Source organism: Streptomyces sp. NPDC047079 (assembly GCF_040643755.1).
Lineage (GTDB): Bacteria > Actinomycetota > Actinomycetes > Streptomycetales > Streptomycetaceae > Streptomyces.
In genome coordinates this window covers 115,344-173,014 of record NZ_JBEYUZ010000010.1, presented here as the reverse complement: position 1 = coordinate 173,014, position 57,671 = coordinate 115,344, and the positions used below count along the sequence as shown (strand labels likewise).

Below are 57,671 nucleotides of genomic sequence, written 5' to 3'. Positions count from 1 at the left end.
CTGGATTGGTGGCGGGAGTGGCGCAGGCAAGTCGACCATCGCCCGCCGACTCGCCGATCGCCACGGTTGGCGTCTCTACGCGACCGACGACGTGATGCACGATCATGCCGGGCGGACCACCCCTGAAGGGGCCCCTTACCTGCACAAGTTCATCGCCATGGACATGGACGAGCGATGGGTGAGCCGGACTCCGGAGGTCATGCTTGAGACGTTCCACTGGTTTCAAGGCGAGGGCTTCGGCCTGATCGTTGAAGATCTCCTTCGCCTGCCGCAGGAGCCATGCGTCATCGTCGAGGGATTTCGGCTGCTGCCGCACCTCGTGAAACCTCTACTTGCCGTTCCTGAACGCGCCGTCTGGCTTCTCCCCACGCCTGATTTCCGCCAGGCCGCCATCCAGAGCCGGTCTGCACCAGGGGAAGGGTTCGTATGGAAGACCAGCGATCCCGCGAAGGCCGGCCGCAACATCGCCGAACGTGACTGCATGTTCACAAGACGCCTCGGGGAGGAGACCGAGCGTCTCCGACTGCACACCATCCACGTCGATACCACGATGACGGAAGACGATCTCGTTGAGCAGGTGACCACCGCGTTCGGACTCTGACGTCGGCTGGCAAGGCTCGAATAGGCGGTGGGTGCCCAATGTTCCCGGAGCGCCAGAGTGGCCGCGGGCGCTGGCCGCGCTCAGTCACACCCGAAGAAAAAACCGCAGGTCAGAGCGGCGCACCAGAAAATCGAACCCTTAATCGAATCTGCCTCGCGATCATGGGAACGTGTGTTCTATTCTGTGCCCAGTGCTACCGAGGAGGTGCCCATGCGCTGGGACCATCTGGCCGAGAACCCCGCCACCGCCCGTGCCGCCGCGCTGTTCGACGCGGACGCGGTGACCACCCGCACCTTCGACACCCCAGAATTCCGCGGCATCACCTTCCACGAGGTCCGGGCCCGCTCCATCGTGAACCGGGTGCCGGGCGCCTCCCGGATGCCGTTCGAGTGGACCGTCAACCCCTACCGGGGCTGCACGCACGCGTGCGTCTACTGCTTCGCCCGCAAGACGCACAGCTACCTGGACCTGGACACGGGCCTCGGCTTCGACACCCAGATCGTGGTGAAGGTCAACGCCCCTGAGCTGCTGCGCGCACACCTCGGCTCGCGCCGCTGGCACGGCGAGCACATCGCGATGGGCACCAACGTCGACTGCTACCAGCGGGCCGAGGGCCGCTACCGGCTGATGCCGGGCATCATCACGGCCCTGCGCGACCACGCCAACCCGTTCTCCATCCTCACCAAGGGCACGCTGATCCTGCGCGATCTCGAGCTGCTCAAACAGGCGTCGGAGGTCACCGACGTCGGCATCTCCGTCTCCGTCGGCTTCGTCGACCAGGAGCTGTGGCACACCGTCGAACCGGGCACCCCGGCCCCGGAGCGCCGTCTGGACGTCGTACGCACCCTGAGCGAGCACGGTATCGGCTGCGGTGTCCTGATGGCCCCGGTGATCCCGTTCCTCGGCGACCACCCGGCCCAACTGCGCGCCACCGTGCGGGCGATCGCCGCCGCCGGGGCCACCTCGGTGACGCCGCTGGTGCTGCATCTGCGCCCGGGGGCCCGCGAGTGGTTCATGGCCTGGCTGGAGCGCCGGCACCCCTATCTCGTACGCCGCTACGAGCGGTTGTACGCCGAGGGGGCGTACGCCCCGAAGTGGTACCAGCGCCGGATCACCCGTCAGGTGCACGATCTGGCACGTGAGTACGGCATCGGGCCCACACACGCGGGGACGCGGCGCCGGATCCGGCCGTCCGAGCCACTGACGTCCGCCCCCACGGTGCCCGACGCCGGGGTGACCGGGCCGACCCAGCTCTCTCTGCTCTGAACGGCGTCCGCAGGGCATCCGAGCGCTTCCGGCTACCCAATCGGGTCAAGTGCCGCCAGAACACGCCCTTCCGGGCGGCCCTTTCCGGGACGATGCGGCGAGGACCTGACAGCCGTGGTCCGCCCCCTCCGTCCTGGGAGGACTGACATGAGAAAAGGCGCAGCCGCTCTGTGCGGTGCCGCCGTCATGGTGGCCGGATTGCTCACCGCAGTGCCGGCCGACGCGAGCGCCCCACACGGCGCGGACACCGCGCAAGCGGCCGGACTCACCTGGCAGAAGTGCGCCACCACCGCCTACCCGACGCTCCAGTGCACATCCGTGAGCGTGCCGCTCAACTACGCCAACCCGCGCGGACGGCAGATCACGGTGGCGCTGTCGCGCGTCCCGCACACCGCGAAGACCTCTCAGGGGCCGCTGCTGGTCAACCCGGGTGGACCCGGCGGCAGCGGGCTGAAGCTCGCCGGATTCGTCGCGTCCGCGCTGCCCAAGGCGGTGGCGGCGCAGTACGACGTCATCGGCTTCGACCCACGGGGCGTGGGCAAGAGCGAGCCCGCCCTGGACTGCCGTCCCGGCCACTTCGACCCGGTGCGCCCGGACTCGGTGCCCAGCACATTCGCGCTGGAGCAGGCCAACCTCGAACGCGCCAGGTCCTTCGCCGTGGCCTGCGCCACCAAGTACGCGAGCGTGCTGCCGTACATCAACACGGTCAACGCCGCGCGGGACCTGGACGCCGTCCGGGAGGCGCTCGGCGCGGAGAAGGTGAGCTACTTCGGCTACTCCTACGGCACCTACCTGGGCGCCGTGTACGCGAAGCTCTTCCCGCAGCGGGTCCACCGTCTGGTGCTCGACTCCATCGTGGACCCCACCGGCGTCTGGTACGACGACAACATCCAGCAGGACTACGCGTTCAACGACCGCCATCTGGCGTTCCTGGCGTGGGTCGCCCGGCACGACAGGACGTACCGGCTCGGCAGCGACCCGGCCGGGGTCGGGGCCAAGTGGTACGCGATGCGGGCGGCCCTGGCCAAGAACCCCGCCCAGAAGAAGGTGGGTGCCTCCGAACTGGAGGACACCTTCATGCCGGGCGGCTACTACAACGGCTACTGGCCGCGCCTGGCCGCCGCGTTCGCGGCCTACGTCAACGACGGGAACTCGGGCCCGCTGGTCCAGGCGTACCGGTCCCTGGGAGCGGTCGCCTCGCCGGGCGACAACGGCTACAGCATCTACGCCGCGGTGCAGTGCCGTGACGTCTCCTGGCCGCGCGGCTGGGCGCAGTGGCGCAAGGACACCTGGGCCGTGTACGACAAGGCGCCGTTCATGGCCTGGAACAACACCTGGTACAACGCACCGTGCGCCTTCTGGCCGACGACCGGGCTACGGCCGGTGAACGTGGCCAACGACGCGCTGCCGCCGGCGCTGCTGTTCCAGGCGACCGACGACGCCGCCACGCCGTACCAGGGCGGGGTGACGGTCCATCATTTGTTGCGCGGATCCCGCCTGGTGGTGGAGCAGGGCGGCGGCAACCACGGCATCGCGCTGAGCGGGAACCCCTGCCTCGACAAGCACCTCGGGGCGTATCTCACCGACGGCACGGTGCCGCACGGCACCAACGGGATCGACGCGGTGTGCGCCAAGCTGCCCGATCCGGAGCCGAAGAGCGCCAAGGCGGCCTCCACGGCCGAACGCGGTTCGACGCTGCACGGGCTGCTCGGCTTCCACGGCTGAGCGGCCCGCCCGGCCCGTCGGGGGCGCTCAGGGACAACGCCCACGCGCGTCGCTTCTACGAGCGGGCAGGGTTCCACGCCGACGGGACCGAGGAGGCGTTCGAGGCGCACGGTGTGGCCGTGCCCGAAGTGCGGTACGCGGCCGCGCTGCCGCTCCCCGGCCGGCGCTGACGCTCAGCGCCGCGGGGAGATGCGCGCGAGCGCGTGCACCGCGGCCTGGGCGAGCGCCGGATGGGCGAGCGCCTCGTTCAGCACGGATCCGGCCCGGGCGTCGCCCAACTCGCCGAGCCCCTGCACACATGCGAGCGCCACCTTCCGATACGGATCGTGCGGCCGCAGTCTGCGCCGCAGCGTGGTGATCAGCGCGGGCACGGACTCGGGGGCGCGCAGTTCGACGAGCAGGCGTACGGGGTGGAGGGCGTAGGCGACGCGGAGTTCGTTGGTGGCGAGAGCGGCCGCGGCGCGAGCGGTGCGGGGATCGCCGAGCCGGGCCAGTGCGTGGGCGGCCGACGCACACCGCTGGGGATCACGGTGATTGAGCAGCAGGACGAGCGTTTCGAACGCCCTCCGGTCCCCCGCCACACCCAGCCGGAAGGCGGCCAGCTCCCGGGCCCACAGCGGCCGGCCGGGCTCGGTCAGCGCGGCTGCCAGCTCGTCGAGGCCGTCCGTGGCGACGAGCCGGCCGTATTCGGGCGAGGGCCCGGCCTCGCCCCGTAAACGCTCCGTGAGCGATCGCAACGCTTCGTCCATGGTGCCGAGACTAGGGGCGTCGACGGGGCCTGGGGACGTACATCACAAACTCGAGGGGTGGCGCGCTCGTTACCCACCGGTTAAGCTCATTCGAGCGAGTCACCCACTCGCGGCTTGTGGTGGTTTGGTGACGCAGCCACCGCAAGGGGCACTCCCCCGCCGTCAGGTCTGGGGAGGCGCCTGTCGGTTCGGTACATCGCGTACCTCAGTACGACCCGGCTCCGGGACAGGGCCGGTCGGATCACCGCTCCCGGACGTGTGCACGTCCGTGGACGCACCGGGCGTGTGCGCTCGTCAGCCCGGCCAACACCCGCGTTCTTCGCACTGTGTGCGCCCCTCGGCGTATCCAGGCCTGCCCCTCTCAGTCGTCACCCTCATTCCTGGAGTCCCGCGATGGCCACTCCCCTGTCCGACACCCCTCTGTCCCCGCTCAAGACCATTGCCGTGATCGGCCTCGGCACCATGGGCACCGGCATCGCCGAGGTGCTGACCCGGGCCGGCCGCGAGGTCGTCGGCATCGACATCAGCGAGGCCGCGGCCACGAAGGCCGTCTCCGCCCTGGACGCCGCCACCGCCCGCGCCGTGAGCCGCGGCCGCCTGAGCGAGCAGGAGCGCGAGGACGCCCTGGCCCGCTTCCGCACCTTCACCGACCTGCGCGCGGCGGCCGACGCCGACCTGGTCATCGAGGTGGTCCCGGAGTCGTACGAGATCAAGCAGCAGGTCTTCCGCGCCCTCGACGAGATCGTGCGCCCGGACACCATCGTCGCCACCGGCACCAACGCCCTCTCCGTCACCCGGCTCGCCGCCGACTCGGCCCACCCGGAGCGGGTCCTCGGACTGCACTTCTTCAATCCGGCGCCGGCCATGAAGCTGGTGGAGGTCGTCTCCTCCGTGCTGACCGCGCCCGCCGCCGTCACCGCCGTCACCAACCTCGCCCTCGACCTGGGCAAGGAACCCGTCGCGGTCGGCGACCGGCCCGGATTCGTCGCCGACGGACTGCTGTTCGGCTACCTCAACCAGGCCGCCGCGATGTACGAGGCCAGGTACGCCTCCCGCGAGGACATCGACGCCGCGATGCGGCTCGGCTGCGGCCTGCCCATGGGCCCGCTCGCCCTGCTGGACCTGATCGGCGTCGACACCGCACGCACCGTGCTGGAGGCCATGTACGCGGCCTCCCACGACCGGCTGCACGCACCCGCGCCGATCCTGAAGCAGCTCAGCGAGGCGGGCCTGACCGGCCGCAAGTCGGGGCGGGGCTTCTACACCTACGAGGCCCCCGGCAGCCCGACCGTCGTGCGGGACGCGCTGACGCCCCTGGAGGACGCCGCCCCGGCCCCGGGCCGTAGCGTCCGCTCGGTCGGTGTCGCCGGCTCCGGCACCATGGCGTCCGGCATCGCCGAGGTCTTCGCCAAGGCCGGGTACGAGGTGGTCCTCGCGGCCCGCACCGAGGAGAAGGCGCAGTCCGCGAAGGCCCGGATCGGCAAGTCGCTGGCACGCTCGGTCGACAAGGGCCGGATGACGGCCGAGGCGGCCGCGCAGACGCTCGACCGGATCCGGCCGACGGGCTCCTACGACGACTTCGCCGACGTCGACCTGGCGCTGGAGGCGGTCGCCGAGGACCTGGAGGTCAAGCAGCAGCTGTTCGCCACGTTCGACAAGGTCTGCAAGCCCGGGGCGATCCTCGCGACCACCACATCCTCGCTGCCCGTGGTCGCCTGCGCCCGCGCCACCTCGCGCCCGCAGGACGTGATCGGCATGCACTTCTTCAACCCGGCGCCGGCCATGAAGCTGGTCGAGGTGGTCCGCACCGTGCTGACCGCGGACGAGGTGCACGCGACGGTCCGCGAGCTGTGCGCGGCGATCAGGAAGCACCCGGTGGACTGCGGTGACCGCGCCGGATTCATCGTGAACGCGCTGCTGTTCCCGTACCTCAACAACGCGGTCAAGATGGTGCAGGAGCACTATGCGTCCCTCGACGACATCGACGCCGCGATGAGACTGGGCGGCGGCTACCCGATGGGCCCGTTCGAGCTGCTCGACGTGGTCGGCCTGGATGTCTCGCTCGCCATCGAGAAGGTCCTGCACCGCGAGTTCCGTGACCCGGGCCTCGCGCCCGCGCCGCTCCTGGAGCACCTGGTGGCCGCGGGCTGCCTCGGCCGCAAGACCGGCCGCGGCTTCCGCGAATATGCCAAGCGCTGACCGTCCCGGCGACTGGTTCGAAGGCGGCGCCGACTGGGGCGGACTGCTCGATCCCCAGGGTGACCCCCCGCCCGCGCGGGGCGGGGGGGACCGGGGACATGCGCGCCACCCTGCGCACATGCAGTACGTTCGGGTCATGTCCCAGCCCGCCAAGTCCTCACGTACACCAGCTACGGCCGACGCGCCGGAGAGTGCCGCAGGCAGCCGCGCCGCCGCCCAGCGGCTCAAGATGCGCCGAGAACTGGCGGCCGCGGCGATGGAGCTGTTCGCCACCAAAGGGTACGAAGCGACCACCGTCGACGAGATCGCGGCGGCCGCCGGGGTCGCCCGGCGCACCTTCTTCCGCCACTTCCGCTCCAAGGAAGAGGCGATCTTCCCCGACCACGACGACACTCTGGTCCGGGCCGAGGCGGTGCTCAACGCCGCGCCCGCGCACGAGCATCCGCTGGACACCGTGTGCCGGGGAATCAAGGAAGTCATGAAGATGTACGCGGCCCGGCCGGAGATCTCCGTGCAGCGCTACAAGCTGACGCGTGAGGTACCGACGCTGCGGGAGGCGGAGATCGCCTCGGTGGCCCGCTACGAGCGGCTGTTCACCCGCTATCTGCTGGGCCACTTCGACGAGCACGCGCACGACGACGACGCGAACGACGATCCGCTGCTCGCGGAGGTCGCCGCGTCGGCGGTCGTCACCGCGCACAACCACGTCCTGCGGCGCTGGCTGCGGGCCGGCGGTCAGGGTGATGTCGAGGCCCAGCTGGACCACGCCTTCGCGATCGTGCGCAGGACGTTCGGAACGGGCATCGGCGCCGGGCGTGGCGCCGCGCCCCGCACGGCTCCGGCCTCCCTGACCTCCCAGGGCGAGGTCCTGGTGACCGTAGCCAGGACCGACGCACCCCTCGACGAGGTCATGCGCACCATCGAGCAGGCGCTCAAGGAGCGTTCCTAGCCACACCGCGGTCGGGAAGGGGCGGGCGGCGGCACTGAGTGCCCTGCCCGCCCCTTCCCGTTGTGCCGCCGTTCGACTTCCGGGCCGCTACTCGACAGTAGCTCTGATCGATCATCGCTCATTTGTTACGTAAAGATTTCATCTGAGAGGACTTTCTGGCACCCAGTGCCTTGCGGGGTGACACGCCGTGCCATACGTTGGTGTTGTCCGGGCGGCCGGCGTGCAGAGACCCTTCGTACGCCGGCTGTCCCCGCAAGCCCTTCGGCGAGCGCGCCCGGACGCCTGCGTCACAGGCAACCTCCCGCGCCACAAAGCGCTGCCACAGCACCACCGAGCCGAACCGACGGCACACCCCTAACACCAGCAGCACACCGACGTAACCCTCAGCGTCTCCCCTCAAGACGCCATTCGCCGGAGGCAATACTGTGAAGGACATCCTGGACGCGATTCAGTCGGGGACCGCCACGTCCGCCGATTTCGCCGCTATGCCGCTCCCCGAGTCGTACCGCGCGGTCACCGTGCACAAGGACGAGACGGAGATGTTCGCCGGGCTCACCACCCGCGACAAGGACCCCCGCAAGTCCATACACGTCGACGACGTCCCGCTGCCCGAGCTCGGCCCGGGCGAGGCCCTGGTGGCCGTCATGGCCTCCTCGGTCAACTACAACTCGGTGTGGACCTCGATCTTCGAGCCGCTGTCGACCTTCGGCTTCCTGGAGCGCTACGGCAGGCTCTCCGAGCTCACCAAGCGCCACGACCTGCCCTACCACATCATCGGCTCCGACCTCGCCGGCGTGGTCCTGCGCACCGGCCCCGGCGTCAACGCCTGGAAGCCGGGCGACGAGGTCGTCGCACACTGCCTCTCGGTCGAACTGGAGTCCTCCGACGGGCACAACGACACGATGCTCGACCCCGAGCAGCGGATCTGGGGCTTCGAGACCAACTTCGGCGGCCTCGCGGAGATCGCGCTGGTGAAGTCGAACCAGCTCATGCCCAAGCCCGGCCACCTCAGCTGGGAGGAGGCCGCCGCACCGGGCCTGGTCAACTCCACCGCCTACCGGCAGTTGGTCTCCCGCAACGGCGCCCAGATGAAGCAGGGCGACAACGTGCTGATCTGGGGCGCGAGCGGCGGCCTCGGCTCGTACGCGACGCAGTTCGCGCTCGCGGGCGGCGCCAACCCCATCTGTGTCGTCTCCTCGCCGGCCAAGGCGGAGATCTGCCGCTCGATGGGCGCCGAGGCGATCATCGACCGCACCGCCGAGGACTACAAGTTCTGGAAGGACGAGCACACCCAGGACCCGAAGGAGTGGAAGCGCTTCGGCAAGCGCATCCGTGAACTGACCGGGGGCGAGGACGTCGACATCGTCTTCGAGCACCCGGGCCGCGAGACCTTCGGCGCCTCCGTGTATGTCACCCGCAAGGGCGGCACGATCGTCACCTGCGCCTCCACCTCGGGCTACCAGCACGAGTACGACAACCGCTACCTGTGGATGTCGCTGAAGCGGATCATCGGCTCGCACTTCGCCAACTACCGCGAGGCCTGGGAGGCCAACCGGCTCATCGCGAAGGGCAAGATCCACCCGACGCTGTCGAAGGTGTACTCGCTGGACGACACCGGCCAGGCCGCGTACGACGTGCACCGCAACCTCCACCAGGGCAAGGTCGGGGTGCTGTGCCTGGCCCCCGAGGAGGGCCTGGGCGTGCGCGACGAGGAGATGCGCGCCAAGCACATCGACGCCATCAACCGCTTCCGGAACATCTGAGAGGCGTACATGAGTGAGCGTCAGCGAAAAGAAAGGGACCGGCCGTGGCTCATGCGCACATATGCCGGTCACTCCACGGCCGAGGCGTCCAACGAGCTGTACCGGCGCAACCTTGCCAAGGGTCAGACCGGCCTCTCGGTCGCGTTCGACCTGCCGACGCAGACCGGCTACGACTCCGACCACATCCTCGCCCGCGGCGAGGTCGGCCGGGTCGGCGTGCCGATCGCGCACCTCGGTGACATGCGCCGGCTGTTCCAGGACATACCCCTGGAGCAGATGAACACCTCGATGACCATCAACGCCACGGCCATGTGGCTGCTGGCGCTCTATCAGGTCGTCGCGGAGGAGCAGGGTGCGGACATCACCAAGCTCCAGGGCACGACCCAGAACGACATCGTCAAGGAGTACCTGTCGCGGGGCACCCATGTCTTCCCGCCGGTGCCCTCGCTCCGGCTGACGACGGACATGATCGCGTACACGGTCTCCCACATCCCGAAGTGGAACCCCATCAACATCTGCAGCTACCACCTGCAGGAGGCGGGCGCCACGCCGGTGCAGGAGATCGCGTACGCGATGTCCACCGCGATCGCCGTCCTCGACGCCGTACGCGACAGCGGCCAGGTGCCGCAGGAGCGCATGGGCGATGTCGTCGGCCGGATCTCCTTCTTCGTGAACGCGGGCGTCCGCTTCATCGAGGAGATGTGCAAGATGCGGGCATTCGGTCGCATCTGGGACAAGATCACACGCGAGCGGTACGGCATCCAGGACCCCAAACACCGCCGCTTCCGCTACGGCGTCCAGGTCAACTCCCTGGGTCTGACCGAGGCGCAGCCGGAGAACAACGTCCAGCGCATCGTGCTGGAGATGCTGGCCGTGACGCTCTCCAAGGACGCACGCGCGCGTGCCGTGCAGCTGCCCGCCTGGAACGAGGCGCTGGGCCTGCCCCGGCCCTGGGACCAGCAGTGGTCGCTGCGCATCCAGCAGGTGCTGGCACACGAGAGCGATCTGCTGGAGTACGACGACATCTTCGAGGGTTCGAAGGTGGTCGAGGCCAAGGTGAGCGAGCTGGTCGAGGAGTCGCTCGCGGAGATCGAGCGGATCCAGGAGATGGGCGGCGCGATGGCCGCCGTCGAGTCGGGCTACCTCAAGTCACAGCTCGTGGCCTCGCACGCGGAGCGCCGGGCCCGTATCGAGTCCGGCGAGGAGAAGATCATCGGCGTCAACCTCTTCGAGACGACCGAGCCGAACCCGCTCACGGCCGATCTGGACACCGCGATCCAGACGGTCGACCCGGCGGTCGAGGCCCGTGTCATCGCCTCGCTTCAGCAGTGGCGCGACACCCGCTACCAGCCGCCGTTCAACCACCCGCGCCCCTGCAAGGCGCTGGAGCGGCTGAAGGAGGCGGCCAAGGGCACCGACAACCTCATGGAGGCCACCCTGGAGTGCGCCCGCGCCGGCGTCACGACCGGCGAGTGGGCCGGGGCCCTGCGTGAGGTGTTCGGAGAGTTCCGCGCGCCGACCGGCGTGTCGTCCGCTCCGGTCGCGGTGACCGCCGAGGAGGGCACGGCGCTTGCCCAGGTGCGCCACAAGGTGGACCTGACGGCCCGGGACCTCGGTGTCGGCAAGCTCCGCTTCCTGGTGGGCAAGCCGGGCCTGGACGGGCACTCCAACGGCGCCGAGCAGATCGCCGTGCGGGCCCGCGACGCCGGGTTCGAGGTGGTCTACCAGGGCATCCGGCTGACGCCCGAACAGATCGTGGACGCCGCCCTCGCGGAGGACGTGCACGCGGTCGGCCTGTCCATCCTCTCCGGTTCCCACGCGCAGCTGGTGCCGGACGTGCTGGAGCGGCTTAGGAACGCCGGTGCGGCCGACATCCCGGTGATCGCCGGCGGGATCATCCCGAACGGCGACGCCGAACAGCTCAGGGCCGCCGGAGTGGCCGCGGTCTTCACCCCGAAGGACTTCGACATCACCGGGATCATCGGCCGTATCGTCGACGAGATCCGCAAAGCGAACAAGCTCGACCCCCTGGAGGTCCCCGCATGACCGCCCATCCGCCGTCCGCCGCCACCCTTCCGGCGGGCGGCTCCGCCGCGCAGCGCTTCAACCGTCTCCGTCCGCGGCGTTCCTGCCTCGCCGTGCCCGGGAGCAACCCCCGCTTCCTGGAGAAGGCGCAGGGGCTCCCCGCCGACCAGGTCTTCCTGGACCTGGAGGACGCGTGCGCGCCGCTGGCCAAGCCCGAGGCGCGGCACACCATCGTCAAGTTCCTCAACGAGGGCGACTGGACGGGCAAGACGAGGGTCGTGCGGGTGAACGACTGGACGACCGAGTGGACGTACCGCGACGTCGTGACGGTGGTCGAGGGCGCGGGTCCGAACCTCGACTGCATCATGCTGCCGAAGGTGCAGAACGCCCAGCAGGTCGTCGCGCTCGACCTTCTGCTGACCCAGATCGAGAAGACGATGGGCTTCGAGGTCGGCCGTATCGGCATCGAGGCGCAGATCGAGAACGCGCAGGGCCTCAACAACGTCAACGAGATCGCGCAGGCCTCCCAGCGCATCGAGACGATCATCTTCGGCCCGGCCGACTTCATGGCGTCGATCAACATGAAGTCGCTGGTCGTGGGCGAGCAGCCGCCCGGCTACCCGGCGGACGCCTACCACTACATCCTGATGAAGATCCTGATGGCCGCCCGGGCCAACGACCTTCAGGCGATCGACGGCCCCTACCTGCAGATCCGTAACGTGGACGGCTTCCGCGAGGTCGCCGGCCGCGCCGCGGCCCTCGGCTTCGACGGCAAGTGGGTGCTCCACCCGGGTCAGGTGGACGCCGCCAACGAGGTGTTCTCGCCCTCCCAGGAGGACTACGACCACGCCGAGCTGATCCTGGACGCCTACGAGTACTACACGTCCGAGGCGGGCGGCAAGAAGGGCTCGGCGATGCTGGGCGACGAGATGATCGACGAGGCGAGCCGCAAGATGGCGCTGGTCATCGCGGGCAAGGGCCGCGCCGCCGGCATGCGGCGCACCAGCACGTTCGAGACCCCGGAGGCGTGAGGGCCATGCAGTTCGGACGGACCTACGAGGAGTTCGAGGTCGGGGCGACGTACAAGCACTGGCCGGGAAAGACGGTCACGGAGTACGACGACCACCTGTTCTGTCTCCTGACGATGAACCACCACCCGCTCCACATGGACACGAACTATGCGGAGAAGACGACGGACTTCGGCAAGAACGTCGTCGTCGGGAACTACGTCTACTCGCTGCTGCTCGGCATGTCCGTCCCGGACGTCTCCGGCAAGGCGATCGCCAACCTGGAGATCGAGTCGCTCAAGCACGTGGCGCCGACCTTCCACGGCGACACGATCTACGGCGAGACGACCGTGCTCGACAAGTGGCCGTCGAAGTCGAAGAACGACCGCGGCATCGTCCACGTCGAGACCAAGGGCTACAAGCAGGACGGCACGCTGGTGTGCGTGTTCCGCCGCAAGGTGATGGTCCCCACCGAGACGTACATCAAGGAGCGCGGCGGCGAGCAGCCGGGCCGCCCGGAGCTGAAGGCGCAGGAGAAGTAGAGATGAGCCGTCTCGCCCAGACCCACGGTCTCACGGACATCCAGCAGGAGATCCTCTCCACGGTCCGGGACTTCGTGGACAAGGAGATCATCCCGGTCGCGACCGAGCTGGAGCACCGCGACGAGTACCCGCAGCAGATCGTCGACGGCCTGAAGGAGCTGGGCCTGTTCGGTCTGATGATCCCCGAGGAGTACGGGGGCCTGGGCGAGTCGCTCCTCACCTACGCGCTGTGCGTGGAGGAGATCGCCCGCGGCTGGATGTCGGTCTCCGGCATCATCAACACCCACTTCATCGTGGCGTACATGCTCAAGCAGCACGGCACGCAGGAGCAGAAGGACTACTTCCTGCCGAAGATGGCCCTCGGCGAGATCCGCGGCGCCTTCTCGATGTCCGAGCCCGCGCTCGGCTCGGATGTGTCGGCGATCACGTCCAAGGCGGTCAAGGAGGGCGACGAGTACGTCCTGACCGGCCAGAAGATGTGGCTGACGAACGGCGGCACGTCCTCGCTCGTCGCCGTGCTCGTCCGGAGTGACGAAGGACACCCCGAGGGCACAGCGCCGCACAAGTCGATGACGACGTTCCTGGTCGAGAAGGAGCCCGGCTTCGGCGAGGTCCGCCCGGGCCTGACCATCCCCGGGAAGATCGACAAGATGGGCTACAAGGGTGTCGACACCACCGAGCTCATCATGGACGGGCTGCGCATTCCGGCCCATCAGGTGCTCGGCGGGGTCACAGGCCGAGGGTTTTACCAAATGATGGACGGAGTCGAGGTCGGCCGGGTGAACGTCGCGGCACGTGGCTGCGGAGTCGCGCAGCGCGCCTTCGAGCTGGGCGTCGCGTACGCGCAGCAGCGGCACACCTTCGGCAAGCCGATCGCCCAGCACCAGGCCATCCAGTTCAAGCTGGCGGAGATGGCCACGAAGGTGGAGGCGGCCCATGCGATGATGGTGAACGCCGCCCGCAAAAAGGACTCTGGCCAGCGAAACGACCTCGAGGCGGGCATGGCGAAGTACCTCGCCTCCGAGTACTGCAAGGAGGTCGTGGAGGACGCCTTCCGGATCCACGGCGGCTACGGCTTCTCCAAGGAGTACGAGATCGAGCGCCTTTACCGCGAGGCCCCGATGCTGCTGATCGGTGAGGGTACCGCCGAAATCCAGAAAATGATCATCGGTCGCCGACTGCTCGAAGAGTATCGACTCCAGGGCTAGTTGTCCGTTTTCGGGGTGTTTTCTTCGCGAAGAAGATCACACCCCGTCAACGCTCTTCGGCCGTCGACTCGGCTTCCTGGCTTGCCGAGTTGCGGCCCGCGCCCGGTACGATCGCCGGAAAGCCGCCGTCCCCCGTCGAAGCGCGGCATCACCGCTACGAAGGTCATCCATGCCCCACAGCCAAACCTCTGCACCACGCGACAGCCTTGTCAGCGTACGCCTCGCGCGCGGAGCATCGCCGTGGCTTCTCCCGACCCTTGCCACCGCAGCCCTCAGCCTGGCCCGGGCACGCCGTTCCGGCGCCGCCAAGGCCGTGGCCGTGCCCGCCACCGCACTCGCGGCGGGCATGCTGTGGTTCTTCCGCGACCCCGAGCGTGAGATCGCCCAGGGCCGGGTCATCTCGCCCGCCGACGGTGTGGTGCAGAGCATCATGCCGTGGAAGGACGGCCGCACCCGCGTCGCGATCTTCATGAGCCCGCTGAACGTCCATGTGAACCGCGCGCCGCTGTCGGGCACGGTGACCTCGGTCGAGCACATCCCGGGCGGCTTTGTTCCCGCTTTCAACAAGGAGAGCGAGAACAACGAGAGGGTAGTCTGGCATTTCGACACCGAACTCGGCGACATCGAGATGATCCAGATCGCCGGCGCGGTGGCCCGTCGCATCGTCCCCTACATCCCGCAGGGCACGAAGGTCGAGCAGGGCGACCGCATCGGTCTGATCCGCTTCGGCTCGCGTGTCGACCTCTATCTGCCCAAGGGTGTGGAGGTCGCGGTCGAGGTCGGTCAGAAGACCGTGGCTGGGGTGACTCGCCTTGACCGTGATTGATCCCGATACCAAGGCCGGCTGGGTGCCGGAGGCCGACGAGGTGGACGACGAGGAGGAGATGCCTCTCTCGCTCCGCCTCTCGATAGCGGACACCCTCACCCTCGGCAACGCCACGTGCGGGTTCATGGCGGTGTACTTCACCACCACCGGCATCCTGATCCCGCACCTCACGGGCAACGACGAGTCGACGGGCATGGCCCGGCACAGCGCCGCCACGGCCGTGATCCTCATGCTCTGTGCCGCGGTCTTCGACCTGTTCGACGGCCTGGTAGCCCGTAAGCTCCGCTCCTCGCCCATGGGCGCCGAGCTGGACAACCTCTCGGACCTGATCAGCTTCGGCCTGGCCCCGGCGTACTTCGTCCTGGTCTACGGCATGGTGGCGGACGACGCGCACCAGCGGGTGGCCGCGGTCGGGGCGATCGTGGTGCTGCTCGCGGTGGTGCTCAGGCTCGCGAGATTCTCCTGCGTGACACCGCCGAACGGCATGTTCCAGGGCATGCCCTCGCCGTTCGGCGCGCTGACGGTGGTCTCGATCGTCCTTCTGGAGCTGCCGTTCTTCGCCACCCTGCTGGCGATCCTCGGCACCGCGTGGCTGATGGTGAGCCGGGTGGAGTACCCGAAGCCGCGAGGCCGCCTCGCGGGGGCGATGCTGGCCTGGATCATCCTGTCGATGGGGCTCCTGGCGGCCTGGGCCTTCGACGCGCCCAGCGGTCAGCTGCTCCTCCAGACTGGCTGCGCGCTACAGCTCGTCATGGGCGCGGTGATCCCTCTGTTCGCGACGGCCCGGCGCGTGAACAACTTCCGCGACAACCGCCGCGAGGCGCGCGCCGCGCAGTTGCCGTAGCGGCCCCAGGCAGAGGAAGGGCCCCGAACCGATCGGTTCGGGGCCCTTCGCTTGTGCCGGGGGCTTCGTTTGCGCCGGGGGCTTCGCTTGGGACCCGACGCACAGGCCCCCGCCCCACCGCAGCCGACCGAAACCGGACGCCAGGCCGGGGAAGGCAGGGCTCAGACCAGGTGGTTCCTGGCGATTCGCTCCGCAACCCGCTCCAGGATCGGCCCGGCGTCCGCGATGCAGCGCCCCACGTCCGGCTCCACCTCCGTCAGCGGGTAGGCCCGACCGATGCCGGCCTTCTCCAGGGCCTCCTCGGGCAGGGCCAGCCGGCCGCACACCGCGACCACCTCCCTGCCCGCCGCCCGCGCGGCCGAGGCGACCCCCGCCGGTGCCTTGCCGTGCAGTGTCTGCGCGTCCAGCGACCCCTCCCCCGTGATCACCAAGGAAGCCCGCTCCAGCGCCGGGGCGAAGCCCAGGACGTCCAGCATGACCTCGATGCCGGGCCGGAACCGCGCCCCGAGGATCAGTGCCCCGTACCCGATGCCGCCCGCCGCGCCCGCACCCGCACACGCGGCCAGCTCCGCCGCCCGGGGCCCGATCGCCGCCTCCAGCACCTTGGCGTAGTGCGTGAGCGCCGCGTCCAGCGTCGCCACCTCGTCCGGCGAGGCACCCTTCTGCGGCCCGTACACGGCCGGCGCGCCCGTCCGCCCGGTCAGCGGATTGTCGACGTCACTGGCGAGCACCAGGTCGACCGAGGCCAGCCGGGCGTCCAGGCCCGACAGGTCCGCGCGAGCCAGGCCCGCCAGCCCTCCGCCGCCCGGCGGCACCGGCTCCCCCTCGGCGTCCAGCAACCGCGCCCCGAGCGCGGACAGCATCCCCGCGCCCCCGTCCGTCGTCGCGCTCCCACCAACCCCGAACACGATCGTCCGCGCCCCGGCGTCCAGCGCCGCCCGCAACAGCTCCCCGGAGCCGTACGTGGACGCGGTCAACGGCGCGAACACCCCCGTCGGCAGCCTCTGCAGCCCGCTCGCCTCCGCCATCTCGACGACCGCCGTGTCACCGCGCAGCGCGAACGCCGCGGTCACCTCGTGGCCGAGGGGACCGGCCACCCGTACCTCACGCCGCTCGAACCCGGCCGCGACCGCCGCGTCCACCGTCCCGTCGCCGCCGTCGGCCACGGGCAGCGCCTCGACCCCCAGCCCCGGCACGACGCGGCGCAGCCCCGCCGTCACCCGCTCCGCGACCTGCACGGCCGTCAGCGACCCCTTGAACTTGTCCGCGGCGATGAGCACCCGCCGCGCCGGCCTTACCGACTGGGCCGACCGCGCCTTTCGGGTGTCGTTCACTGCTGCGTCCGCCACCTGCACACCCCTTGCTCTCCGGGCCTTGCGCACGTCAAGGCAGTCGCGCCGCTGCGACCTTAACCGCACCACACCCCGGCCGTCATGCCCCGTCCGACGCCCGAACACCGCGCAGCCCCCGTGGAATCGGGTAGACGTCCCTGCATGACCCCTGTGGGCACCGATCTCCCCGACCGCATCCTCGGCGGCTGGCTGGGCCGGATCGCGGGCAACATGCTCGGCAAGCCGGTCGAGCAGGGCGACGTGTGGACCCGCGACCGTATCGAGCGCTATCTACGGCGGGCCGCGGCCCTGCCGCTCACCGACTACATGCCGGAGCCCGCCACCGAGACCGAGGCCCTCGAGCTGCGCCCCGAGTGGCGCCAGTGCGTACGCGGCCGGATCCACGGCAGCTGCCGCGACGACGACATCGACTACGCGATCCTCGGCCTCCACCTGCTGGAAAGGCACGGCTTCGGCTTCACCACCGAGCAGGTCGGCGACCTGTGGCTGCTGCGGCTGCCCTATCTCCAGACGTTCACGGCCGAGCGGGCCGCCTACCGCAATCTGGCGAACGGCCTCAAGCCCCCGCTGACGGCCACGTACGACAACCCCTACCAGGAGTGGATCGGCGCCCTGATCCGCGCCGACGTCCACGGCTGGACCTGTCCCGGCGACCCGCGCCGCGCCGCCGCGCTGGCCCGCCGGGACGCGGTGCTCTCCCACACGGGCAACGGGGTGTACGGGGCGATGTTCGCGGCCGCGCTGATCTCGGCGGCGTTCACCGCGGCCACCGTCCGGGACGCCCTGGACACGGCGCTGACGGTGATCCCCGGGAGCAGCCGGTTCGCCCGCACCGTACGCCGGGTGATCTCGCTCCACGAGATGCGGCTGACCTGGGAGGAGACCCTGGACACGGCCTTGGGTGAGACGGCCGGGCTCGGTTGGATCCACACGGTCCCGAACGTCGCGGTCCTCACCGCCGGGCTCCTGTACGGCGACGGCGACTTCACCCGGACCATCGCACTGACCGTCCGCGGGGGTCTGGACACCGACTCCAACGGCGCGACCGCGGGCTCGGTCGCGGGCGTCATGACCGGGGCGCAGGCGATCCCCGCGCACTGGACCGCCCCCCTTCAGGACACGGTCCGCAGCGCGGTTTTCGGCTTCGACGGCATCCGCATCACCGAGCTCGCGGAGCGAACGCTGCGGCTCGCAAAGGCCCCCTCGGGGGACACCGAGCGCTGAGCCCCGGTCGCGCCGGGGCGTGGAGGCCGGGCCCGGAGCTGGTTACCCTTCCTGGATGACCACTGAGGACTTCGCCACCTACATCGCGTCCCTGCCTCGCGTCCTGGCTGGTGCGGCAGCGCTCTTCCGGGACGCTGAGGGCCGCGTCCTGCTCGTCGAGCCGAACTACCGCGAGGGCTGGGCGCTGCCCGGCGGCACCGTCGAGTCGGACACCGGGGAGACCCCGCGGCAGGGCGCCCGGCGGGAGACCGCGGAGGAGATCGGGCTCGACGTCGAGCTCGGCCGGCTGCTCGCGGTGGACTGGGTGCACGGGACGGCGCGGCCCCCGCTGGTGGCGTATCTGTACGACGGCGGGGTCCTCGACGAGGAGGACTTCAAGGCGATCCGGTTGCAGGAGGAGGAACTGCTGTCCTGGCGGCTCGTGCCCCGAGAGCAGCTCACCGAGTATCTGCCGGGCGCCCTGGGCCGCCGTGTGCTGGCCGCGCTGGACGTTCTGGCGGCAGGGGCCGGGACGGTGGAGCTGGAGAACGGCCACCGCGTCGGCTGACCGGGCGGTGCCCCCCGCCGGACCGTGTCCCAGGTCGTGGCCGGATCTCTGTTTGAGGAGGCGGCAGGCAGGCACTCGGGGGGCCAGGCGCCCGGCGGACGGTGTTCGCCGGCACCCAGGCGACTTCCAGGACAGGCGAGGCCAGGGCGCACCCCGTACGCGCGGAGGACGACACCGTCCGGCGTGCCGTCGGGGTGGACGGCGACTGCGGCAAACCGTGCCGAGCCCCGCCGAGGGAGCCGGTGACCAACGCCGACCAGAGGACATCCCATGAGCACCCCGCATGAACACACACCGTCTTCCGAGGCTCGTCCCTCGGAGGAAGCCCAGGCCGCGGCGGGCGCGGCGCAGCCCCAGGACACGGCGGCCACCGAGGCGGCCCTGATCGACCTCGCGAGCGGCACCGTCCTGGTGCCGCAGGTACCGCCGGCCGAAGGCGAGACGCGTCCCGAGGGCGCCGTCGCACTGCCGCTGATCGAACAGGACGACAAACGGTTCGTCCCCGTCTTCACGTCCGAGGAGGCACTGGTGGCGGCCGGGGCCGACCCGGGCACGGCGGTCGGCGTCCCGGTCGCGGGGCTGGCCGCGAACTGGCCGCAGGACGACCTGTGGCTGGCGGTCGACCCGTCCACCGACGCGGGCATCGCCCTTCCCCCCGACGTGGTGCGGGCCCTGCCCGCCCTCAGTCAGATCGGCCGGTCAGGAGGAACCGGCGGAGGGGAAGGAGACACCGGCCGGAGCCCGACGGCGTGACCGGCGTCGCGCCCGGCGCGGAGCACGAGGACGGGCCTCGCGCAAATCTGTTCGCCCCGGCCGGACGGGCGCCCTACTCTCGGCGCATGGGCAGGCCTCTCGTAGCGATCCTCAGTGGCGCCGGCATCTCCACCGATTCCGGGATTCCCGACTACCGCGGGCCGGGCGGGCTGTGGCGGCGGGATCCGGAGGCGCAGAAGCTCGTGACGTACGAGTACTACATGGGCGATCCGGAGATCCGGCGGCGGTCCTGGCAGATGCGCCGCAAGAACCGGACCTTGAAGGCAGAGCCGAACGGCGCGCACCAGGCCGTGGCCGAGTTGGAGCGGTCCGGGGTTCCGGTGCGGGTGATCACGCAGAACGTGGACGGGCTGCACCAACTCGCCGGGATGCCCGCCCGCAAGGTACTCGAACTGCACGGCACGGCCCGTAGCGTCGTGTGCACGAGATGTCATGCGCGGGGGCCCATGGAGGACGCGCTCGCCCGCGTCGAGGCGGGCGAGGACGATCCGCCGTGCCTGGAGTGCGGCGGGATCCTCAAGTCGGCGACCGTGATGTTCGGCGAGCGGCTCGATCCCGTGGTGCTGGGCGAGGCGGTCGCCATCACCAAGGCCTCGCAGGTGTTCATCGCCGTCGGCACCAGCCTCCAGGTGCAGCCCGCCGCCGGGCTCGCCGGGCTGGCCGCCGACCACGGGGCCCGGCTGATCATCGTCAATGCCGAGCCGACACCGTACGACGACGTGGCCGACGAGGTCGTACGGGAGCCGATCGGCACCGCGCTGCCGAAGCTGCTTCAGGTGCTGCGGGAGAGTTAGAACAGCGCTGTTCCCCGCTCGAAGTCCAGGAGTCGGCGTTTGCGGTCGAGTCCGCCGCCGTAGCCGGTCAGGCTGCCGCCCGTGCCGATGACACGGTGGCAGGGGACGATGATGCCGATGGGGTTCCTGCCGTTGGCGAGGCCGACCGCGCGGGAGGCGCCCGGGTTGCCGAGGGCGGTGGCCAGTTCGCCGTACGAGCGGGTCTCGCCGTAGGGGATGCGGCGGAGCCGGTCCCACACCCCGCGCTGGAACGGCGTGCCGTGCAGGCGCAGTTCGAGGGTGAACTCCCGCAACTCGCCCTCGAAGTAGGCCTTCAGCTGTTCCATGGCCTCGCCGAAGGGGCTCGCGTCCCGTTCGCCGAAGGTCTCCTCCGGTGGGCGGTGGCGCTGGCCGGCCATGTACAGGCCGCACAGCACCCCGTCGTCGGCGACCAGAGTGAGCGGGCCGTAGGGGCTGTCGATGAGCGTGTGCTGTTTCACTGGGTGTCCTCGACTCGATGTCCTCAGACGGGAAGGAAGTTGATCGGGTGACTGTCCGTCGCCCACAGGTACTGGACCGCGTACGCCCGCCAGGGCCGCCAGGCCGCCGCGCGGGCGGTGAGCGCGGCGGGGCTGGACGGCAGTCCCAGCTCCCGTGCGGCACGGCGGATACCGAGGTCGGTCGGCAGGAACGCGTCGGGGTCGCCGAGGGCGCGCATCGCGATCACGTCCACCGTCCAGGGGCCGAAGCCCGGCAGGGCGAGGAGCCGGGCCCGGCTGTCCTCCCAGTCGCTCTCGGCGCCCAGGTGGAGTGTTCCGTCGGCGAGTTGACGCACCAGGGTGGTGAAGGTCGTCCGGCGGGTGCGCGGCATGGCCAGTGACTCGGGGTCGAGCGTCGCCAGGGCCTCGGGGGCCGGGAAGAGGTGGGTGAGGCCGCCCTCGGGATCCTCGACCGCCTCGCCGTGCGCGGTGACCAGGCGGGCCGCGTGGGTGCGGGCCGCGGCGGTGGAGACCTGCTGGCCCAGGACGGCACGGACGGCGAACTCGGCCTCGTCGACGGTTCGGGGCACCCGGCGGCCCGGCGCCTTGTCGACCAGGGGGGCCAGCACCGGGTCCGTGCGCAGCTGGTCGTCGATCGCGACCGGGTCGGCGTCCAGGTCGAGCATGCGGCGGCAGCGGCTGATGGCGACGGGCAGGTCGCGCAGATCGCTGAGGGTGAGGCGGCACGCGATGTGGTCGGGCCGTGGGGTCAGCGCCACGATGCCCTGGGCGTACGGCAGCCGGAGCGTGCGCCGGTAGGCGCCGTCGCGCCACTCCTCCACGCCCGGGACGGCGGTCGCCGCGAGGTGGCCGAAGAGGTTGTCGGGGTTGAGCGGGGCCCGGAACGGCAGCCTGAGGCTCAGGGCGCCGGGGGCGATCACCGTCTTCTTCGGGCGGCGGCCGCGCAGCTCGCTCGGGGAGAACGCGAAGACCTCGCGCACGGTGTCGTTGAAGGTACGGATGGACGAGAAGCCGGCCGCGAACGCGATGTCGGCCATCGGCAGCGCGGTCGTCTCGATGAGCAGCCGGGCGGTCTGGGCGCGCTGGGCCCGGGCGAGCGCGAGGGGCCCGGCGCCCAGCTCGGCGAGGAGCTGGCGCTCGACCTGGCGGGGGCTGTAGCCGAGGCGGGCGGCGAGGCCGGGGATCCCCTCGCGGTCGACGACACCGTCGGCGATCAGCCGCATGGCGCGGGCGACGAGGTCCGCGCGCTGGTTCCATTCGGGCGAGCCGGGGCTGGTGTCCGGGCGGCACCGCTTGCAGGCGCGGAACCCGGCCTGCTGGCAGGAGGCCGCGCTGGGGTGGAATGTCATGTTCTCCGGCTTCGGCGGTACGGCCGGGCAGCTGGGGCGGCAGTAGATCCCTGTGGTCAGGACCGCCGTGAAGAACCAGCCGTCGAAGCGAGCGTCCTTGGACTGGACCGCGCGTACACAGCGCTCCCTGTCGGTGTGCATTCCGTTCCGCATGACTTCAGCATCGGTCACGGGCGGCGTCCGGGCTGGCGGAAATCCGACATGTACATGGGTTGGCCTGCCGTTACTTGTCTCCCCGACCGCCGGTGTCCGCGCCGTCAGCCGACTGCGGCGGCGAACGCGGCGTAGGCCCCCTCGTCGAAGAGGACGAATCTGATCTCCTCGACCGCCGTGTCCGCCGCCTGGACCGTCGCCACCGCGATGCGGGCGGCGTCCTCCATCGGCCACCGGTAGACGCCGGTGGAGATGGCGGGGAACGCCAGGGTACGGGCGCCGAGTTCGTCGGCGACGCGCAGCGATTCCCGGTAGCAGGAGGCCAGTTGCTCCGAGCGGTCCTGTGTCGCGGAGTACACGGGGCCCACGGTGTGGATCACCCAGCGTGCGTCCAGTGCACCCGCCGTGGTGGCCACCGCCCGGCCCGTGGGCAGACCCTTGGCGTACCGGGAGGCGCGCAGTCCGCGGCACTCCTCGAGGATCGCCGGGCCGCCGCGCCGGTGGATCGCGCCGTCCACCCCTCCCCCGCCCAGCAGTGAGGAGTTGGCCGCGTTGACGATGGCGTCGACGCTCTGCCGGGTGATGTCGCCCTGTACCAGCGTGAGGGTGGTCATGACTGCCTCAGCCTCCGCCAGACGGCCTTCGCCGCGTTGTGGCCGGACATGCCGTGCACGCCGGGGCCCGGCGGGCTGGCCGACGAGCAGATGAACACGGCCGGGTGCGGGGTGCTGTACGGGAACAGGGACGGTCTGGGGCGCAGCAGGAGCTGGAGTCCGGAGGCCGCGCCGGAGGCGATGTCGCCGCCGACATAGTTGGCGTTGCGGGCGGCCAGTTCGGGCGGTCCCGCGGTGGCGCGGGCGAGGACGCGGTCGCGGAAACCCGGGGCGTAGCGCTCCAGTTGGCGTTCGATCGCGTCGGTGAGATCCCCGCGCCAGCCGTTGGGCACATGCCCGTACACCCAGAAGACCTGCTTGCCCGCCGGGGCGCGGCCGGGGTCGGCGATGCTGGGTTGCACGCTGATGAGGAACGGCCGGGCGGGGGCCCGGCCCTCCCGGGACGCGGCGCGCAGGGCCGTACCGATCTCCGCGCTGTCCGCGCCGATCTGCACGGTTCCGGCGACGCGCGCTTCCTCCGCGGTCCACGGGACGGGCCCGTCCAGCGCGTAGTCGATCTTGAATACGCCGGGGCCGTACCGGTACTTGTCGTAGTACCGTCCGAGGCCCGCGATACGGGCCAGGGCGGTGGGCGAGGTGTCGAAGACGTAGGCGCGGGCCGGCGGGAGGTCATCCAGGCGCTTGACCTCGTAGTCGGTGTGGACGGTGCCGCCCAGGTCCTTCAGATACGCGGCGAGCGCATCGGAGACGGACTGGGAACCGCCGCGGGCCACGGGCCAGCCGCGGGCGTGCGCGGCCAGCGCGAAGACCAGGCCGACCCCGCCGGTGGCGAAGCCGTCGAGCGGAGCGATCACATGGGCGACGAGCCCGGCGAACAGGGTCTTGGCCCGCTCGTCGCGGAAGCGGCGCATCAGCCAGGTCGAGGGCGGCAGGCCGACGAGGCCGAAGCGTGCCAGGGTGACCGGGTCGCGCGGGAGGGCGGTGAGCGGCAGGGACATGAAGTCCCGGGCCAGCGTGTCCCAGCGCCTCAGGAAGGGCGTGACCAGCCGGCGGTAGGCCCCTGCGTCACGGGGGCCGAACGAGGCGGCCGTCTCGGCCACGGACCGGGACAGCACCGCGGCCGTGCCGTCGGGAAAGGGGTGCGCCATGGGCAGGTCGGCGTGCAGCCATTCGAGGCCGTACCGCTCCAGGGGCAGCGCTCGGAACGCGGGCGAGTTGATGCCGAGGGGATGCGCGGCGGAGCACGGGTCGTGCCGGAAGCCGGGCAGCGTCAGCTCCTCGGTGCGGGCGCCGCCCCCGATGGTGTCGCGGGCCTCGAAGACGGCGACGGAGAAACCCCGGCGGGCCAGCTCCACGGCAGCCGTGAGTCCGTTGGGCCCCGCCCCCACCACGACCGCATCGAGCATCGACGGCACCTTGGGACTCCTTCGTCAGCCGACGGCCACTGGGCATCAGGATATGCCGGAGGCCCGGCGCGGCTGCGGCGCGGGGAAGATCCTCGAGTGAGGCTGCGGTTCCGTTTCCGGCGGCCGCAGGGCGCTCGTGCCCGTCGGCCGGGCGTCGTCAGGCCCCGCCGGACAGCAGCTCCACCACCCGGCGGGCCGTGGCCTCGTCCCGGGCCGCGGTGAACGGCAGGGTGTTGCCGCCGGTGACGCGGAACGGTTCGCCCGCGACCGTGAGATGGCTGCCGCCTGCCTCCTCGACCAGCAGCAGGCCCGCGGCATGGTCCCAGGCCGCTTCCCAGCAGAAGGCCGTGGCGTCCAGCAGGCCCCGGGCGATCTGCAGGTACTCCAGGCCCGCCGAGCCGCACGAACGCGGGCGGACGCCCTGTGTCTGGAGGCCGAGGAGCGCGCGCTTCTGCTCGTCCGTCGTGTAGAAGGGGTGGGAGGTGGCGACCTCCAGGTCGCGGCCGGGCGCGGGGGAGCCCGAGTGCAGGCGCCTGCCGTCGAGGAACGCGCCCCCGCCCCGTATCGCCGTGGCGAGCCGGTCCTGGGCCGGTGCGAACGTCCACGAGGCGTGCACGACGCCACCCTGGGCGAGCGCGACCAGGGTGCAGAATCCGGGGTCCCCGTGGACGAACTGCCGGGTGCCGTCGACGGGGTCGACGATCCATACGGGCGCCTCGCCGCGGATCGCCTCGTAGGTCGCCGGATTGGCGTGGACGGCCTCCTCGCCCACCACGACCGAGCCCGGCAGCAGCTTGGCGAGCGCCTCCGTCAGATGTGCCTCGGCCTTGCGGTCGGCGTCCGTGACCAGGTCATGGGGGCCGCTCTTCTCGTCGATCTCGTGAGCGGCGAGGCGGCGGAAGCGCGGCATGATCTCGGCGGCGGCCGCCGTGCGGACGGCCTCCTCCACGTCGGACGTGCGGTGGGCGAGAAACTCGTCGATGGTTTCGATGTCTCCGAACATGCCTCCATGAGAGCACGCGGCACTGACAATCCCCACCAGTCCGGTGTATGAGGCATGGAATCGGCATGAACTCGAGGCGCCCGGTCCTGCGGCCGGCGTTCCGTCCCCGCCTGGCGGGGCGTCGCCCGCCGCCCCGGGTCAGCGTCCGACCGCGTACCCCTGCATCCCGCGCGGATTCGCCGCCGCCGACACCACGCCGGTCTCCGGGTCGCGGGCGACCGCGCACAGCCGCCCTTCGGACCATGCCTCGCCGACCGTGACCTCGTGGCCGCGCCGGCGCAGCTCCTCGACGACGGCGGGGTCCATGCGGGACTCGACGGTGACGCTGCCGGGCCGCATGCCGCGCGGGTAGAAGGAGCCGGGGAAGCTGTCGTTGTGCCAGTTGGGGGCGTCGATGGCGCCCTGGAGGTCCAGGCCGCCGCGGACCGGCGGGCGCAGGGCGGCCGCGAGGAAGAAATGCAGCTGCCACTGGTCCTGCTGGTCGCCGCCGGGCGTGCCGAACGCCAGCACGGGCACGCCGCCGCGCAGCGCGATCGAGGGGGTGAGGGTGGTGCGGGGGCGGCACCCGGGCGTCAGGGAGTTGGGCAGGCCCTCGTCCAGCCAGGCCATCTGGAGCCGGGTGCCGAGCGGGAAGCCCAGTTCGGGCACGACCGGGTTCGACTGGAGCCAGCCGCCGCTGGGGGTGGCCGCGACCATGTTGCCCCAGCGGTCGACGACGTCGATGTGGCAGGTGTCGCCCCGGGTCGCCCCGTCGGCGGTGACGTCCGGTTCGCCGGGCACCGGGGACGTCGTACGTTTGGCGACCGTCGGCTCGCCGACCCCCATCGGGGCGACGCCGGGCTCGTCGGCGGCCACCACGCGCGCGTGCCCGCTCAGACGTGGCACCCGGCCCGAGGGGGATCCGGGGCGCAGCTCGTACGACGCCTTGTCGCCGATCAGGGCACGCCGCCGCGCGTTGTAGGCGTCCGAAAGCAGCTCGTCCAGGGGCACCTCGGCGGCGTCGCCGTACCAGGCCTCGCGGTCGGCCATGGCGAGCTTGCAGCCTTCGATCAGCAGATGGACGTAGTCGGCGCTCCCGTACCGGGGCAGCTCGGGCGGGAGCAGGGCGAGCTGCTGGAGGAGGACCGGTCCCTGGCTCCAGGGACCGGCCTTGCACACCGTCCAGCCGTTCCAGTCGTACGTCGCCGGTGCCTCGTAGGTCGCGGACCAGGCGGCGAGGTCGTCGGCCGTGAGGGTGCCGGTGTGACGCTCGCCGGTCACGTCCATGGTGGGCCGCCGCGCCTGCCGCACCAGGGCCTCGGCGATGAATCCGGACCGCCACACCTCACGGGCGGCTTCGATCTGTGCCACCCGGTCCCCGGCACCGGACACCTCGTGGAGCAGCCGCTTCCAGGTGGCGGCCAGCGCGGTGTTGCGCAGCGGCACACCGGGCCTGGGCGCCCGCCCGCCGGGCAGGTAGACCTCGGCCGACGAGGTCCACTCGGTTTCGAACAGCTCTCGCACGCTCTCCACGGTCTCGCCGACGCGCTCCACGGGCGCGTGCCCGTGTTCGGCGTATCCGATGGCGTACTTCAGGACGTCGGCGAGGGACTTGGTGCCGTGGTCGCGCAGCAGCATCATCCAGGCGTCGAACGCACCCGGGACGGCCGCGGCGAGCGGCCCGGTGCCGGGTACGAGCGCGAGGCCCAGAGCCCGGTAGTGGGCGGTCGTGGCTCCGGCGGGTGCCACGCCCTGCCCGCACAGCACCCGCACCTCGCCGCCCGCGGGGGCGAGGAGGATCGGGACCTCTCCGGCCGGCCCGTTCAGGTGCGGCTCCACGACATGCAGGACGAACGCCCCCGCGACGGCCGCGTCGAACGCCGTGCCTCCGTCCTCCAGCACCGCCATCGCCGACTGGGAGGCCAGCCAGTGGGTGGAGGACACCATGCCGAACGATCCTTGAAGCGTGGGTCGAGTGGTGAAGCGCATCTCTCACCTCGGTGTTCGCGCGCGTAGGCCGGTCCGGACAGTCCTCCGGATCCGCTGCGGGGAGAATCTGGGGGTCTCAGCTCGGCTCCGATCGCCCTGATCACCAGGCAGACTACCGATCGAATGCGCTCTCACTCCGGCGTCCGCCGGCCCACGGCAGCACGGCCGGCTGTCGGCCACGTGCCCCGCAGATCGGCGAGAGCCTGTCCCCCCTGACGTGCCCGCCTCACCGTTTCGCTTGCGTGGCGTCCGGATCATGAGCGGAGAAACGAAAGTGCCTTGCGTCCCGAACTCGTCGTCTCGTCCGACGGTCGGGGGGTCATCCGGCCCCCGCGGATGCGTCGGACGTCGGGCTGCCAGTCCCCTGTCGGCTGGGCTGAGGCGAAGGTGAGCTGGTGACGGAGGCCGTTCCCGTGATTCGGATCCGCCGTTGGATTCGGCCTGTGATCAAGGCGGAGAGCGCGAGCGCCGAGGACGCCGAGATGATGCCCCCCAGGACCAAGGTGGAGCGGGCGCCCAGGGAGTCCGACACCAGGCCGACCAGCGGGGCGCCGACGGGGGTGCCGCCGAGGAGGACCAGGAAGTAGACGGACATGACACGGCCCCGCAGCTGTGGGTCGGCGTGGAGCTGGGTCAGTGCGTTGGCGGTGGTGGTCAGGGTCACCGCGGCGAAACCGGTGGGGATCAGCAGAGCCATGAACGAGCCGTAGTCCGGCATCAGGCACTGCGCTGCTTCCAGTGCCCCGAAAACGATCGTGGTGGAGATCAGGCGGCGAACGGTGGGGGGCTTGTTGCAGCTTGCCCCGTAGAAAGCGCCGATGAGGCTGCCCAAGGCATATGCGGCGGAGAGGCAACCGAAGGCGGCGGCGCCCGTGTGGAAGACCGTGACGGCGACGAGCGAGAGGGTGACCTGGAAGTTGAGGCCGAAGGTGCCGACGAAGGCGATGAGACTGGTCGTCAGGAGCAGTTCGGGGGTCGAGATGATGTGGCGGAAAGCGTCGCTCAGTCGGGTACGGCCGGGTGGTCGGGGGCGGCCGGGGCCCGGCGCGTCGTCCGTACGGATGGTGACCAGGCCGTAGAGGACGGCCAGGTACGAGGCCGCGTTCACGAGGAACACCGGGCCCGTGCCGAAGGCGGCGACGGTCAGGCCGGCGAAGGCGGGACCGACGGTGCGGGCCACGTTGAACTGAGCGGAGTTCAGGCTGACCGCGGTGGCCACGCGCTCCCGGTCGACCAGTTCGGAGATGTAGGCGTTGCGGGCGGGACTGTCCACGGCGGTGGCCGTGCCGAGGGCGAAAGCCAGCACGTAGACGGACAGCAGGTTCACCGCGCCGGTGACGGTCAGCAGTCCGAACAGGAGTGACTGCACTCCCATGGCCGTCTGCGTCAGAAGCAGGATCCGTCGCTTGGGGTACCGGTCGGCGAGGATGCCTCCGGTCAGGCCGAACAGGGTCTGCGGCAGAAACTGCAGTGCGGTCACGATGCCGACCGCGCTGCCGCTGTTGCCGGTGATGTGGAGGACGAGCAGGTCCTGGGCGGCGCGCTGCATCCAGGTGCCGATGTTGGAGGTCAGCTGCCCGAGCAGGTAGCGGCGGAAGTTCCGGGCGGCGAGTGTGGCCGTCACCGGCATGCGGGAGCCCGCGCTCATGACATCTGACGGGCGTACGTGCCGGAAGTGACGGACGCCTCGGCATCGTCGAGGTGATGGAAGGTCGGGTGAGGGTGCAAGAGGAACGCGTGGTGCGAGATGTTCCAGGCATAGGCGCCGGCCATGGCGAAGGCGACTCGGTCGCCGACGCGCAGCCGCTCCACCATGACCCGGCGAGCCAGGACGTCCTTCGGCGTGCACAGCTGTCCGACCAGAGTCACCGGCTCGTCACGAGCCTCCGGCCGGTCCCAGGGCCGCGGCCAGACGTCCTCGGGAATCACCTCGAAGGGCTGGTCGTGCTGTTTGGCGGCCGGAGTGCGCAGGTGGTGGGTGCCGCCGCGCAGCACGGCGAACGCCTCCCCGCGGTTGAACTTGATGTCCAGGACCTCGGTGACGTACCAGCCGCAGTATGCGGTGACCGAGCGGCCGGGTTCGATCCGCAGCGTGAGGCGTGGGTGGCGGGTCAGGATCCGGGCCAGTCCCGCACCGAACGCGGACCAGTCGAACACCTTCTGGGGGTGTGTGTAGTCGACGCCCATTCCCCCTCCGACGTTCACCTCGGCCAGGTCGACTCCGCAGTCGTGAGCACAGCCTTCGGCCCAGGTCAGGATCTTGTCGCTCAGGGCCAGTTGGGCCTGGGCCTGGAGTCCGCTGGCCAGGTGAAGGTGCAGTCCGCGCAGACGGATGCGCGGGTCGGAGGCGATCAGCTCCCGGCAGCCGTCCAGTTGCGCGGGATCCATGCCGAAGGGGCTCGGGTGGCCGCCCATGGCGAGGGCGACATGGCCCAAGTCGATGGGCAGGTTGACGCGCAGGAGGACGTCGACGCTCCGGTCGCCCAGCAGGGTGGCGAGGAGACGCAGTTCGTGTTCGCTCTCGATGTGCAGACGCTCCACTCCGGCTTCCAGTGCCTGGCCCAGCTCTGTCTGCGTCTTGCCGGGGCCTCCGAAGGCGAGGGGCGTATCGGGGACGAGCCCGCGGACGTGGCTCAGTTCGCCGCCGGAGGCCACCTCGAATCCGTCGACGTGTGCCGCCAGGGCCCGCAGGATTCGGGGATCGGAGTTGGCCTTGACCGCGTACAGCAGCTCGACGCGTTCCGGCAGTGCGGCCCGGATCGCGTGCACGTGCTCGTGCAGGGCCGGGAGGTCGTAGACGTAAGCGGGCAGGTCGTCGTCGGTCAGTCGGCCGACGTGGTCGAGCAGCACGGGCCTCACTGGATGACCTCCCGGGGAAAGTCCGCGCCGAGCGGGCTGGGCAGGGGGACGTAGGTGGCATGCCGGTCGGCCTGGCGGGCCCAGCGCAGCAGGAGGTTGGCCTTGGCGGGCAGCGGTACGCCGGACAACAGGGCGCGCAGGCGGGGTGGTTCGGCGGCGGTGCGGGCGTAGGCGCCGAGGTGGTCGCGAACCAGGCCCCAGAGGGCGGGTTCCAGCGTCGGGTCGAGGTCGGCCAGGGCGCTGAGGACTTCGGCGGTGTGATTGACCAGGAGGCAGTACGCGACCCGGTTCCAGCCGCTTTCGGGGTCGTAGGTGAGGGGGCCCCGGACGTCCTCCGGCAGATCGGCGAGGGTGTGCCGGTGGGGTTCGGGCAGGAGCTTGGTGCCCTCCAGGTCGCGGAAGAGCATCTGGGCCGGCATGCCGTCGGGATGCACACCGACGACGACGTTCTGCAGGTGCGGTTCCAGGACGACGCCGTGTTCGAAGTAGGCGGCCAGCACCGGTGGCAGCAGCAAGCTCACGTACCTGTCCCACCAGGCCAGGACATCCCCCTCGCCACGGGCGAGCAGATGGGAGACATGGGCTGCACTGGTCGGGTACTCGTCCGCCACCGCGGCGGCGAGCAGGGGTGTCACCCCGGGGCGCAGATGGTGGCGCAGACCGGAGCGGACGATGACGCCGAGGCCCTCCAGCAGGGCGGCGTCGCCATCGGTGTCGAGGGTGCGGTAGCCGGGCTCGGCCAGGAGGGCGCATCCCGGGAAGCGGCCGGCGAGTTCCGCGAAGACGGGCTGGAGCAGATGGTTGAGGGTGACGGCGCCCGTCAGTTCGTGCCTCGCATGCTTACGGACGCAGTTGGTGAGGCGGACGTTCAGGCTGAACTTCAGGAAGGTGTCGGTGTCCGGGTGATACAGCGTGCGCACTGAAGCCGTCGGCACCAGCTCCGGTCCGCTCACCCCCGTGTCGACGACATCGCCGGCGGCCACTGCCTCCCGTAGCCGGTCGTGGTCCTGGAGCAGCCGGTACTGCCAGGGGTGCACCGGCAGTATCGCGAATCCCGGACCGGGCGCCGGGCACAGCGCGTCCATCTCCCCCAACTCGCCCTCCTGCCGCACGAGGTGGCGGCGCACGGCCAGGTGGCGCAGGCGGAAGCGCGCGCCGGCTTCCGGGCCGTACGCCAGCCAGTCCGCCGGGTCGCCGGTGCGGGACTTGGGAGTGGGATGGAAGCGGTGGCCGAACACCAGGGACTGTTCCGAGGTCACGTACGGATCCGGGTGCGGCGTGGCGCCCGCCCGTTCCTCCAGTGCCGTGCGGATCGTTTCACGACTGTCGGCGACCTGGCTCGGGAACTCCTCGTTGGCGACACCCGTGCGCAGTTCCAGTTCGTCCTGGATGTATCCGGCCAGCTCTTTCCAGCCGACCGTCACCCAGGCGTCGTTGTCGAGCCGCTGCACCGGGCCCTGGAAGCGGTGTGCTCCGATCAGCGAGACCCTGCGTAGCGGGGAACGCAGCAGGATGCCGCGGCGGGGCAGGCGTAGCAGGAGGTGGTCGTCGTCGACCGTCACCTGATGTTCGGGGGCTGACACCTCGCGGATCAGGCAGTTGAGCAGCGTGTGAGCGGTGACGGTGTCGGCTGTCGCCGCCGGCGTGCTTGCGCCGATCGTGGTGGAGTAGCTGGCAGTGCCGGTGTTCATACGGTCGCTCCAGGGGGTACGGCGGTCGGTACAGGGCATCAACGCCACGGCGCCAGGGGGTTGGGGACGGGTGTCCACTGCGCCTTGCCCGGATTCGCGGCCAGGCGCATGGCGACGGTCGCCTTCAGCGGCATCGTGTCGCCGAAGAGCGCCGCCGCGTCCTCCCGGTCCGGCAGGCCGGCGTACACCCGCCGGGCTACCTCGGCCACCGCGCCCCACAACGCGCGGGGATCGGCCGCCCGCGTCTGGCTGAGGACGTCGACCAGTTCGCTGAGGACTCCGCTGACGAGGCCGCCGAACAGCTTGGTGTGCAGTGCGCCTGCATCGTCGCCCGCGCGGGTGCCGAGCAGCGGTGGCAGCAGGAATCCGCACCGGGCCAGACGGCTCGGGCTGACCCGCACGCCGTCCAGATCCCGGTACAGCACCCGCACCGGCCGCCCGTCCCGCAGCACGACCAAGGTGTTCTGGCCGTGCGCCTCCAGCGCCACCCCCATGGACAGCAGCGTCAGCGCGGGCGGCAGGACGAGCCCGGCGACGTCCGCCAGCCAGCGCACCGGGTCACCCGACACCACGGCGGCTCCGCTCGCGTGGACGGTGGTGAGCGGAACCGCGATCTCCCCTGCGTCGAGGTAGCACTCGGTCGACTCCCGGATCATCGCGGCCAGGCTCGCGGACGGCCGGCCGTCCAGACACACCGCGCCGCCGCCCAGCTCACGCAGGACGCGCAGACTGCCGCCGTACCCGGCCTTGTCGATAACGGCCGCGACCAGGTCGGACAGCGGGGGCCCGTCGGCGACCTCGGCCGGGGAGATGGTGCGCCGGTAATTGGTGACCTGGACGTCGAGTGCCGTCTTGATGTGACAGCTCGGCAGGACGTCCAGCGGGGCGAGGGTGCGCAGCGACAGGAGCGGCCGCGCCGGGATCACCTCCTCCATGACGGCCAGGTCGGGGTGGCGAGCGAGAATGTGGTTCCGCTGCCAGGGGTGCAGCGGCAGAAGGAACGTGTCGCCGTCACGCAGCCGCCGCGGCCAGTCGCCCGCCCCCTGCCAGCGGTCGGCCGGGACACGAAGCAGCGCCAGCGGGACGACGGGGTGGTGCTCGGGAGCGTAGGCGAGTACGTCGGCGATCGACATGCCGGTACGCGTCCGGCAGCAGGGATGCTGCGGGTGACCGTCGACCACCGCCTGCTCGGCGTCCACCGAGTCCCTCGGCAGGACCTTTGCGCCGCCGTTCGCGGCCCTGGCCAGAGCCAGATTGACCACGCTGTTGTCCAGCTCGGCCGCCAGTCGCTCCGCGGCGGAGGTATTGAGGCCCAGCTGCGCCAGCAGCTCCACCGGCCCGCGGATCGGTCCCTCCGGACCCGATACGGCGAAGTCGTCGGGCACCTTGGCGAACGGCCGCGCACTCGACTCGGCCGCCGAGAGTGAGCCACCCCGCTGCAACCCGACCACCAGGGCGTCGGACTCCCGGCGACGACCGGTCACGCCAGGCAGGGGTTCTCGTGCGAAGGCACCCCACAGCCGGCCCAGCACGGTGGCGCGTGCTCCCGGCAGCGCGGTCGTGAAGGGCTCCACCAGGTCCGGTCGGGTGCGACGCAGTTCATCGATGGGCATACGGTGTCCCAGGTGCTCGCGGTGGGGGATCGTCGGGCGGTGCTCCGGTGGCAGCGGCCGTGCAACCGACGCTACGGGACACCGATCAAGCGGATTGCCAGAGCACGTACAGCGGGAATCCCGGATTCCTCCGATGAGGCGCTCTTCCGCCCCCGCTTTCACCCGATTCCGCCGAGAAGACATTTCTTTTCATGCGCCTGACCACGGATCGGTTCTCTGGCTCCACCTGGGAGGATGAATAGCGGCGTCCGGGGCCTTAACTCTCGGCTTACTCCCCGCTGTCATTGTCCTGGATCTCGTCATCGCGCCGAGCTTCAGCGGCTACGCCGACCGTGGAGAATCACCGGCTCGGGGGAGTTTTCGGCGTTTGCGCCACACCTTCCGTGCGAGGTCTGTGAGCCTTTCGGCATGCGTGTCTTGCTGATCGAGGACGACGACCGGGTGGCCGGACCGTTGATGGAGGGGCTGCGCCGTTTCGGGTTCACCGTGGAACACGCCGGAAACGGGGCCGACGGCCTCGCCGCGCCGGAGGCGGCGATAGTGCTGCTGGACCTGGGACTGCCCGACATGGACGGCATCGACGTATGCCGGGCACTCCGCTCCCGCTCGTCCGTGCCGATCATCATGATCACTGCCAGAGACGACGAGGTGGACCGGGTGCTCGGTCTCGAACTCGGTGCGGACGACTACGTCTCCAAGCCCTTCGGCGTGCGGGAGCTCGTCGCCCGGATCCGTGCCGTCACCCGCCGCGCCCGCCCCGCAGTGCTGGACACCCACCGTTTGGAACCGGCGTCCTCAGAGGACCTGGCACAACAACCCGGACCGTCCCACATCCAGCGGATCGGCCCGCTGACCATCGACGGCCGCACCCGGCAGGTACACCTGCACCAGGCGCCCATCACTCTCGCGCCCAAGGAGTTCGACCTGCTCGTCTGCCTCGCCGAAGACCCCGGGGCCGTGTGCTCCCGCCAGCAGATTCTCGACACAGCCTGGGAACCGAACTTCTTCGGCCCCACCAAGACCCTGGACGTCCACATCGCCGCGCTGCGCCGCAAACTCGGTGACTCCTCCTGGATCGAGAACATCCGGGGAATCGGCTTCCGCCTGGTCCCCCCGGCACCCGTCGACACCACGTCCGCGGCAGACTCGGCGCGCGGCGGAGCACTCCGGTGACGCGTCGCATCCTGCTCAGCCATCTGAGCCTCATACTGTTCGTCCTGCTGGCACTCGAAGTGCCGTTCGGCGTCTTCTACGCCCACAGTGAGCTGTCCCGCTTCTCCCATACGGCGCAGCAGGGGGCGATGACGCTCGCCGAGGTCTGCGAGGACAAGATGGAGCACGGCCTGACCGCCGACCTGCCCGAACTGGCCCGCGGTTACGGGCAGCGCACCGGCAGCGGCGTGCTCGTCGCCGACCGCAAGGGCTCTGTCCTCATCGACACCGTGGCCCGCGACCTGGTCGGCGAGGATCTGTCCGCCGAGCCGGACATCTCCTCCGCACTTCGCGGCCGGCCCGCCGTCAGCACCCGCAGCGACCCGTCCACCACCGGTGAGGTCCTCGTCGTCACCGTGCCCGGTGGCTCCAACACCACCGTCGCCTGTGTGGTGCGAACGGTGTATGCGCTGGATCCGCTCAGGGCAAAGGTCCATACCGCCTGGCTGGTCCTCGCCGCCGTCGGGCTCGGGGTCCTGGCCGCCGTCTCCCTGATCGGCTTCGCGCTCGCCCGCTCGATCACCCGTCCCGTCCAGGCCCTGGAGCGCGCCACGGCACAACTCGCCGCAGGCCGGATCACCGATCCACCGGCCACCGATCGCGGGCCGCCGGAACTACGCCGGCTCACCGCGTCGTTCACGAGAACCGCGACCCGGCTCCAGCATCTGCTCCAGGCTCAGCAGGCGTTCGCCTCCGAGGCGTCCCACCAGCTGAAGACCCCTCTGACCGCACTGCGCCTGCGCTTGGAGAACTTCGAGCCGCACCTGGCTCCCTGCGCCCAGGACAGCCTCGACAAAGCACTCGGGGAGCTGGAGCGGCTCAGCCGCATGGTGCAGGGGTTGCTCGCGCTCGCTCGGCTGGAGAACTCCGCGATCAGGCCGGAGGCAGTCGATCTGGGCGCCGTCGTCGCAGATCGCGCGGCCATCTGGGCGGCCTTCGCCGACGAACAGCACGTCGGCATCGTCATCTCCGGAGCTACAGCCGTCAGGGTGTGGGCGGTGCCGGGCGCGCTGGAGCAGATCATCGACAACCTGCTCTCCAACGCACTGCGCGTGTCTCCGCCGGGAACCGCCATCACCCTGGCAACCGTCACCGCCCCGAGGGAAGGCGGTCGCAACCCGCCCGTGGCCGAGCTGCATGTGATCGACCAAGGACCCGGCATGTCCCAGGCCGAACGGCACAGAGCCTTCGACCGGTTCTGGCGGGCCCTTGATGCTGACCACGACGGTACGGGCCTCGGACTGCCGATGGTCCAGCAACTCACCCGCGCCAGCGGTGGTGAGGTCGCCCTGGAGCCGGCCCCCGGCGGCGGGCTCGACGCCGTCGTCCGACTCCGGTGTGCCGCGAGCCCGGATTCCCAGGCTTCACCGGCTCGGGCCTGGGCCGCGTGCGCTGGGTTGTCGAGTCAGCCATCGTCTGGCTCCACGGTCCCCGCCGCTTACGGACCCGCTGGGGAGCACCCAGCATGCTGAAAAGGCCCCCTCCAGCCGTTCCGTGTGCCGAGTGCGGCTCAGCCTGTTGACTGCCCCGGCGCAGGGGATGCGTCGAGGCAGTCCGTCATCGTGGTTGGTCAGCCAAGTGAGGTGAGGAGGGTGTTGAGTGCCTTGAGCTCGGTGGCCTTGTCAGGGTTCGGGGCGCGTAGTGCCTTCAGGACGTGGTCGATTTCGCCGTCGAGGAAGTTCCAGGACTGCTCGCTCTTGGGCTCAAGGGTGGGCTGGTCGTCGTCCCAAGCGGTCTCGAGGTCGGTCACTCGGGTGGTAGCGGCTTGCTGGTTGCCCGACTTGAGCCTTGCCAGGGTGTCAGCTGTGATCGTGCGGAACTTCGCGATCTCGGCCGGAGGGAACGGTGACGTCGCCTGCTTCGGGGTGAGATGGACGGTCACAGGTGCGGGGGTGTCAGACTCGCTGGCCGCGGCCGCGTGGGGCTGCTGGTGCGCCCAGACGAGAAGCGCCGCGGTTGCGACCGCCACGACGGCGTAGTAACCGAGCATGATCCGCTCACGCGCCGGGTTGAGCGCTCGCCGGGTATCGGTGAGGTCGTTGGTCTCGATGACGTCGCTGCGGCTCAGCGTGAGGTACACGACCGTGGCAAGGATCGCGGCCAGGAAGATCACGCTGGTCACCGCGGTGCCGAGGCCCAGGCCGCCGTCGCCGCTGGGCGAGCCGAGCCAGTCGCCGAGGTTGGCGCCGAGCGGGCGAGTGAGGATGTAGGCCAGCCAGAAGGAGAGCACCGCGTTGGCGCCGAGGCGCCATGCGAGGACGATCGCGACGATCAACCCGAGAGGCAGGAGCACGGAGACGCCCGGGGTCCAGCCGGTCAGGTCCAGGGTCCAGTCGCCGGTCGCGGTGCCGAGGGCGAAAGTGACCAGGACCGCGAGCCAGTAGAAGAGTTCACGGGGACGGGTGATGATGGTGTGGACCGAAAGGGTCCGCTCGCGGGCGTACCAGACCCCGAAGACAACGGCGAGGACGCCGGCGAACACGCTGCTGCTCAGCGCGAGGGGAACGCCTTGGTTGTCGGTGAGGATGTCGGTGTAGAGGGTGCCGGTCACGCTCACCACCACGACGGTGAGCCAGTATACGAACGGGATGTAGCGCTTGCTGCTGAGTTGCCAGCCCAAGACGCCTGCCAGCACGACGGTGAAGATCAATGCGGTGTTGATCAGGCCAACGCCGAGGTTCATGTTGATCCAGTCGGCGAAGCTTTCGCCGACCGTGGTGCACAAGATCTTGATGATCCAAAACCAGATCGTGACCTCGGGGACCTTGTTCAGCATCTGCTTGGCGGGCGTCCGAAGACTCCCGGGCGTCGTCGCGGTTGTCATGTAAACCTCACATAGAACGGGCGGCAGCGCGGAGGGGCGCCCCTCACGTCTGCGGAACGGTAACTGTCTACAAACGAGTAGACAAGCACAGCCTCGGATTCGCAGGGCCGCGGGATGACTTCGATGGCTCGTCAAGCCCGTTCGGGCCGCGCCGCAGGGGCGTTTGCGCGACGCGGTTCACGCTCTCGGAATGGCCTCCGCTTGTTCTTTCCTGGGCCTGCGCGAGGACTTTCTGTATACCTGCTATGCCCCTGGGGAGGCACACCTTGTCGGACGGAATTCGGCTTCTCAGTTCAGACCGCGCTCCTGCGGGCCGACCGGAAAGGCTCCTAATTCCTTGGCCAGCCCAAGGAATTCATGGAGCCAATTCGAGCCCTGCCCGATGGAGTTGGCCGGAATCATGGGAACTTCGTCCCGAAATTCAACCTGCACAGTGCGTGAATTCGCGTCGCCGGATCCCCCGTGCAGCCTCCCCTCCTGGCCACTCAGAGGCTCTCCTGCCACTCCCCCATCCAGTGCCGGAGATGCGGTGTGAGCCCGCCTCGGCCAGTTGTTCGCCGGCTCGCTGCTGGTCTCCTCGCTGGGTGCCCGCCTCTGGAACCACCGGACTCCCACAGGTTTCATGGGTCATACTGCCCGACTGTGCCAGCGGGAACCTGAACACATCCTGACTACCTACCGCGTATCACTCGCTCCACTCGTGCAGCACCGCCCTGCGCGATGAGTCCCCCGCCTCCTACGCCCGTCCCGCCATCATCCGGAACCTGGCCGCACAGCTGCGGGCCAAGCTCGGCACCGCTACCACCGTCACCGACCTCACCCAGACCCGTGGCACCGTCGGTACCAGCCTGACCTCGGTCGACCTGGCCGGCCTCACCCGCGTTGAGCTGGCCTTCGCCGTCCTGCCGGCCGCCGGCGCCGGCGGACTCGTCCTGCGGTTACGCCTGGACACGGGCCACCTCACGCGGGAGTGCTGAGACCGTGCCGCCTGTGGACTGGGCCGGGGCCGCTCCCGGTCGGGTCCGGGGCGTATGCACGACGGCCTGGGATGAGCCGCGTGCGGGCGTACCCCTCAGACAGGGGCCGGCAGGCCGAGGTTCGGTGTGGGCAGGCCGAGGCGGGAGAGCGTCCCGTGCAGCCATGTCGCCGCGACGGCGGCGACGGCGACCGCGGGCGACGGCGGCGCCGGCTCCTGGGGTTCACCGGGCCCCCGCGCCGGGGAGGGCAGCGGGCCCATGCGGGCCATACGGCGGGCGAGGGGCTCCAGCCGTGAGTGGAGGAGCGTGGCCGTGGTGATGGCCGCCAGGGCGATGCCCCAGCCGACGGGCCCCAGCGGGGTCGACCCGAAGAAATGGCTGATGCCCGGCGTCTGGATGATGCCGAGGAGCACCGCGGCAGAGCCGATGGTGGCGGCGAGCACCTGACGGTCCGCACCGCCGCTGGTGAGGGTCTGGGCGAGCTGGGTGCCGACCACCGCGGCCAGCGCCACCGTTCCGGCGCGGCGTTGCGTACCGATGAAGCGGGCCGCCGTCCAGGCAAGGCCCGAACCGAGGGCGGTCGTGAGCCCGCGTTGCAGCATCTCCTGGGTGAGCGCGGTGCCCAGCGACTGGTGGGGGCCTTCCTGAAGCAGTTGCTCCCCGGTGCTCTCGGCCGGGGTGCGAACCGCGATGGCCAGGGCGGGGGCCAGGTCGGTGAGCAGGTTGACCAGCATGATCTGACGGGCGCTCAGCGGCGAGCTGCCGGACAGGGTGGAGGCGAGCACACTGAAGGTGACCTCGCCGAGGTTGCCGCCCATCAGGATGGCCAGCGCGGTCCTGACCGAGGTCCACATCGCCCGGCCCTCGGTCAGGGCGGTGACGATCGTCTCCAGGCGGTCGTCACCGATGACCAGATCGGCGGCGGCCGTGGCCGCGGGGGTGCCCCGCCGCCCCAGCGCGATGCCGACGTCGGCGAGACGGATGGCGGGGGCGTCGTTGGCCCCGTCGCCGGTCATCGCCACGACCCGGCCAAGACGCTGGAACGCCTCGACGATACGGACCTTGTGGCGCGGGGTGCACCGGGCGATCACATCCACCGTCGGCAGCAGCGCGTCGAGCGCGTCGTCGTCCAGTTGGTCCAGCTCCGGTCCCGTGCACACGGTCTGGTTCGGGTCGCCGGTGACGGTGGCGGCGATGGCCTCGGCGGTGGCGGCGTGGTCCCCGGTGAGCAGGACCGTGTGCACCCCGGCCGCCCGCAGCCGGGCGGTGGCCGGGGCCGCCCCGGGACGCACCGGGTCGGCCAGGACGACGAATCCGACGAAGACCAGATCGCATACCGCGTCGTCGGTGAGCTCCTCGGTCGGCCCCATGGTGCGTTCGGCCACGGCGAGGACGCGGCGGCCGGCTCCGGCCAGCTCCTCGGTGGCCTCGGTGAGCGCCTTGCGCCCGGCGTCGTCGAGTGCGGTCTCCACTCCGTTCAGGCGTCTGCGCCGGCAGCGGGACAGCACGACCTCGGGGGCGCCCTTGACGCTGAGCAGGGTGACGTCGGCGGTGCGGCCCGTGCTGGCGTGGTAGGCGCGGGACGGGTCGAAGGGCAGGGTGCCGGTGCGCCGCCAGCGGGGCGCGCCGTCACCGACCGACACCCGGACCCGGCGGGCCCCCGCGTCCACCGCCCGGTCGGTCTGATGGGCCATCGGCTCCGACTGGCGGGCGGCGGGGGTGGCGCGGAGCGCGGCGGCCAGGAGCCTGCGGTGCTGTGGGCCGAGCCGGTCGACGGGGAGCGTGCGTTCGCCGTCGCTGACGGCGGCGAGTTGCAGATTGCCCTCGGTGAGGGTGCCGGTTTTGTCGAAGCACAGCACGTCGGCTCGGCCGAGCGCTTCGATGGTGCGCGGGTTGCGCAGGAGCGCGCCGTGTTCGGCCAGGCGGCGCGCGGAGGCCAGCTGGGCCGCGTTGACGAGGAACGGCAACCCCTCGGGGACCGAGGCGACCGCCAGGTTGACCGCCGAGGCCAGGCTCTCGGCGAACGGGCGCCCGTGCAGCAGACCGGCCCCGACGACCGCCGCCGCGGAGACCGTCGCCAGGGGGAGGCTGGCTTTGGTGAGGGACGACAGCCGAGCCTCGACGCCGGTCACCGGTGCCGCCTCCCGGGCGGTGGCCATGGTGCGCCCGACCTCGGTGGCCGCGCCGGTGGCCACGACCACGGCGACCGCCTCACCGGCGGAGACGGTCGTGCCCTCGTAGAGCATCGAGTGACGCTCGGTGAGGTGTGCGGCGACCACGGGAGCCGGGTCTTTGGCCACGGGCAGGGACTCGCCCGTCAGCGACGACTCGTCGACCTCCAGTCCGTGAGCCTCCAACAGGCGGCAGTCGGCGGGCACCACGTCCTCCGCACGGAGCAGTACGACGTCTCCCGGCACCAGGTCCTCCGCGCTGACCAGCCGTTCGGTGCCCCCGCGCCGCACCCGTGCGCCCACGGCGGAGCGGGCGGTCAGCTCCGCGAGGGCCCGTTCGGTCCGCACCCGCTGAACGCCGCCCACCAGCGCCGACGTTACGGTGATCAAGGCGACGAGCACGGCGTCCGCCCTGGAACCCACGGATGCGGCCAGGGCCGCCCCGCCGGCCAGCACGGGTGTCAGCGGGTTGGCGAGTTCCTCGACGAATGCCGACGGCAAGGTGGTCCCCGGCGTCACGCCCGTGCGAGACGGGCCCTTGGCCCGGGCGTCGGCCTCCTCCGCGGACAGCCCGTCGCCGCTCGTGCGCAGCCGCTCCAGTACCTGAGAGGGCGGCATCAGGTGCCAGGGCACGGTCTCCACGGAGGGGGTGACCGGGCGCGAGCACAGCTGCCGTGCGCGCCAGGCCCCCAGCGCGAAGGCGATGCCCCCGGCCGTGTTGCACGCGGCCTGTCCGCGCGAGCACGCCTGCGGGGCCGGTGCCCGCATGACCGCGACCGCGCCGATGCCGCTGCCGCTCGCGGCCAGCACCGCGCTGTCCCGGTCGACCTGACGGGCCACACCGACTCCGGTGAGGATCAGCGCGACCGAGTCCAGATCGGTGCCGACCAGCAGGTGCGCGCCCCAGGCCGGTGGCTCTCCCTCACGGTGCACTCCGAGGCCGCAGTCGGACGCGCCCAGCGCGCGGCGGTTGCCCGAGACCAGCAGCACCACCGCGCCCTCGGCCTGCAATCCGCGCACGGACGCGACCAGTCGGCTCCCCGTCGGCACCATCGCGTCGACGAATCCGAGCTCCGGGTACGGCTGGTCGCCGGCGAGGACCACGCGGATCCCGGAGCGGCGGGCCGCGGCAGCCAGGGCCTGCGCGCCGGGCAGCGTTTGCGTCACCACTCCCGCCACGGCCACCAGATCGCGCCCGCAGGCCAGGCCCAGCACCTGTTCGCTGCCTCGGCTCCGCAGCCGGTCCGCGACTCGGCGCCCGGCGCGGTCCGTCGGATCCAGGTCCTCCAGGGGACCGAGCGCCCAGCCGTGGTCGTCACGGTGGATCCGCGCGAGTGCGGACGGGTCGAACAGGGCGAACAGCCGCTCGGACACCTGCGTGGGATCGGCGCCGCCGAGCACCTCCATGTCGGTCAGTTCATGGCGGCCGCTGCGCAGCGCGTCCACATCCAGGAGCACGGTGTCCACCTGGCCCAGACGGCGCAGCGCTCCGCGGTCCATGGCCACGACGCCCCGCAGCGCGAGGAACCGGCCCAGACTGGTGGCGAAACCCTCCCGGCCCGCCTCCGGCGCCTTCGGCATACTGGCCAGCGCCACCGCGAGCCCGCGCCTCGGCCCCACGCCGGGCATCGTCAGCGCGCCGACGGCCGCACCCGCCCCCATGGCCCGCGCGGCGTAACGTTCCGTCACATCCTGGTGTTGCTGGGGCCGTTGGGTGAAGGCCGGCTCGGCCCGCGCGTCCTCCGGTCCCCGTACCAACCGCGGTTCGGCCTCCGCCCACGCCTGCTGGGCCGCGTTCGCCTCCCGCCACTGCGCCAGTCGCTGCGCGGCGTCCAGGACGAGCCCGCCGCCGCGGGTGGCCAGGCCCTGGACGATCGCGTTGAGCACCGGAACCGCTGCTTCGGGACTCTCCCGGTGGCCGAGGACCGACGCCACCGCTCGGCGCAGGAGAGGATGGCACTGCACGGCCGTGGCCAGCGCCCCCACTTCGGCGGGCAACGGGGTCCATGGCGACAGGCGGGTGGCCAGCGTGAGCAGCAGCCCCGCGATGTCCGCCGCCAGGACCGGAAGCGTCGGCCGGGCGCGGGGCCCCTCACACGGATGGTGCGGCTCGGGGCACCATCCGTCGGACCCGCCCGCATCCGCGGTGGCGGCTGCGCCGTGGGCCTCCGCGTGGGCGATGATCCGGAGCAGTTCCTGACGGGGTGGCGGCGGCGAGGCCAGCTCCACGACGACCCGCTCCGTGGGGGCGTTGACCCGTGCCCACAGCACGCCCGGATGTTCCTCGAGTGCGAGCTCCACGATCCGGCCCACCCGCATGCCGCCCGGACCTCGCACCCCCCGTACGTCGATGTGACAGCGCCCCGGGCGGGACCACACGTCCCGCTTGCCGGCCCCGAGCAGCAGGGAGGCCCTGTCCACCGCCTCACGCACTCCGGCGGCCAGCCCGCCCGTCAGGCTCTGGAGCAGCGGCGCGGGCAGCGGCAGGGGTACCCCGGACAACAACGACATCCGCGTGCCACCTCCGCACCAGGCCGGTCCCCTCGTATCTCACGATCAGCTTGGACCACCTCGGCCCCCTCCGCCCGGCGTGCTGGTCCGATCGGCTTCCCGGCTCGCAGGCCCCTGTGCCGACAGGTAACTTGTGCCTCGCTGGGGGGCGACGTTCCGGATCCCACGAACGGATGTGAGCCGTGACCACGCCGAGGTTCGCCGAAAAGCGCCCGCACTCAAGCCCGCCCAAGCCGTCTCCCCCCGCCTCACAGGCTCCGAGGACGCCGGACACCAAGGAGTCGTCGGAGGGGAAGAGGCCGCCCGAGAGGAAGGAGTCGTCGGAGGCGAAGAGGCCGCCCGTGACGAAGGAGCCGTCAGGCATGACGAGAACGCCGAAGGCGAAGAAGCCCGCGAAGGTGAAGAAACCCGCGGAGGCGAAGAAGCCGCCGCTGCCCGAGGCCGGACAGGCCGCGAAGTCCTCGAAGCGGAATCCCACCGCCGCGTCCGGCGAGCACACGATCACCCTCACTCTCCCGGGGCTCGGGGAAGCAGCCACCTGGGCGGTCAGCGTCGCCGCGGGTCCCGTTGCCACCGCCCGCCGCGCGCTGACCGCCCGGCACGGCCTGCCCCTGTACGCAGGCCTCGGTGCGCTGGCGGCCGTTGGCGCTCTCGAGTGGCCGTTGGCGGTGGGCGTCGGCATCGGCTATGCCGTGCTGCGGTCCAAAGGCCTGCTGCCCAGGCGGTCGGCAACCTCGAAGTGAGACGGCCGACGCCCCTCGTCGGCCGTCTCGGGCTAACTCTTCGAAGCCGCGTCACCTACCAGCCGACGGCCACCAGCAGCCACTGGGGATCGCCGTGGGAGATGAAGGAGGACTGGCCCGCGACATCGTCGTAGGGGAAGCCGTAGGCAAGGTGGTTGATGGCGTTGTCGTGCCAGAACTTGGCGTAGTAGTTCGCCGGGGCCGCCTTGTAGTACTGGCTCGGGTCGGACTGCTGAGGGGCCGGCAGGGTGGCCACGTGCCGGTTCAGCGCCGCGCACATATCGGGGTTGCCGGCGAGGGAGGACGCGCAGCCGAAGATGTCGGAGGTGGCCGCGTTGACGCCGACCGACTGGGCGTAGGAGGTGAAGTAGTCGGCGTTCGAACCGCCCGCGCGGAAGCTGGGGTCGCTGCCGGGGGCGATGATGCGGTAGGGGGCCTGCGTCTGGGCGAGCACCTTGAACTGGGCCGGCACGGCGTCGGAGAAGCGCTGGAAGGTGGTCGCGCGGTCCTCGGCGAAGGTCTGCCGGTTCTCGCCGACCTCCACGTCGTAGCCGTCCTTGGTGTGCAGCCGCATGGCGAGTTTCAGGCCGAAGGCGTCGACGCGAGTGGTGTTGCCGTTGAAGACGTTGTTGCCGACGGTGAACTCGATGAAGTCGTAGTAGGGGCTGTTGGGCGAGCCGAGATAGAAGTACATGCGGCCCGCGGAGTTCGCCGGCATGTCCAGGTAGGGCTGTTCGGCGATGGAGTGCACCTGGCCGTTGAAGCTCCAGTACACCTGGCTGTCGGGATACTTCCCGTTGGTGCGGTTGAGGATCTTCACCTCGACGGCGTTCCGTGCGGGCGGGATGTCGCTGGTGCTGCCCCAGAAGGCGTCCGGGGGTGGGGTGCCGCCGCCGGGCCCGTAGACCTCGAACTCCCACAGCGAGTAGCCGTAGGGAGTCGCTCTGGCGGTTCCGCTGATCCGCACGTAGCGGCCGCTGCCGGTGACGTTCAGATTCTGGGTGCCCCCGGTGGACGTGGTGGTGGAGTAGATCGTCGTCCAGTTCTGCGCGTTGCCGGATACCTGGATCTGGTAGGCGGTGGCGTAGGCGGCTTCCCAGCGCAGGGTGACGCGGCTGAGCTGCTGGACGGAACCGAGGTCCACCTGGAGCCATTGGGGATCGGCGAAGGCCGAGGACCAGCGGGTGCCGGGGTCGCCGTCGACCGCCGCGGTCGCGGGGAACGCCCCGCTCTCCGTCGAGGACGCGGTGGCGGGCCGCCCGCGGGACAGCAGGAGGTCATCGGCCCGCGCGGGTGCTGTCGCCACGGCGAAGAAGCACGTCGCGAGCAGGCCGAGGATCAGGCATAGAGCCGTTCGGGAACGCAGGGCGCCGGTCGGTGGTCTCCGTCTCGGCGCGCAGGGGGTAGTCCGCATAAGGGTCTCCGAAGCCGTGGGCTTGTGGGGGAAGGAGGACAGCAGTACCTGAGAGCGCTCTCGAGGGTTGTACTGCCGCCACCTCCCGGCGTCAACAACTGAACGCGAAACAGGCGCAGTTCCAGCGTGCGCGCCACTACGGCGCGTGAACCTGTCGCGTTCGGCGCCCGGAAACCCCTGTTTCGTTCACCTCTTGGCGCGCAGGGCAGGCTCTCAGCCGTCCGAGCCGCCGGCCTGAGCCGCACCCCCCGGTGATCGCGGACCGCGCGTACCCCTCCGGCACGGGCCGCCGCGACCTGCGGGACCGGCACGTCCGCCCGAAGACGACATCGGGCTGCTGGACGCGTCGGACACCCTCGACTACCGGGGCGGCGACCAGGCCCTGGACGAGGGGTACTCTCCCCCGGAGCGGCCCTGGGGCGTGGAGCACACCGGCGTCACCGCCTCGGAACGGAAGCGCGGGGAGAGCCTGGACGAGCGCCTCGCCGAGGAGGTACCGGACATCGGTGTCCCGGAGGGCGACGGTGTCGGGGACGCCTGGGACACGGACGGCGAGCTGATCGACGACGAGGTCGGCGACGAGCGCGCCGGACGCCTTGTGGCGCTCGACGAGGGCAGCCACGCCGTCACCGAGTCCGACCTTTTCGCCTCCGATGTCGGGCTTGATGGCGCCGGTGCGTCGGCCGAGGAGGCGGCGATGCACCTGATCCCCGGCGACTCCGACACCTACTGACGGGCGCGGCGGGCTTCGGCCGGGACCGCCGCCGTTCGCTCGGCGCGGGGCCGGTCAGGGTGACGGTTCGGGTGCGGGTGGCGGTGACGGCGGGCTCGAAAGTCGCACCGGCCGTCACCGGAGCCCCCCGCCATCCGGCCGGCCGGCACCCGAGGCAGCCCGGGTGACCCTGGCGCGCGGCGCGGCCCCGCACCGTCGGATTCCACTCGCCGGCCGCGGGCCGGGACCGTGCGGTCCGCTCAGGTGTCCGGAGGAGTCGTGTAAGACCTGCCGCCTGACCCTTTTGCCCCGCTGACCCTTTTGCCCCGCACTGCCCGAGTGAGTGACCATGGTGGGGGTACTCGGCGTGCGCAAGGAGCACACCGATCGACCGGGAGAGCGAGGCGGACGGCATGCGGGACAGGCGGTACGGCGGCTCCGAACCCGGGCCGGCACAGACGCCCGGCGTGGAGCCGGGCGGGGTACCGCCGGGCGAGACACCGCCCGGCGAGGGCAGCACCTCGGGTGCCACCCCGAACGTGGTCTACGACCGGACGCGCGGCTGGGCCAAGGGCCCGCTGATCGCGATCATGTTTCTGACGGTGCTGGTGGCCGGGTTCTTTCTGGCGTACGCGTTGGCACTGATCTTCCAATAGTCCGACGCGCGCGTCCGATGCGCGGCGCGCGGAACCGTGGAGGACGGCCGGTCCGGCCGTCCTCCCCCGCGCCCGGGATCGACGCGGAGGCGAGAACATATCGGGCACACCGTGGCGAGCGGAGAGAAACTCACACACCGTCAACCCGGAGCGCTGTCACCGGACGAGCACGGAGCGAGTTCGCCCTTCCGCCTCACAGGGAGTCATGTGAGACTGGCGTCCCGTCCGCAGTGCGGACTCGCTCCGCACCGTCCCCCACGAGAAGTGCGCCGTGCTTTCGCTGCCTCTGCCGCTCGCCCTTACCGCACGTCTGCTTCCGGTCGCCGTGCTCGCCTCGGCGGGCTGGGCCCTGTCGTCCGGGCCGCTCGCCGCGGCCCCGGCCACCGGCAGCAAGCCGGTGGAGGGAAGCCAGAAGACCCAGGACGCACAGAACGGCGCCTCCGGGTCCGCGTCCCCCGCGGCACCGGCGGCCACGGCCAAGGCGTACGCCAACGCGCCCGCGCCGTGTGCCGCCCTGCCCAAGACGACGATCACGTCGCTCGTCCCCGGCGCCAAGACCGCCGGCAAGGAGATCCCGTCGACGGACTCCTCCATCCGGCGCACCTGCTCCTGGAACGCGCTCAAGGGCTTCGACTACCGATGGCTCGATGTGACCTTCGAGGTGATGGAGTCGGAGGCGGCGGCGCAGAAGACCTACACAAAGCGCACCGCGGAGAAGAGCGGCGGAGGCACGGTTCCCGGTCTGGGCGACGCCGGCTACTCGGTGGTGAACCTGAGCACGGAGGACAAGCAGCAGACCCGTGAGGGTGTGGTGCTGATCCGCTCGTCCAACGCGCTGGTCTCCGTCACGTACAACGGCAGCGACTTCGAGACGAAGAAGGCGCCCGGGACCGACGAGATCAACAAGGGTGCCATCAAGGCGGCCCGGGACGCGGTGACCGCGCTGGAGGGCGGCCGGAAGCAGAGCTGACCGTCCTCCGCGCGCGGTCGGGCCGTCAGTCGGCCGCCCCCTCGCGGCGCCGGGCCGGCATCAGCGCCAGGTACACCACCATGGCGGCGCCGAGGCCCACCGCCCAGCCGTAGTCGGCGAGGGGCGCCAGGGCCGGAATCGGGCGGCCGTCGATCAGCGGATGGAAGTCCGCGCCGCCGATCGCCAGCACCCCGCCGACCGCGAAGGCCAGGACGGCCCGCCAGTTCCAGCCCCTCTCGTACCAGTACCGGCCCCCGCCCGAGCGGTAGAGGTCGGCGAGGTCGAGACGGGCGCGGCGCAGGATCCAGTAGTCGGCGATGAGGATGCCGGCCACCGTGCCCAGCAGACCGCCGACGAGGCCGAGCCAGGTGAAGATGTAGCCCTGCGGGTCGGAGTAGAGCTTCCACGGGAAGATCAGCACACCGAGCACACAGGTGATGAGGGCGCCGGCGCGGAAACTGATCTTCCGGGGTGCGATGTTGGAGAAGTCGAAGGCCGGCGAGACCAGGTTGGCCGCGATGTTCACGGACAGCGTCGCCACCAGCACCGTCACCAGCGCGTAGAGCAGACCGACCACATTGTCCGTCTTGGCGGCCAGCTGCACCGGGTCCCAGACCGGCTTTCCGTACACCGCCTGCGAGCCGGAGGTGACCAGCACCGACAGGAACGCGAACAGGGTCATCGTGGTCGGCAGGCCCAGGGCCTGGCCCCAGGTCTGGGCCTTCTGGCTCCTGCCGTACCGGGTGAAGTCCGGGATGTTCAGCGACAGCGTGGACCAGAAGCCGATCATGCCCATGAGGGAGGGCCAGAACAGCTTCCAGAAGGCGCCGCCCCAGCCGAGCCTGGAGGGCTGGTCGAAGAGCGGGCCGAGGCCGCCGGCCTTGCTGCTCATCCACCACAGCATCACGAACGCGCCGACGAGGACGAAGGGCGCCGCCCAGTTCTCGAAGCGGCGGATGGTCTCCATGCCCCGGTAGATGATGGCGACCTGGATCGCCCAGAAGATCGCGAAGGACAGCCACATCGTCCAGGCGTGGCCGCCCACCTCGGACGCGTTCACCCAGCTGTCGCCGATGAGCTTCCCGGCGAGGAAGTAGATCGCCTCGCCGCCGATCCAGGTCTGGATGCCGAACCAGCCGCACGCCACCAACGCCCGTACGACGGCGGGCAGATTGGCTCCGCGCACACCGAAGGAGGACCGGGCGAAGACCGGGAAGGGGATGCCGTACTTGGGTCCCGCGTGCCCGGTGAGCAGCATCGGCACCAGCACGATCACATTGGCCAGGGCGATGGTGAACACCGCCTGCCGCCAGTCCATGCCCACGGCGATCAGGCCGGAGGCCAGGGTCCAGGAGGCCGTGTTGTGGGCCATGCCCACCCACAGCGCGGAAAAGTTGTACGTGGTCCAGGTGCGCTTGTCGACGGGGACCGGCAGCAGGTCCTCGTTGGCGTAGGGACCGCTCGGCGGCGGGGACCCCTGGGGGAACTCCACGCGGCCGTCGGGACGGGTGACTTGGGGGGACATCGGTATGGCCGAAGGAGCGGTGTCGGTCATGGGCAGGCCCATCGTGAGGTGAGGTGGGAAACGCCGTGCGGGTGGCGCCGATGGGGGGTGCGCTCCCGAGGACTGAGCCGCAGGGAGCGCCCTGGCCCCCTTCCCGGGGGAGCGGGAAGGGGACGAGCGGAGGCGGGGGGGATCCGGCGTCCCCCGCTGGACCGGGAGGCTAGCCGTTGACCGCCGGGATGACCTGGGACCCGTAGGCGTCGATGACGGCTTCCTGCGCGTCGTGCATGTCGTAGACGGCGAACTGGTCGACGCCGAGATCACGCAGCGCGGTGAGCTTCTCGATGTGCTTCTCGACCGGGCCGATGAGGCAGAACCGGTCGACGATCTCGTCGGGCACGAACTGGGTGTCCGGGTTGCCGCTGCGCCCGTGGTGCGCGTAGTCGTAGCCCTTCCGGGCCTTGATGTAGTCGGTGAGTGCGTCGGGTACGGCGGCCGAGTGCTCGCCGTACCTGGCGACGAGGTCGGCGACGTGGTTTCCGACCATGCCGCCGAACCAGCGGCACTGCTCCCGCGCGTGGGCGAGCGCCTCGGGCGAGTCGTCCTCCGTGACGTACGCGGGTGCGGCCACGCAGATCGTGACCTCGGCAGGGTCGCGTCCGGCGGCCTGTGCGGCCTCCTTGACGGCCTTGACCATGTACTCGGTGAGATAGAGGTCGGCCAGCTGGAGGATGAAGCCGTCGGCCTCCTCACCGGTCATCTTCAGCGCCTTGGGGCCGTACGCGGCCATCCACACCGGGAGTTCGGCGCCGGGCTTGATCCACGGAAACCTGACGACCGTGCCGCCGCCGAGGTCGGCCTCCTCGCCGCGGCCCAGCGCCCGGATCACCTTCATGGCCTCGCTGATCCGGGCAAGGGTGTTGGGCTTGCGGCCGGCGACGCGCATCGCGGAGTCGCCGCGCCCGATGCCGCAGACGGTGCGGTTGCCGAACATGTCGTTGAGGGTGGCGAACGTGGAGGCCGTGACCTCCCAGGCGCGGGTGCCCGGGTTCGTCACCATCGGCCCGACCGTCAGCTTCCGGGTGTTCGCCAGGATCTGGCTGTAGATCACGAACGGTTCCTGCCAGAGCACGGCCGAGTCGAAGGTCCAGCCGTAGCGGAAGCCGTTGCGTTCGGCTCTCTTCATCAGGCTGACGACCCGCGAGGCCGGCGGGTCGGTCTGGAGGACGAGTCCGAAGTCCATGAGCGCCACTCCTAGTTGAGGTACTGACAGGTGGATCGGGGGGTGTAGACGCCATGTCCCGCGTGTCCGGTGAACTCCCGTTCGGTGATGACGGGTTCGCCGCGCGAGAGGACGGTCTCGACGCGGCCGGTCGTGCGCTTGCCCTCGTAGGCCGAGTAGTCGACGTTCATGTGATGCGTCTCGGCGGACATGACCTGCTCGGCGTGCGGGTCGTAGATGACGATGTCGGCGTCCGCGCCCGGGGCGATGGTGCCCTTCTGCGGGTAGAGGCCGAACATCCGGGCCGGGGTGGCGCAGGCGATCTCGATCCAGCGGCGGCGGGAGATGTGCCCGTCGACGACGGCCTGGTGCAGCAGGTCCATACGGTTCTCCACGCCCGGCAGACCGTTGGGGATCTTGGAGAAGTCGCCCCGGCCCAGCTCCTTCTGTCCCACGAAGCAAAAGGGACAGTGGTCGGTGGAGACCACCTGGAGGTCGTTGGTGCGCAGGCCCCTCCACAGGGCCGCCTGGTGCTCCTTGGGCCGCAGGGGCGTCGAGCACACGTACTTGGCGCCCTCGAAGTCCGGCTCGGCGAGGTTGTCGGTGGACAGGAACAGGTACTGGGGGCAGGTCTCGCCGAAGACGTTCAGCCCCTCGTCGCGCGCCCTGGCCAGCTCGGCGACCGCCTCCTGAGCCGAGACGTGCACGACGTACAGGGGCGCGCCCGCGACCTGGGCGAGCTTGATGGCGCGGTGGGTGGCCTCGGCCTCCAGAAGCGCCTTGCGGACCTCGCCGTGGTAGCGGGGATCGGTCTCACCGCGGGCCAGCGCCTGCTCGACCAGTACGTCGATCGCGATGCCGTTCTCGGCGTGCATCATGATCAGTCCGCCGTTCTCGGCGGAGCGTTGCATGGCCCGCAGGATCTGGCCGTCGTCGCTGTAGAAGACCCCCGGGTAGGCCATGAACTGCTTGAAGGAGGTCACGCCCTCCTCCACCAGCAGGTCCATCTCCTTCAGCGTCTCCTGGTTGACGTCGGAGACGATCATGTGGAAGCCGTAGTCGATGGCGCAGCGGCCCTCGGCCTTGGCGTGCCAGGCGTCCAGGCCCTCCCGCAGGGTGTGGCCGACGCTCTGCACCGCGAAGTCGACGATCGTCGTCGTGCCGCCCCAGGCGGCGGCCCGGGTGCCGGTCTCGAAGGTGTCGGAGGCGAAGGTGCCGCCGAACGGCAGCTCCATGTGGGTGTGGGCGTCGACGCCGCCCGGGATCACATACCTGCCGGTGGCGTCGATGGTCCGTTCGGCCGTGAAGGCCTCGGCGGCCGGGGTACCGGACGCGGCGAGGGCGGCGACGCGGCCGTCCTCGATCAGGACGTCGGCGTGGATCTCGTCGGACGCGGTGACGACGAGGCCACCGCGGATGACGGTACGGCTGCTCATGCTGCCTCTGCTCCCTTACCTGGCGTGGTCAACACTGGTGTCGTGGCTGCCGTGCGAGGCGGCCGGTGCCGCCGGCCCGGTCTCCGCCCGGCCGGGCCGGCGGATGCCCGGCCGGTCAGGGAGCGGTCAGCGGCCCGTAGGCGCCCGGCGCCCGGTCCCGGTAGAACTGCCAGCGGTCGCGCACCTCCCGCAGCTTCGCCAGGTCCAGGTCGCGCACGACCAGCTCGGTCTCCTTGTCGCTCGCCACCTCGCCGACGAACTGCGCCTCCGGGTCCACGAAGTAGGAGGTCCCGTAGAAGTCGTTGTCGCCCAGTTCCTCGACGCCCACCCGGTTGATCGCGCCCACGAAGTACTCGTTGGCGACGGCCGCGGCCGGCTGCTCCAGCTGCCACAGATAGCCGGACAGCCCCCGGGAGGTGGCCGACGGGTTGAACACGATCTCCGCGCCCGCGAGACCAAGGGCCCGCCAGCCCTCCGGGAAGTGGCGGTCGTAGCAGATGTAGACGCCGATCCGTCCGGCCTTGGTGTCGAAGACGGGCCAGCCGGAGTTGCCCGGGCGGAAGTAGAACTTCTCCCAGAAGCCCTTCACCTGCGGGATGTGGGTCTTGCGGTACTTGCCGAGGTACGAGCCGTCCGCGTCGATCACGGCGGCGGTGTTGTAGAGCACGCCGGGCTGCTCCTCCTCGTACATGGGCAGGACCAGCACGATGCCCAGCTCCTTCGCCAGCGCCTGGAAGCGCTTGACGACGGGGCCGTCCGGGATCCGCTCGGCGTACTCGTAGAAGGCCGGGTCCTGGACCTGGCAGAAGTACGGCCCGTAGAACAGCTCCTGGAAGCACAGGACCTCGGCGCCCTGCGCGGCCGCGTCGCGGGCCGCCTGCTCGTGCACCTGGATCATCGATTCCTTGTCGCCGGTCCAGGCGGTCTGGAAGACGGCGGCACGGATCACTCTGCTCATCGGGACCTCCGGTCGCTCGGTGTGCGGCGAGCCTAGGAAGCCGGGCGGTCAGGTTTGAGTTGCACCGTGTCACGTCTGTGGGCGCACCGCGTTCCACGGTGTCACCCCGGCCCGTTCGCGATGGTTTCCCGCGTGTTCCCATGGCATCTCACCCCTGTTGGGCGTCGTGCGCGAGAAGCGCGATGTGCACGGAGGCGGCCTGTTCGAAGTCGTCCAGGTCGACCCCGAGACGGGCCTCGATGGCCTCCAGACGGCGGTAGAGGGCGGGCCTGCTGACGTGGTGCAGCTGGGCGGTGCGGGACTTGTTGCGGCCGGTGGCCAGATAGGTCCGCAGCACGGGCAGCAGCTCCTGTTCGGCGTCGCGTCCGCACAGCAGCCCGTCCAGCTCCCGTTCGGCGAAGGACTGCACATGCGGGTCGTCGCGCAACAGCCGGATGAGGCCCCGCAGATGGATGTCTCTGAGCCGCACGACGGCCGGCAGGTCCCGGGCGGCGGAGTGGGCGGCGACGGCGTCGGCCACGTGCCGGGCCTCGCGCAGTCCGGCGGGCACGTCCTCCCAGGCGGTGCGCGCGTCGGCCGTCGCGACGACCGCCCCGGGCGTGCCGGACTCGGTGCGCAGCCGGGCGGCGAAGTGCCCGGTCAGCGCCTCGGCGTCCTGGTCCCGGGCGAGGCTGAGCAGGACGGCGGTCGCGCCGTCGGCGAGTTCCGCGACGAGTCCGGGCAGCCCCAGCAGACGCAGGACGCGGTCGAGTCCGGCAGGTTCGCCGTCGCGTACGACGAGGGGGACGAAGGAACGGCGGTTGACGGGCAGCCCGGCCGCCCGGGCCCGCGGCAGCAGCTGGCGGGCCGGGACGACCCCGGAGACGAGGTCGGTCAGCAGGCTCTGCGCGGACTGCTCCTCCCAGGAGTGCGCCGAGCCGCCGAGCATGCGATGCAGCACGAGGGCCTCGGCGGCGCGCTCGGCGAGCAGGCGCCCGATGGGACTGTCGCCACGGTAGCCGCACAGCACGATCCTGCCCCAGCGTTCGCCGCGCCCGCCGAGTTCGGCGCGGACCCAGCCGTCACCCTCGCTGCCGCCCGCCTGCCGGGCGATGCGCTCCCAGTCGCGCAGCACGTCGTCGACCGCGGGCCGCTCCCCCGCTGTGGCGAGCACCCGGTGGGCGAGGTTGGTGAGGATCACGGGACAGCCGGCGTGCACGGCGATCTCGTCGAGCAGCCGCTGGAGCGGGGCGCCCGCGGTGATGAGTCCCGTCAGGGCCGTACGGACCGCCTCCGACAGGCTGACGGCGGCGAACTTGCGCCGCACGAGCCGGGACTGGACCTCCTCGGTCAGCTCGGCGAAGGGGAAGGGCCTGTGCAGGACCACCAGGGGCAGTCCGCAGCGCTCGGCGGCCCGGCGCATCACCTCCGGGGGCGTGGGGAAGGCGCGGCCGAGTCCGAGGACGACGGCCGCGGCCTCCGCGCGGTGCAGGGACCGGATGTACTCGGCCTGCTTCTCCACGTCCTCGGCGAGCAGCACCCCGGTGGTGAGGACCATCTCGCCGCCGCTGAGCATCACTCCCACGTCCGGTGCCTCGGCGACGTGCACCCAGCGCACCGGCCGGTCGAGGTGGCCGGCGCCGGCCACCACCTCGGGCTCTCCGGCGAGCACCCGGTCCAGGGTGAGGACCTGGCGTACCGACAGGGTGGGTTCCAGGGCGCTGGTCATGGCGAGGTTCCCTTGCTCAGGTCATCGGCTTGTCGACGAAGACACCTCATGACGACGCTGTCGAGGGGACGGGGTCACCGGACGCCCCTGAGGGCGTGCTCGAGGATCGCGGCGCCTTCCTCGGCCTCCGCGGCGGTGAGCGTGAGCGGCGGGGCGATGCGCAGGACGCTGGTGTTGTGCCCGCCGCCCTTGCCGATCAGCAGCCCGCCCTCGCGCGCGGCCTCCAGCACGGCGGCCGCCGCGTCCGGGTCGGCCTCGTCCGTGCCGGGCCTGACCAGCTCGACACCGATCATCAGGCCGCGTCCACGCACCTCCCGGACGACGGGGAGCTGGTCGGCGACGGCCCGCAGCCGGTCGATGAGCAGTCCGCCGACCCGCCGGGCGTTGCCCTGGAGGTCGTGCTCCAGCAGGTAGGTGAGGTTGGCCAGCCCCGCGGCCATGGTGATCTGGGTGCCGCCGAACGTCGAAATGGAGTTTGCGTCCAGGCAGTTCATGATGTCCGCGCGGGCGACCACTCCGCCGATGGACATCCCGTTGCCGATGCCCTTGGCGAAGGTGAGCAGATCCGGCGGGCCGCTGCGTCCGTGGGCCTGCCAGCCCCAGAAGTGGTCGCCGGTGCGGCCCCAGCCGGTCTGCACCTCGTCCGCGATCCACAGGACGCCGTGCTCCTTGAGCACCTCGCGGAAGGCGGCGTACAGCCCGTCCGGCGGCGAGGTGAAGCCGCCGACGCCCTGGATGGGCTCGGCGATCAGCGCCGCGGGCGGCCGGATGTGGCCGAGCAGGTCCTTCAGGTCCTCGACGCAGGCCGCGATGAAGTCGGCGTCGCTCAGATGGGCGAACGGACCGCGGGTGCGGACGCCTCCGTGGACGTACAGGGTCCCGAGCGGTGACAGCGAGGTGGGGGACCAGCCTCGGTTGCCGGTGACACCGACCGAGCTGAAGGAGCGGCCGTGGTAGCTGTTGCGCATCGCCAGGACCTGGTTGCTGCGCCGGTACGTGGTCGCGAGCAGCATCGCGGTGTCATTGGCCTCGGTGCCGGACGTGGTGAAGAAGACCCGGGCGTCGGGGATGCCGCTCAACTGGGCGATGCGCTCGGCCAGTTCGACCATCGGACGGTTGAGGTAGAGGGTGGAGGTGTGGATGATCCGCGCGGCCTGCTCGCTCACCGCCTTGGTGACCTCGGGCAGGGCGTGGGCGGTCATCGTGGTGAGGATCCCGCCGAAGAAGTCCAGGTACTTCCTGCCGTCGGCGTCCCAGACGTGGCGGCCCTCGCCGTGGGTGATCTCCAGGGGGTCCTTGTAGTACAGCGCGAGCCACTCGGGCAGGACGGCCCGGTGGCGGGCGTACAGGTCGCTCACGGCTTCACCAGTCCTTCGTACGCGTCGGGGCGGCGGTCGCGGTAGAACGCCCACTGCTGCCGCACTTCTTCGATGAGGTCGAAGTCGAGGTCCCGGACGACGAGCTCCTCCTCCTTGTCGCTGGCGGTCTCCCCCACGAACTGCCCGCGGGGGTCGACGAAGTAGCTCGTGCCGTAGAAGTCGTTGTCGCCGTACTCCTCGCGGCCCACGCGGTTGATCGCGGCGACGAAGTACTCGTTGGCCACGGCGGCGGCGGGCTGCTCCAGCTGCCAGAGGTAGGCCGACAAGCCGCGCGAGGTGGCGGAGGGGTTGTAGACCAACTGGGCGCCGTTGAGGCCCAGTTGTCGCCAGCCCTCCGGGAAGTGGCGGTCGTAGCAGATGTACACGCCGACCTTGCCGACGGCGGTGTCGAAGACGGGCCAGCCGAGGTTGCCCGGCTTGAAGTAGTACTTCTCCCAGAAGCCGTCGACCTGGGGGATGTGGTGCTTGCGGTACTTGCCGAGGTAGGTGCCGTCGGCGTCGATCACGGCGGCGGTGTTGAAGTAGAGGCCGGACTGCTCGATCTCGAAGACGGGGACGACGATCACCATGCCGGTCTCGCGGGCCAGCTCCCGCATCCGGGTGACCGTGGGGCCCTCGGGCACCGGCTCGGCCCAGCGGTAGTGCTCGGGCTCCTGGACCTGGCAGAAGTAGGGGGCGTTGAAGACTTCCTGGAAGCCGATGACCTTCGCGCCCTGCCGGGCCGCCTCGCGGGCGTGCGCCACATGCTTGTCGATCATGGATTCGGTGTCGCCGGTCCAGGTCGCCTGGACCAGTGCGGCGCGTACGACGTGGGCCATGATGCCGCTCCTTTGCCTCAAGTCCCGGTGAGGACGTCAGCGAGCCTCTACGCCCGTAGAAACAGGCGGTAGAGGCTCGAACGTAAGCCTCCGGGAAGGCCTTGCCAAGACCATCGTCGTCAACCCGCTGAGTCGATCACGTTTCGCACCCCTGCGGGTGCACCCCTGCGGGTTAAGCGGTCGGATTGCCGACGGGCCGCTCAGACGGTGAATCCGGCGACCCTCAGGGCGTGGACCAGGTCCCAGTGCCGCTCGTCGGAGACCCCCCGGGCCACCTCGAGAAGCAGCGGCAGCAGCCTCCCGGGGTCCACCGCGACACTACGGGCCGCCTCTTCGGGCGTACGGACGCGCACATACGCGTCGAGGAGGGCGCGGACCTCGCGGTGCCGGCCGTCGGCGTTCAGGCCCAGCACCGCCTCGCCGATCTCGCTCGCCGGCCGTACGACACCCTGGCGCAGCATCTGCTCCCCGTCCGCTGTGCGGCCCGCGGCGGTGAGCGCGTCCGCGGCGGCGACGAGGCGGTCGGCGGGCAGTGAGGCGGCCTCCCACAGGAGGGTGGTCCAGTCGGCGCCGAGGCCCGCACGGTGCAGCTCGGCGGCGAGCAGGGGGTAGCGGGCGGCGGGCCAGTGGGCGGCTTCGACGAGCAGGGCGTGGGCCTCGCCGCTGCGACCCTCGGCGCGCAGCCGGGTGAGCGCGGCGACGGTGTCCGCGGTGATCCACCGGTCCTCCTGGTCGAGGGGCTCTTCCGCGCGCTCCTCGGGCGGCGCCTCGGACCCGGTGTCCGCGGCTCCGGCGAATCGCGCGCCGCGTGGGCCCTCGCGGCCGGGGCCGGGCGCGGCGACGGGTACGGCGCCCATGGGCACCTCCTGGACGTCCATCACCCCGGCGAAACGGGCACTGCCCCGGGGACGGCGCTTGGGGCGCTG

Annotated in this window: 43 protein-coding genes and 4 pseudogenes (2 of these 47 cut by a window edge); 24 read left to right on the top strand and 23 right to left on the bottom strand. The window is 70.9% G+C overall.

The window, feature by feature from the left end:
• The 4 genes and pseudogenes from ABZ823_RS16245 to ABZ823_RS16230 all read left to right on the top strand — a co-directional run.
• Nucleotides 1-601: the 3' portion of a hypothetical protein gene (locus ABZ823_RS16245; protein WP_361659680.1), read on the top strand. Its footprint begins 44 nt before the window's first position; the window shows 601 of its 645 coding nt (coding positions 45-645); its start codon lies off the left edge, out of view; its stop codon occupies nucleotides 599-601.
• Between the two features lie 210 nt (nucleotides 602-811).
• Nucleotides 812-1,867 carry an Rv2578c family radical SAM protein gene (locus tag ABZ823_RS16240; RefSeq protein WP_361659677.1) on the top strand — a complete coding sequence of 352 codons (1,056 nt, stop codon included), beginning with the start codon at nucleotides 812-814 and terminating at the stop codon, nucleotides 1,865-1,867.
• A gap of 147 nt (nucleotides 1,868-2,014) precedes the next feature.
• Complete coding sequence (locus ABZ823_RS16235; protein ID WP_361659675.1) at nucleotides 2,015-3,592, top strand: alpha/beta hydrolase; 1,578 nt, start codon at nucleotides 2,015-2,017, stop codon at nucleotides 3,590-3,592.
• Between the two features lie 26 nt (nucleotides 3,593-3,618).
• Nucleotides 3,619-3,762 (top strand): annotated as a pseudogene (locus tag ABZ823_RS16230) (GNAT family N-acetyltransferase); the annotation flags it as partial.
• A 3-nt stretch (nucleotides 3,763-3,765) separates the two neighbouring features.
• Here ABZ823_RS16230 and ABZ823_RS16225 read toward each other — a convergent pair.
• Entirely contained in the window at nucleotides 3,766-4,341 is a 576-nt protein-coding gene (locus tag ABZ823_RS16225) for an adenylosuccinate lyase (protein ID WP_361659673.1), read from the bottom strand.
• Between the two features lie 393 nt (nucleotides 4,342-4,734).
• Between ABZ823_RS16225 and ABZ823_RS16220 the strand changes: the two genes are divergently transcribed.
• The 9 genes from ABZ823_RS16220 (at nucleotide 4,735) to pssA (ending at nucleotide 15,704) form a co-directional block, all read left to right on the top strand.
• Entirely contained in the window at nucleotides 4,735-6,540 is a 1,806-nt protein-coding gene (locus tag ABZ823_RS16220; RefSeq protein WP_361659671.1) for a 3-hydroxyacyl-CoA dehydrogenase family protein, read from the top strand.
• Between the two features lie 136 nt (nucleotides 6,541-6,676).
• Nucleotides 6,677-7,489, top strand: coding sequence for a TetR family transcriptional regulator (locus tag ABZ823_RS16215; protein WP_361659668.1), 813 nt, complete (start codon nucleotides 6,677-6,679; stop codon nucleotides 7,487-7,489).
• Nucleotides 7,490-7,914: 425 nt separating this feature from the next.
• Nucleotides 7,915-9,252, top strand: coding sequence for a crotonyl-CoA carboxylase/reductase (gene ccrA, locus ABZ823_RS16210; protein ID WP_361659666.1), 1,338 nt, complete (start codon nucleotides 7,915-7,917; stop codon nucleotides 9,250-9,252).
• Between the two features lie 9 nt (nucleotides 9,253-9,261).
• The gene (locus ABZ823_RS16205) at nucleotides 9,262-11,298 is read left to right on the top strand and encodes a protein meaA (protein WP_361659663.1); all 2,037 of its coding nucleotides are present in this window, start codon (nucleotides 9,262-9,264) and stop codon (nucleotides 11,296-11,298) included.
• Complete coding sequence (locus ABZ823_RS16200) at nucleotides 11,295-12,308, top strand: CoA ester lyase (protein ID WP_361659660.1); 1,014 nt, start codon at nucleotides 11,295-11,297, stop codon at nucleotides 12,306-12,308. Before ABZ823_RS16205 ends, ABZ823_RS16200 begins: the two co-directional genes overlap by 4 nt.
• A 5-nt stretch (nucleotides 12,309-12,313) precedes the next feature.
• On the top strand, nucleotides 12,314-12,826 hold the full coding sequence (locus ABZ823_RS16195; RefSeq protein WP_361659657.1) for a MaoC family dehydratase: 513 nt from the start codon (nucleotides 12,314-12,316) through the stop codon (nucleotides 12,824-12,826).
• A 2-nt stretch (nucleotides 12,827-12,828) separates the two neighbouring features.
• Nucleotides 12,829-14,034, top strand: coding sequence for an acyl-CoA dehydrogenase family protein (locus ABZ823_RS16190; RefSeq protein ID WP_361659655.1), 1,206 nt, complete (start codon nucleotides 12,829-12,831; stop codon nucleotides 14,032-14,034).
• Between the two features lie 169 nt (nucleotides 14,035-14,203).
• Entirely contained in the window at nucleotides 14,204-14,860 is a 657-nt protein-coding gene (locus ABZ823_RS16185) for a phosphatidylserine decarboxylase (protein WP_361659652.1), read from the top strand.
• A 22-nt stretch (nucleotides 14,861-14,882) separates the two neighbouring features.
• Nucleotides 14,883-15,704 (top strand): CDP-diacylglycerol--serine O-phosphatidyltransferase, encoded by an 822-nt coding sequence (gene pssA, locus ABZ823_RS16180; protein ID WP_361659856.1) that lies wholly within the window; start codon nucleotides 14,883-14,885, stop codon nucleotides 15,702-15,704.
• A gap of 161 nt (nucleotides 15,705-15,865) precedes the next feature.
• Here the strand turns inward: pssA and ABZ823_RS16175 are convergent, their stop codons facing one another.
• Complete coding sequence (locus ABZ823_RS16175) at nucleotides 15,866-16,984, bottom strand: glycerate kinase (protein ID WP_361659853.1); 1,119 nt, start codon at nucleotides 16,982-16,984, stop codon at nucleotides 15,866-15,868.
• Between the two features lie 213 nt (nucleotides 16,985-17,197).
• Here ABZ823_RS16175 and ABZ823_RS16170 point away from each other — a divergent pair, with 213 nt between their 5' ends.
• The 4 genes from ABZ823_RS16170 (at nucleotide 17,198) to ABZ823_RS16155 (ending at nucleotide 20,395) form a co-directional block, all read left to right on the top strand.
• On the top strand, nucleotides 17,198-18,280 hold the full coding sequence (locus ABZ823_RS16170) for an ADP-ribosylglycohydrolase family protein (protein ID WP_361659650.1): 1,083 nt from the start codon (nucleotides 17,198-17,200) through the stop codon (nucleotides 18,278-18,280).
• A 55-nt stretch (nucleotides 18,281-18,335) separates the two neighbouring features.
• Nucleotides 18,336-18,827: an NUDIX hydrolase gene (locus ABZ823_RS16165; protein WP_361659647.1), complete on the top strand. Its 492-nt coding sequence runs from the start codon at nucleotides 18,336-18,338 to the stop codon at nucleotides 18,825-18,827.
• Nucleotides 18,828-19,097: 270 nt separating this feature from the next.
• Complete coding sequence (locus tag ABZ823_RS16160; protein ID WP_361659645.1) at nucleotides 19,098-19,580, top strand: SseB family protein; 483 nt, start codon at nucleotides 19,098-19,100, stop codon at nucleotides 19,578-19,580.
• 86 nt (nucleotides 19,581-19,666) lie between these two features.
• On the top strand, nucleotides 19,667-20,395 hold the full coding sequence (locus tag ABZ823_RS16155) for a Sir2 family NAD-dependent protein deacetylase (RefSeq protein WP_361659642.1): 729 nt from the start codon (nucleotides 19,667-19,669) through the stop codon (nucleotides 20,393-20,395).
• Here ABZ823_RS16155 and ABZ823_RS16150 read toward each other — a convergent pair.
• From ABZ823_RS16150 to ABZ823_RS16105, 10 genes are all read right to left on the bottom strand, one after another.
• Nucleotides 20,392-20,874 (bottom strand): methylated-DNA--[protein]-cysteine S-methyltransferase, encoded by a 483-nt coding sequence (locus ABZ823_RS16150; RefSeq protein WP_361659639.1) that lies wholly within the window; start codon nucleotides 20,872-20,874, stop codon nucleotides 20,392-20,394. The two genes, ABZ823_RS16155 and ABZ823_RS16150, sit on opposite strands and share 4 nt — an antisense overlap.
• Before the next feature lie 23 nt (nucleotides 20,875-20,897).
• Nucleotides 20,898-22,376 carry an AlkA N-terminal domain-containing protein gene (locus ABZ823_RS16145; RefSeq protein WP_361659636.1) on the bottom strand — a complete coding sequence of 493 codons (1,479 nt, stop codon included), beginning with the start codon at nucleotides 22,374-22,376 and terminating at the stop codon, nucleotides 20,898-20,900.
• 104 nt (nucleotides 22,377-22,480) lie between these two features.
• Complete coding sequence (locus ABZ823_RS16140; RefSeq protein ID WP_361659633.1) at nucleotides 22,481-22,990, bottom strand: O-acetyl-ADP-ribose deacetylase; 510 nt, start codon at nucleotides 22,988-22,990, stop codon at nucleotides 22,481-22,483.
• Nucleotides 22,987-24,396: an NAD(P)/FAD-dependent oxidoreductase gene (locus ABZ823_RS16135; RefSeq protein ID WP_361659631.1), complete on the bottom strand. Its 1,410-nt coding sequence runs from the start codon at nucleotides 24,394-24,396 to the stop codon at nucleotides 22,987-22,989. Before ABZ823_RS16135 ends, ABZ823_RS16140 begins: the two co-directional genes overlap by 4 nt.
• A 157-nt stretch (nucleotides 24,397-24,553) precedes the next feature.
• Nucleotides 24,554-25,399: an inositol monophosphatase family protein gene (locus tag ABZ823_RS16130; RefSeq protein ID WP_361659628.1), complete on the bottom strand. Its 846-nt coding sequence runs from the start codon at nucleotides 25,397-25,399 to the stop codon at nucleotides 24,554-24,556.
• A 138-nt stretch (nucleotides 25,400-25,537) separates the two neighbouring features.
• The gene (locus ABZ823_RS16125) at nucleotides 25,538-27,367 is read right to left on the bottom strand and encodes a gamma-glutamyltransferase (RefSeq protein ID WP_361659625.1); all 1,830 of its coding nucleotides are present in this window, start codon (nucleotides 27,365-27,367) and stop codon (nucleotides 25,538-25,540) included.
• A 319-nt stretch (nucleotides 27,368-27,686) separates the two neighbouring features.
• Nucleotides 27,687-29,015, bottom strand: coding sequence for an MFS transporter (locus ABZ823_RS16120; RefSeq protein ID WP_361659622.1), 1,329 nt, complete (start codon nucleotides 29,013-29,015; stop codon nucleotides 27,687-27,689).
• Nucleotides 29,012-30,226 carry a type III PLP-dependent enzyme gene (locus tag ABZ823_RS16115; protein ID WP_361659619.1) on the bottom strand — a complete coding sequence of 405 codons (1,215 nt, stop codon included), beginning with the start codon at nucleotides 30,224-30,226 and terminating at the stop codon, nucleotides 29,012-29,014. Before ABZ823_RS16115 ends, ABZ823_RS16120 begins: the two co-directional genes overlap by 4 nt.
• Entirely contained in the window at nucleotides 30,223-31,917 is a 1,695-nt protein-coding gene (locus ABZ823_RS16110; RefSeq protein ID WP_361659616.1) for an IucA/IucC family protein, read from the bottom strand. Before ABZ823_RS16110 ends, ABZ823_RS16115 begins: the two co-directional genes overlap by 4 nt.
• Nucleotides 31,918-31,955: 38 nt before the next feature.
• On the bottom strand, nucleotides 31,956-33,530 hold the full coding sequence (locus tag ABZ823_RS16105; RefSeq protein WP_361659613.1) for an IucA/IucC family protein: 1,575 nt from the start codon (nucleotides 33,528-33,530) through the stop codon (nucleotides 31,956-31,958).
• Nucleotides 33,531-33,938: 408 nt separating this feature from the next.
• Between ABZ823_RS16105 and ABZ823_RS16100 the strand changes: the two genes are divergently transcribed.
• The 3 genes and pseudogenes from ABZ823_RS16100 to ABZ823_RS16090 form a co-directional block, all read left to right on the top strand.
• On the top strand, nucleotides 33,939-34,703 hold the full coding sequence (locus ABZ823_RS16100) for a response regulator transcription factor (protein ID WP_361659610.1): 765 nt from the start codon (nucleotides 33,939-33,941) through the stop codon (nucleotides 34,701-34,703).
• A pseudogene (locus tag ABZ823_RS16095) lies at nucleotides 34,700-36,091 on the top strand (HAMP domain-containing sensor histidine kinase); the annotation flags it as partial. The gene ABZ823_RS16100 and the pseudogene ABZ823_RS16095, both read left to right, overlap by 4 nt.
• 20 nt (nucleotides 36,092-36,111) lie before the next feature.
• Nucleotides 36,112-36,201 (top strand): annotated as a pseudogene (locus ABZ823_RS16090) (IS5/IS1182 family transposase); the annotation flags it as partial.
• Between the two features lie 111 nt (nucleotides 36,202-36,312).
• On the opposite strand, the gene ABZ823_RS16085 reads toward ABZ823_RS16090, so the two are convergent.
• Nucleotides 36,313-37,566, bottom strand: a complete 1,254-nt coding sequence (locus ABZ823_RS16085; protein WP_361659607.1) for a hypothetical protein — start codon at nucleotides 37,564-37,566, stop codon at nucleotides 36,313-36,315.
• 1,072 nt (nucleotides 37,567-38,638) lie between these two features.
• Entirely contained in the window at nucleotides 38,639-43,225 is a 4,587-nt protein-coding gene (locus ABZ823_RS16080; protein WP_361659604.1) for a cation-translocating P-type ATPase, read from the bottom strand.
• 362 nt (nucleotides 43,226-43,587) lie between these two features.
• Between ABZ823_RS16080 and ABZ823_RS16075 the strand changes: the two genes are divergently transcribed.
• Nucleotides 43,588-43,968, top strand: a complete 381-nt coding sequence (locus ABZ823_RS16075; RefSeq protein ID WP_361659601.1) for a hypothetical protein — start codon at nucleotides 43,588-43,590, stop codon at nucleotides 43,966-43,968.
• Between the two features lie 55 nt (nucleotides 43,969-44,023).
• On the opposite strand, the gene ABZ823_RS16070 is transcribed toward ABZ823_RS16075, so the two are convergent.
• Nucleotides 44,024-45,382: a beta-1,3-glucanase family protein gene (locus ABZ823_RS16070; protein ID WP_361659599.1), complete on the bottom strand. Its 1,359-nt coding sequence runs from the start codon at nucleotides 45,380-45,382 to the stop codon at nucleotides 44,024-44,026.
• A gap of 319 nt (nucleotides 45,383-45,701) precedes the next feature.
• Between ABZ823_RS16070 and ABZ823_RS16065 the strand changes: the two are divergent.
• From ABZ823_RS16065 to ABZ823_RS16055, 3 genes and pseudogenes are all read left to right on the top strand, one after another.
• Nucleotides 45,702-46,115, top strand: a pseudogene (locus tag ABZ823_RS16065) (DUF5709 domain-containing protein); the annotation flags it as partial.
• 392 nt (nucleotides 46,116-46,507) lie between these two features.
• On the top strand, nucleotides 46,508-46,750 hold the full coding sequence (locus ABZ823_RS16060) for a DUF6480 family protein (protein ID WP_361659596.1): 243 nt from the start codon (nucleotides 46,508-46,510) through the stop codon (nucleotides 46,748-46,750).
• 271 nt (nucleotides 46,751-47,021) lie between these two features.
• Nucleotides 47,022-47,720 (top strand): hypothetical protein, encoded by a 699-nt coding sequence (locus tag ABZ823_RS16055; protein ID WP_361659594.1) that lies wholly within the window; start codon nucleotides 47,022-47,024, stop codon nucleotides 47,718-47,720.
• Nucleotides 47,721-47,745: 25 nt separating this feature from the next.
• Here the strand turns inward: ABZ823_RS16055 and ABZ823_RS16050 are convergent, their stop codons facing one another.
• The 8 genes from ABZ823_RS16050 to ABZ823_RS16015 form a co-directional block, all read right to left on the bottom strand.
• Nucleotides 47,746-49,275, bottom strand: a complete 1,530-nt coding sequence (locus ABZ823_RS16050; protein WP_361659591.1) for an NCS1 family nucleobase:cation symporter-1 — start codon at nucleotides 49,273-49,275, stop codon at nucleotides 47,746-47,748.
• A 169-nt stretch (nucleotides 49,276-49,444) separates the two neighbouring features.
• On the bottom strand, nucleotides 49,445-50,467 hold the full coding sequence (locus ABZ823_RS16045) for a TIGR03842 family LLM class F420-dependent oxidoreductase (RefSeq protein ID WP_361659588.1): 1,023 nt from the start codon (nucleotides 50,465-50,467) through the stop codon (nucleotides 49,445-49,447).
• An 11-nt stretch (nucleotides 50,468-50,478) separates the two neighbouring features.
• The gene (gene hydA / locus ABZ823_RS16040; RefSeq protein ID WP_361659585.1) at nucleotides 50,479-51,882 is read right to left on the bottom strand and encodes a dihydropyrimidinase; all 1,404 of its coding nucleotides are present in this window, start codon (nucleotides 51,880-51,882) and stop codon (nucleotides 50,479-50,481) included.
• Nucleotides 51,883-51,997: 115 nt separating this feature from the next.
• On the bottom strand, nucleotides 51,998-52,840 hold the full coding sequence (locus ABZ823_RS16035) for a nitrilase-related carbon-nitrogen hydrolase (RefSeq protein WP_361659581.1): 843 nt from the start codon (nucleotides 52,838-52,840) through the stop codon (nucleotides 51,998-52,000).
• A gap of 148 nt (nucleotides 52,841-52,988) precedes the next feature.
• Nucleotides 52,989-54,548 carry a PucR family transcriptional regulator gene (locus ABZ823_RS16030; RefSeq protein WP_361659578.1) on the bottom strand — a complete coding sequence of 520 codons (1,560 nt, stop codon included), beginning with the start codon at nucleotides 54,546-54,548 and terminating at the stop codon, nucleotides 52,989-52,991.
• Nucleotides 54,549-54,622: 74 nt separating this feature from the next.
• The gene (locus ABZ823_RS16025) at nucleotides 54,623-55,906 is read right to left on the bottom strand and encodes an aspartate aminotransferase family protein (protein ID WP_361659575.1); all 1,284 of its coding nucleotides are present in this window, start codon (nucleotides 55,904-55,906) and stop codon (nucleotides 54,623-54,625) included.
• Nucleotides 55,903-56,745 (bottom strand): nitrilase-related carbon-nitrogen hydrolase, encoded by an 843-nt coding sequence (locus ABZ823_RS16020; protein WP_361659572.1) that lies wholly within the window; start codon nucleotides 56,743-56,745, stop codon nucleotides 55,903-55,905. Before ABZ823_RS16020 ends, ABZ823_RS16025 begins: the two co-directional genes overlap by 4 nt.
• A gap of 200 nt (nucleotides 56,746-56,945) precedes the next feature.
• Nucleotides 56,946-57,671 carry the 3' portion of a hypothetical protein gene (locus ABZ823_RS16015; protein WP_361659569.1) on the bottom strand. Its footprint extends 867 nt past the window's final position, so 726 of the gene's 1,593 nt are visible here — the last part of the coding sequence; the start codon falls outside the window, past its right edge; its stop codon occupies nucleotides 56,946-56,948.

Excerpts from the sequence above, each read along its gene's own strand:
- ABZ823_RS16075 (WP_361659601.1), top strand. The coding sequence starts at position 43,588 with ATGACGAGAACGCCGAAGGCGAAGAAGCCCGCGAAGGTGAAGAAACCC.
- ABZ823_RS16205 (WP_361659663.1), top strand. The coding sequence starts at position 9,262 with ATGAGTGAGCGTCAGCGAAAAGAAAGGGACCGGCCGTGGCTCATGCGC.
- ABZ823_RS16160 (WP_361659645.1), top strand. The coding sequence starts at position 19,098 with ATGAGCACCCCGCATGAACACACACCGTCTTCCGAGGCTCGTCCCTCG.
- ABZ823_RS16135 (WP_361659631.1), bottom strand. The coding sequence starts at position 24,396 with ATGCTCGATGCGGTCGTGGTGGGGGCGGGGCCCAACGGACTCACGGCT.
- ABZ823_RS16195 (WP_361659657.1), top strand. The coding sequence starts at position 12,314 with ATGCAGTTCGGACGGACCTACGAGGAGTTCGAGGTCGGGGCGACGTAC.
- ABZ823_RS16130 (WP_361659628.1), bottom strand. The coding sequence starts at position 25,399 with ATGTTCGGAGACATCGAAACCATCGACGAGTTTCTCGCCCACCGCACG.
- ABZ823_RS16070 (WP_361659599.1), bottom strand. The coding sequence starts at position 45,382 with ATGCGGACTACCCCCTGCGCGCCGAGACGGAGACCACCGACCGGCGCC.
- ABZ823_RS16165 (WP_361659647.1), top strand. The coding sequence starts at position 18,336 with ATGACCACTGAGGACTTCGCCACCTACATCGCGTCCCTGCCTCGCGTC.
- ABZ823_RS16240 (WP_361659677.1), top strand. The coding sequence starts at position 812 with ATGCGCTGGGACCATCTGGCCGAGAACCCCGCCACCGCCCGTGCCGCC.
- ABZ823_RS16100 (WP_361659610.1), top strand. The coding sequence starts at position 33,939 with ATGCGTGTCTTGCTGATCGAGGACGACGACCGGGTGGCCGGACCGTTG.
- ABZ823_RS16120 (WP_361659622.1), bottom strand. The coding sequence starts at position 29,015 with ATGAGCGCGGGCTCCCGCATGCCGGTGACGGCCACACTCGCCGCCCGG.
- ABZ823_RS16220 (WP_361659671.1), top strand. The coding sequence starts at position 4,735 with ATGGCCACTCCCCTGTCCGACACCCCTCTGTCCCCGCTCAAGACCATT.
- ABZ823_RS16235 (WP_361659675.1), top strand. The coding sequence starts at position 2,015 with ATGAGAAAAGGCGCAGCCGCTCTGTGCGGTGCCGCCGTCATGGTGGCC.
- ABZ823_RS16185 (WP_361659652.1), top strand. The coding sequence starts at position 14,204 with ATGCCCCACAGCCAAACCTCTGCACCACGCGACAGCCTTGTCAGCGTA.
- ABZ823_RS16125 (WP_361659625.1), bottom strand. The coding sequence starts at position 27,367 with ATGCGCTTCACCACTCGACCCACGCTTCAAGGATCGTTCGGCATGGTG.
- ABZ823_RS16105 (WP_361659613.1), bottom strand. The coding sequence starts at position 33,530 with ATGCCCATCGATGAACTGCGTCGCACCCGACCGGACCTGGTGGAGCCC.
- ABZ823_RS16155 (WP_361659642.1), top strand. The coding sequence starts at position 19,667 with ATGGGCAGGCCTCTCGTAGCGATCCTCAGTGGCGCCGGCATCTCCACC.
- ABZ823_RS16200 (WP_361659660.1), top strand. The coding sequence starts at position 11,295 with ATGACCGCCCATCCGCCGTCCGCCGCCACCCTTCCGGCGGGCGGCTCC.
- ABZ823_RS16190 (WP_361659655.1), top strand. The coding sequence starts at position 12,829 with ATGAGCCGTCTCGCCCAGACCCACGGTCTCACGGACATCCAGCAGGAG.
- ABZ823_RS16035 (WP_361659581.1), bottom strand. The coding sequence starts at position 52,840 with ATGAGCAGAGTGATCCGTGCCGCCGTCTTCCAGACCGCCTGGACCGGC.
- ABZ823_RS16030 (WP_361659578.1), bottom strand. The coding sequence starts at position 54,548 with ATGACCAGCGCCCTGGAACCCACCCTGTCGGTACGCCAGGTCCTCACC.
- ABZ823_RS16110 (WP_361659616.1), bottom strand. The coding sequence starts at position 31,917 with ATGAACACCGGCACTGCCAGCTACTCCACCACGATCGGCGCAAGCACG.
- ABZ823_RS16140 (WP_361659633.1), bottom strand. The coding sequence starts at position 22,990 with ATGACCACCCTCACGCTGGTACAGGGCGACATCACCCGGCAGAGCGTC.
- ABZ823_RS16060 (WP_361659596.1), top strand. The coding sequence starts at position 46,508 with ATGCGGGACAGGCGGTACGGCGGCTCCGAACCCGGGCCGGCACAGACG.
- ABZ823_RS16215 (WP_361659668.1), top strand. The coding sequence starts at position 6,677 with ATGTCCCAGCCCGCCAAGTCCTCACGTACACCAGCTACGGCCGACGCG.
- hydA (WP_361659585.1), bottom strand. The coding sequence starts at position 51,882 with ATGAGCAGCCGTACCGTCATCCGCGGTGGCCTCGTCGTCACCGCGTCC.
- ABZ823_RS16170 (WP_361659650.1), top strand. The coding sequence starts at position 17,198 with ATGACCCCTGTGGGCACCGATCTCCCCGACCGCATCCTCGGCGGCTGG.
- ABZ823_RS16020 (WP_361659572.1), bottom strand. The coding sequence starts at position 56,745 with ATGGCCCACGTCGTACGCGCCGCACTGGTCCAGGCGACCTGGACCGGC.
- ABZ823_RS16145 (WP_361659636.1), bottom strand. The coding sequence starts at position 22,376 with ATGCGGAACGGAATGCACACCGACAGGGAGCGCTGTGTACGCGCGGTC.
- ABZ823_RS16050 (WP_361659591.1), bottom strand. The coding sequence starts at position 49,275 with ATGACCGACACCGCTCCTTCGGCCATACCGATGTCCCCCCAAGTCACC.
- ABZ823_RS16080 (WP_361659604.1), bottom strand. The coding sequence starts at position 43,225 with ATGTCGTTGTTGTCCGGGGTACCCCTGCCGCTGCCCGCGCCGCTGCTC.
- ABZ823_RS16225 (WP_361659673.1), bottom strand. The coding sequence starts at position 4,341 with ATGGACGAAGCGTTGCGATCGCTCACGGAGCGTTTACGGGGCGAGGCC.
- ABZ823_RS16045 (WP_361659588.1), bottom strand. The coding sequence starts at position 50,467 with ATGGACTTCGGACTCGTCCTCCAGACCGACCCGCCGGCCTCGCGGGTC.
- ABZ823_RS16085 (WP_361659607.1), bottom strand. The coding sequence starts at position 37,566 with ATGACAACCGCGACGACGCCCGGGAGTCTTCGGACGCCCGCCAAGCAG.